This is a genomic window from Deinococcus sp., assembly GCF_018260555.1.
Classification (GTDB): Bacteria; Deinococcota; Deinococci; order Deinococcales; family Deinococcaceae; genus Deinococcus.
Window position 1 is genome coordinate 1 of sequence record NZ_JAGLBB010000007.1, and the last position, 57671, is coordinate 57671.

The following is a 57671-nucleotide window of genomic DNA, read 5'->3' on the forward strand; positions in this document are numbered from 1 at the left end:
GGCTACCGGTCGCCGACGGCCTTCGAGGAGCAGGTCCCCATCCCGAACTGAGGCTCCACCAAACCCTTGACAGATCAGTTCCTGCTCGCATCCGCCCGGATTGATTCAGAACGGCAGCGAATCAACCGCAGTCCGGCTCAGTTCACGTCTGAAACGCCGGCCAGCAGTTCGGCCAGTTGCTCCTTGGCGCGGAACACGCGGCTCTTGGCGGTGCCGAGGGCCACGCCCTGAATCTGCGCGATCTCGTCGTAACTGAGGTCCTCCACGAAGCGCAGGACGACCGCCTCGCGGTACTCGGGCGGCAGGCGCAGCAGGGCACGCTGCACGCGGTCCTGCGCGTCGGCACTCTCGGCCGCCTGGACCGGCGAGCGTTTCTCGCTGGTGACTTCGAATCCCACGTCCTCACGCGCCTGCTCCAGTGAGAAGCGTTGCAACTGCTTACGGCGGTGAGATTCGATCTGGGTGTTCCGGGCCACCTGATACAGCCACGGCAGCACCCGCTCGCCGGGACGGAACGTGCGGATGCTGCGCCAGGCGCGGTAGAATACCTCCTGCGTCAGGTCCAGGGCGTCCTCGCTGTTGCCCTCCAGGCGGTACAGGTACCCATACATGCGGCCCTCGTACTCCTGCACGAACTCGAACCACGCGGCCTCCTCGCCGGCCACGAGACGCGCCAGCAGTTCCGGCGAGACCAGATCAGCGGGAACGGGTTCGGGAGAGGCAGGCTCGGTCGGAAGGTCCACGGTGGTCCTACCATAGCGCCCCCCGGCCCACCCCGCCGCTCTCTTGCGCGTGGCGCGGCCCGCACGGCGCTAACTGCGCTACCATGCTCGCACCCGACCACGCCCGCGTACCCAGAGCGCCTGCGGGCCGCGCGTCACCCAGACCTGATGACCACCCCCCTTCCCGACCCCGCGCCCCTGAACCCCGCTGGCAATCCGCTGGGGGACGCCCTGTTCGCCCTGCTGCCGGACCTGAGCGTGGGCGCCCTGCTGGGATTCGCGACCGGCGCGGCGATCCGCTTCGTGGGACGAGTGGCCCTGATCGTGATGGGCGTGCTGTTCATCACGCTGCAACTGCTGGCGTACTTTGGGGTGATCAGCGTGGACTGGCTGCGCGTTCAGGCAATTACTGAACCGTGGCTCCGGCAGGGCACCGAGCAGGGTGGCGCGTGGGTGACCCGCCTCCTGACGGCCAACCTGCCGTTCGCCGGGGCGTTCACTGCTGGCCTGCTGCTGGGCCTGCGTGTACGCGTGTAGACCATGACCGGTTGAAAGGTGGGGGGTCACCGACCGTCAACTGTCAACCGGTCACCGCTTCATACGGATTCCGCTCCATTCCGCCACAGTCGGGAAGACACCGCCTGCGGCTCCATAACGCGAAGGGGCGTATGCTGTTCCTACTCGCGTCCGCTCGGATTGATTCAGACCTCCACCGAATCAATCGGAATCCGCTTCAGGTGCTGGCGCGCACGATCAGGCGCGGCTCGAAGCGGCGGGCGCGGGGCGGGCCGTTAAAACCGCTCAGGCGCGAGAGCAGCAGGTGCGCGGCCTCGTAGCCCATGCTCTCGACCGGCTGGTGCAGGGTGGTCAGTCCGCGCTCGGCGGCCCAGGGTTGATCGTCGAAGCCGATCACGTGAACATCCCGCCCGGCCGTCAGGCCGCGCAGATTCACCTCGTCCAGCAGCGCGCCGGCCAGCATGTCGGCGGACGCGAAGACCGTGCAGGGCAGCCCGGCGGCCTGCGCGTCGTCCAGCAGGGTCACGGCGGTGTTGCGGGCGGCCAGCGAATCGAAACTGGACGTGAACTCGCGGCGCACGGTCCGCCCGGCGCTCTGCGCGACGCCGAGGAAGCCGCTGCGGCGGTCCTCGAACACGCGGGTGGTGAACAGGTGATCCAGTTCCGTCTCGACCCACACGGCGTACAGATGCCCCGGCAGGCCCACGGCGTACTCGCCTGCCAGGCGGCCACCGCTGACGTTATCCATGAACGAGGAATCCACGGTGTCCGAGTACGCGTCCACCAGCACCGTGGGTTGCTGGGTGCGCAGGCGGCGCTCATGGAACATCTGAGTGAGGTTGTACGTGGCCATGACCAGTCCGTCCGCCTGGTAGGCCAGGGTGTGCGATCCTAGGTAGCGTTCCAGCCGCGAGCGGTCCAGCAGCGGGAAGATCGCCACGTCGTAGCGGGCTTCCTGGAACGCGCTTTCCAGGCCGTCGAGGAGGCGCACGTAGAATTCGGTGGTCAGGACCGGCAACAGGACGCTGATGGTGTAGCTTTTGCCGCCGGCAATGCGGCGCGCGTGCGGGTTCGGCGTGTACTCGAGGTCGGCGATGGCCTTGAGCACAGTTTCGCGGGTGGCGCCCTTCACGGCCACGTGATTGTTCAGCACACGCGATACGGTGCCGACGCCGACCCCGGCCTGCCGGGCAACATCCTGAATAGTGGGTTTGCGCATGGTCTGCGCTCTACCATACCCTGTTCTTGGAACGGGTTCCACGCGCGGGTGGGCTGGCGTCCGCTCCCGCGCGCCCGGCGGGGACAATGCGGCCCCCCACGCGGCCTAGACTGCCAGTGAACACCGCCGGACCCACCGGCCCCGACTCACGGCCCCCACCCGAGGGACCTGAAAGGAGCGTCATGACCTCAACCCCCAACCCGCGCCGGAAGCGAAGCGCCCTGATCGCTGTCCTGGGCGCGCTGATCGTACTCGGCACCTACCTGTACCTGAGCCCCGCCCTGCACCTGAGCGCCGCGCCGGACGCCCGGACCGCGACCGCGCAGACCACCCCTGCCGGTCAGCCCATGAGCAGCGACATGGACCACACCACCATGCCCGGCCACACCCCCGGCACAGCGCAAGGCAGCGCAGCCAGCGGCGCGCTCCCGCTGACCGTCCGGGACGCGTACGTGGTCGCAGTACCGCCCGGCATCCGGGAAACCAGCGTATTCGGGGTGCTGAACAACACCGGCACCGAGGACGTGATCCTGAACGGCGCGGGCAGCAGCGCCGCCCAGAGCGGCATGCTGATGGTCACGCACACCGACGCGCAGGGCCTGACCGGCATGAGCATGACCGGCACCCTGACCGTGCCCGCCGGGGGGAGCCTGATCCTCAGCAGTACCGGCGACCACGTGATGCTGACCGGCCTGAGTGCGCCCATCCGGGACGGCACAACGCTGCCTGTCACCCTGACCGACACGCAGGGCCGCCACCTGACCCTGAGCGTGCCCGTCCGCCGGCCCTGACGGCCCCGCCCCCGCCACCTCCGGAGGTCAACGTGACCGCACCCACCCCACCCGAATCAGCCCTCCCCGAATCCACCTTGCCGGATTCCACCTTGCCGGATTCCAGCCCGGCCGCGCGCCCCTGGTACGCCTCGGCGCTGCTGGCGGTGGCGGCCGTGACGCTGCTGCTGCTGGCCGCCTGGGGGTACGCTCGCCTGCGCAGTCCCTACCCGTACTACGGAACCAGTTACCCCGCGGGGACAGCCGCGCGTCCCTTCAGCGGCACCGATCAGCGCGGCCAGCCGTTCACGTTGACACCCGGCACCGGTCCTGTCACGGCCGTGTTCTTCGGGTTCACGCACTGCCCGAACATCTGCCCGCTGAGCCTGACGTACCTGAACAGGGTGCGCGACGCCCTGACTCCCGAACAGCAGGCCCGGTTCCGGATCGTGCTGGTCAGCGTGGATCCCGACCGCGACACGCGGCAGCGCCTGAATGAGTACGTGTCGTTCTTCGGGAAGGGCGCCGTGGGCGTGCGGATCCCCGAACCGGCCCTGGCGGCCGTGGCCCGCGATTACGGCGTGGGCTACCAGAAGGCCGACGTGAAGGGCCCCACCGACTACCAGATCAACCACACGACCGCCACGTACCTGATCGGCGCGGACGGCCAGCTCGTCCTGGTCTGGGATTACACCCAGCTGACCGACGTACGGCGCGTGCAGGCCGACGTGGAACACGTCCTGGAGGCCTCGTGAGCGCCCCGGTCCCCCTGGAGACTACTGTGAACACGGCTGGTAACCTGAACCCCACCCTGGCCGACCTGCTGGCCCCCGCGCCAGACCCCTGGCTGCTGATTCCCACCCTGCTGGCCGCCGGAGTGTACCTGTGGCGGTTCAGCGCCTCACGCGGCACGCACGCGGGTCGGGCGGGCTGGCCGGTCTGGCGGGCTGCGCTGTTCGCGCTGGGCATCCTGCTGCTGTTGATCGCCACCCAGAGCCGCGCCGCGACCCTGACCCAGAGCAGCATGGCGCTGTACATGGGCCGCCTGATGATCCTGGCGGAACTGGTGCCCCCACTGCTGGTGCTGGGCCTGCCACGCAGCCTGCACCTGAACGCCCGCCGGGGCCTGGGCCGCGCCCTGAACGTCCTTCTGGACCCCTGGGTGGCGCTGGCCGTGTGGACCGCCGTGATCGTGTTCTGGAATGTCCCCGCCGGGTTCAACGCCAGCGTGGTCTCTAACACCGCCGGGGCGCTGCTGCCCGCGCTGTACCTGCTGAGCAGCCTGATGGTCTGGAGCGTCATCCTGCGCCCCCTGCCCAGCGTGCAACCTGCCGGGATCGGCTCGCGCGGCTGGTTCGGGCTGATCAGCGCCATGCCCATGATGGCCGTCGCCAGCGTCTGGCTGTACTCCCCGCAGGTGCTGTACACGCCGTACGTGAGTGCCCTGTGCCTGTGGAACTACACGCCGCTGCAAAACCAGCAGCTGAGTGGGTGGATCATGATGCTGGCCGGACTGCCCGCCCTGGCCCTGGCGTTCATTCAGCTGTTCGCGTGGCTGATCAAACTCTCCGAGGGGCAGGGCATGCCGCCCACCCAGCCGCCCGCATAACCTTCCTGCCAGCCTCTAAGTACGTTGAAGCTCACATTGCGCCATGCTGGGAAAGCGCCGGAACCTCTCCATTCCCGCTCCAACGCACTTTCTTCTGCTCCGCGCTCCGCGCGGTTTATCGACAGGATAAACGCAGTGTACCTAGCACAGGCCCCGGCATAGCCCCCAACACAGGCCCCGGTACAGCCCTTCACTCTCGCGGCCTGCAACGCTCAGGCCCCCTGCGCTAGCCTGCGCGCATGCATGACGCAGTGGTGATCGGCAGTGGGCTGGCAGGACTCACGGCGGCGCAGGTCCTGGAGAGCGCCGGGCAGCGGGTGCGGGTGCTGGAGGCCGCGCCGTTCGTGGGGGGCCGCGTGCACTCGCGTGTCGTAGGCGGCTTCACGCTGGACGCCGGGTATCAGGTGCTGTTCCCGGCGTACCCGGCCGTGCGGCGGCAGCTGGACCTGGAGGCGCTGGACCTCGTGCCGGTGCCGTCGGCGGCGGTCGTGCGGCGCGGCGCGCGGACCGACACCCTGGGCAGTCCCCTGAGCGACCCGGCGGCGCTGCCCTCGACCCTGCTGAGCGGCGTGCTGAGTGTGGCCGACAAGGCGCGCGTGGCGGCCCTGGCGCTACAGCTGCGCGCCCCGGCGCCGCACACGCTGCTGCGCGGCGACGACCAGTCCAGCGAGGCGTTCCTGCGGGGTTTTGGTTTCAGTGAGGGCGCGCTGGACCGCTTTTTCCGGCCGTTCTTCGGTGGGATCTTTCTGCGGCGCGAACTGGACACCAGCGCCCGCCTGTTCCGCTACTACTTCCGCATGCTGATGGACGGCGGCGCGGCCCTGCCCCGCGCGGGCATGAGCGAGGTGGCGGCCCAGCTGGCACGCGGGCTGGACGTGGTGACCGGCGTGCGCGCCACGCACCTGAAAGCCCACGGCTCGCACGTGACCGTGACCACCAGCGCCGGGGAACTCGACGCGCGGCACGTGATCGTCGCGACCGACCCGGACAGCGCCGCCGCCCTGACCGGCCAGCCGACCGGGCGCGGCAGTCTGGGAAGCACGTACCTGCACTACGCCGCGCCGTACGGCCTGGACCGCCAGACGCGGCTGCTGCTGAACGCCGAGGCGGGCCTCATCAACAACGCGCACTGGCTGTCGAACGTGATCCCGCCCCGCGCCCCGCAGGGCCAGTCGCTGCTGACCGTGACCGTCCTGGGCCTCCCGGACCTCGACGACGCTGCACTGGACACCCGCGTGCGCGCAGAACTGCACCGCTGGTACGGCCCACCGGCCGCCGCGCTGCGCACGCTGCTGGTCGAACGCATCCGGCACGCGCAGTACCCGCAGCCCGCCGGGTACGCCGCCACCCTGGCCGGTCACGCCACACCCCTGAGCGGCGTGATCCTGGCGGGCGAGGCGACCTCCATGAGCGGCATTCAGGGCGCCATGGAAAGCGGCGAGAAGGCCGCCGCCATCGTCCTGAACGACCCGGCGGGCATGAGCCGCCCCAGGGGCGCATGACCGCCCGCCCCGAACCGACCCAACCGGGTGCGCGACTGGATCATCTGGTCGTCGCCGCCCGCACCCTGGAGGAGGGCCGCGTGTGGCTCGAAGGCCGCCTACGCTGCCCGCTGGAACCGGGCGGCGAGCACGAGCTGTTCGGCACGCACAACGCCCTGCTGTCCCTGGGCCCCGGCACCTACCTGGAAGTGATCGCCGTGAACCCGCAGGCCCCCGCCCCGGCGCGTCCCCGCTGGTTCGGCCTGGATACCCCCGACATGCAGCGGCGGCTGTCGCACGGCCCGGCCCTGATCCACTGGGTGGCGGGCGTGCCGCACCTGCCGGCCGGGCCCGGCGTGCTGGCCCTGTCACGCGGCGCGAACCGCTGGACCCTGACCGTCCCCGCCGACGGCCACCTGCCCGGCGGCGGCCCGCACCCGTCCCTGATCTGCTGGGAAACTCCGCCGCCCCCCACCCGCCTGAGCGACCGGGGCGTGCGCCTGGGCACCCTGCACCTGGGCACGCCTGACCCCGACGCGCTGCGGGCCGCGCTGAACACCCTGAACTTCACGGGCAAGGTCGAGGTTCAAAGGGCCCCGCAGTCCGAACTGCGCGCGGTCCTGACCACCCCCGGCGGCCCGGTCGAACTGTGAGTGCCCACGGCCCACTGCCGCCCCCGGACGCCAGCTATTACACCCGCCCGGACGGTGTGCCACCGCGCCCTAGCGTGGGCGGGGTCATCCTGCGCCCCCTCACACTGGATACCGCCACACTGGAAGGTGCGCCCGGCGACTGGCAGGTCGCGGTAGTCGTGGAACCCGGCTCCTACCCGCAACTGCCCAAGGGTGGCCTGGAGGGCGTGCAGATCATCCGCGAACTGGCGACCCTGGAACGCCTGAACTACGCCCGCACGAAGTGGCAGATCACCCGTTACTACCTGGGCACCACCACACAGCAGGAGGCCCTGCCCCCGCTGGAGCCGGGCTACCGGCTGGACTGGCACCCCCTGCTGGGCGGGCAGGTGCCGGACCTGTTCTGGCCCGAGCAGACGCGGTTACTGCGGCAGGTGGCCCGCCAGCTTCAACGGAACGGCGCGCCGTTCTGACCTTCCGCCCGGCGTGGCCGCCGCCCATGCAGCAGCGCCGCCGCCAGCAGGCCCGCCAGGAACCCGAACAGGTGCGCCTCCCACGACACGTACGGGTTGCCGGGCAGCACGCCCCACAGGATGCCCCCGTACAGCACGAACGCTGCGACCGCCACCCCGATGGCGACCGGCGTTCGCTCCCACCAGCCCACGCCCAGCAGGTACGCCAGGAACCCGAACACCAGTTCGCTGGCGCCCAGGTGCACGCTGCCGCCCCGCCCGAACAGCCACACCAGCGCGCCCCCCACCAGCACGATGATCAGCGTGGCCGCCACGAAGCGCGCCACGCCGCGCACGGCTCCCATGAACGCCAGCACCGCCAGCGGCACCGTGTTCGCCATCAGGTGCCCGAAACCCGCGTGCAGGAACGGTGCGCTCAGGATGTTCCAGAACGACCCCCCGTCACGCGGGAGAATGCCGTAGCGGTCCAGCGACCCGCCGAACAGCAGCTGATCGGCCACCTCCTGCCCCCAGATGCCCGCCACGAGCGCCGCCGTCAGGCCCGCCGCCGCTCGCACCTGACCCGTCCGGGAGGGAGGACGCGCGGGAAGGAAACGGTCGGGTCGGCTCATGTGTTCAGTGTGCCGCATGCGGGCCGGGCGTGGCGTCCGCTGATCAGTGCAGGGGCGTTCCCCTGCGCGCATGACTGATACGGATTCCGATTGATTCACTGCAGTTCTGAATCAATCCGAGCGGACGCGAGTAGGAACGGCATACGCCCCTTCGCGGTATGGAGCCTCAGGCGGTGTCTTCCCGACTGTGGCGCAGTGGAGCGGCAGTCCGTATGACCCGCCAGGCGCCCGCGCCGCAGGTTCTGGTGGCGGAGGGCTGGCCCGTGTCCTCCCCCGACACGCCTGGCCGAGGGGGCGCAGAGGTGAACCGTAGCAAGCGCGCACGGAAAGCGGGACTGGAGTGGGGGAGACCTCCGGACTCGCTGCCCAGGGCCACAGGAAAAGCCGGAGCGTCATGCTCCGGCATTCTGGTGTTCAGGCGGGCAGGCGCAGGGCAGTGCCCCGGTCTGTGATACGGATTCCGATTGATTTGGTGTAGTTCCGAATCAATCCGAGCGGATGCGAGTAGGAACAGCAGACGGGTTTCGCGATATGGAGCCGCAGGCGGCGCTTTTCCGGCTGTGGTGGAATGGAGCGGCAGTCCGTCTGCCCCCCCCGCAATCTGCTTACGCCCGCTGCTTGGCTTTCAGGGCGCCTTTTTGCTGGAGGTACTCGGCGATCTGCACGGCGTTCAGGGCCGCGCCTTTCAGGAGTTGATCGCCCGCGAGGAACAGGTCGATGCCGCCGTCGAACACCAGGGACTCGCGGATGCGGCCCACCTCGACGTCGTACTTGCCGCTGGCAGTCAGGGGCATGGGGTACAGCTTGCCTTGCGGGTCGTCACGCACCTCGACCCCGGCGGCCCCGGCCAGGAGTTCACGCACGGCCCCGGGCGTGGCGGGGCGTTCGAGTTCCAGGGTGATGGCCTCGCTGTGCGTGCGCAGGGTGGGGATGCGCACGGCGGTGCAGCTGATCTTCAGGCTGTCGTCCCCGATGATCTTGCGGGTCTCCCAGACCACTTTCATCTCTTCCTTGGTGTACCCGTTGCCCTGGAAGGCATCGATGTGCGGAATCACGTTGAAGGGGATCGGGTGCGCGAACACACTGGCCTGCGCAGAAACACCGTTCAGTTCGGCGCGGGTCTGCTCCAGCAGTTCCTCCATGCCCTTGGCCCCGGCGCCGCTGGTGGCCTGATACGTGCTGACGATCATGCGTTTCACGCCGTACGCGCGGTGAATGGGGGCCACGGCGACCACAGCGACGGCCGTCGTGCAGTTCGGGTTGGCAATGATGCCCTTGTGGCTCAGTGCCGCGTCCCCGTTGACCTCGGGTACCACCAGCGGTACGTCGTCGTCGTAGCGGAAGGCGCTGGAGTTGTCGATCACGACCGCGCCGCCCTCCACCCACCTGGGCGCCAGGGCCTTGCTGACGCTGCCGCCCGCCGACGCCAGGATCACGTCCGCGTCGATCGCCCCTTCGGGCGTGGCCTGCACGGTCAGCGCCCGGCCCTTGAAGGTCAGCTGCGTACCCGCGCTGCGCGGACTGGCAAACAGGAGCAGTTCACTGAATTGCAGACTGCTCCTTTCCAGCACCTTGAGAAGTTCGTGCCCCACCGCTCCGGTCGCCCCGACAATCGCTACGCGCATGCTCGTCTCCTTCCCACAAAAAAACCGCCCCGCGTGTCTCGCGGAGCGGCTGCCATCAAGACACCGCCCTCATGGGGTCATGGTAGTCGTGACGGCGTTCATAACCCCCAGCGTAGGCGCTGCCCCTCCGGGGGTCAAGGCCGCCTGCCTAACGTGAAGGCCCCGCGCAGAACCAGGGGCCAGCTCAGACTGGTCTACCGGCGGCGGCGCAGGAAGCTCAGCCACCCGGCGCGTTCGGGTTGCCGGGCCGGGGCGAAGTCCTCCAGTTTCATCTCGGCTTCCGGGTGCGGCGCGGCCTCCCAGCCGTACTCGCTGGCGATCAGGCCCCCGAACCGCCCGGCGGCGTACAGCGCGTGCCGACGCTCCTGATCGGCGGTCATGGCGCGCGGATCGGCCAGCGCCTGCAGCATCGCCTGGAGGCTCTCGTCGTCGCAGTGCCACGCGCCCTGCGTGAACACCGCTTCCTTACCGTAAACGCGAATCCTGGCCGACATGCACACCCCGCTGAAAATGCCCTGTCCCGACACACCCGTTCAATGCACGGCCCCGCTGACCGCTCTGCCGGCCCCGGGGCCGCCTGTGAATTGTCTTGACTGGCTCCCAGCATAGCGCAGCCGTACCCGCACCCGGGAATGAACCGGCGGCGGGCGATACGGACTGCCGCTCCACTGCGCCACAGTCGGAAAAGCACCGCCTGCGGCTCCATACCGCGAAGGGGCGTCTGCTGTTCCTACTCGCGTCCGCTCGGATTGATTCAGAACTGCACCGAATCAATCGGAATCTGTATGAGATAGGCCCGGGTCAAACGCTTGGCCCACCCCTGCATGTCAGCCGGGCTTTAAAGCCGGGTCCGGATCGGGTCTACACCTTCTCGCCGAAGCGGCGTTCGTTCCCGGCGTGCAATTTGCGGATGTTCTCGCGGTGCTGCCACACGATCAGGGCGACCAGGGCCGTCACGGTCAGCGACAGCCACAGCGGCGCGCCCAGCAGGAAAGCCGTGAACGCGCCCGTCAGCGCGCCCAGAATGCTGCCCGCCGACACGAACCGCGTGAGCCACACGGTCGTGATTCCCATCAGGAAGAAACCCAGGCCCGCCACGGGCAGCAGCGCGCAGATCGTCCCGAACGTGGTCGCCACGCCCTTGCCGCCCCTGAAATTCAGGAACGGACTGAAGTTATGCCCGATCACGGCCGCCACGCCGCACACCGCCTGCACCGGAGCGTCCAGGCTCAGGGTCCGCGCCAGCCAGACTGCCAGTGCGCCCTTCAGGATGTCGAAGATCGCCACGACCATCGCCGGCCCCTTTCCCAGCGTGCGCAGGACGTTCGTTGAACCGCTGTTGCCACTTCCGACCTTCAGGATGTCCACGCCACGCGTGCGGGCCACCCAGGCCGCCGCCGGAATCGCTCCGACCAGGTAAGAGATCAGCACCGCCAGCACGGCAAGAAAGGTCACAGTTGCATTCTAGGGCATCCGCGCGCCGCGTATCCGTCCGGACGGGACAGCGCGCCAATCGGCACCCAGATTTGATTTTCCTGCCCTGAACCGCTAATCTGCTGTGCGCTGGAACGGTGCCCGAGTGGTTGAAGGGGCACGCCTGGAAAGCGTGTGTACGGGCAACCGTACCGAGAGTTCGAATCTCTCCCGTTCCGCCAGCCAGAATCAGAGCGTCGCAGTCGGCCCCAGGCCTGCTCGGCGCTCTTTTTATGGCACCCGTCTTGCGTGCCCTGCGCTGCTGCCCCCCCCCGCCGGGGGCGCTGCGTTGCCCGTGAAGTGGCCCGGGTTGGACGGAGCATGGAGCCATGCCACGGATTCCGGGGGAGCGCAGTCCGTGTGACCCGTCGGTGGACCGTCAGGTGATGCGGACCCGCCACGCGCTGATGAGCGGCAGGAGCGCCAGGACGGCGCAGGCTCCGGCCAGCGTGGGAAAGCCGGCGCGGGCGATGATCACGCCGCCCAGCGCGGTTCCCACGCCCGCCGCGACGTACCCTAGGCCGTCCGTGACGCCCTGCGCGGCCGGGAAGCGGGTCAGGGACTTGCTGCCCGCCACGAACGCGAGGTTCCAGCCGAGGCCCAGCAGGAACATGCTGACGGCCAGCCACGCCGCGCCGCTCAGGGGGGCACTCAGGGCAGCGGCGGCCAGCAGCAGCGCGCCGCTGACGTACCCGAAGCGCAGGCCCAGGCGGTCGATCAGTGGGCCGGTCAGCCAGCCGAAGCCGAACATGCCCAGGATGTGCCCGCTGATCAGCGCGGCGACCGCGCCGTGATCCATGCCCATGTGATGCGCCCGCAGCGGCGTGAGGCTCATCAGGGTGACCATCAGGCCCTGCGCGGACGCCAGGGCCAGCGCGGTGCTGCGCACGCCGGGAATCCCGAAGGCCCCCCGGACCGTCAGTTTCGCGGGTGCGGCTGTGGTCGGGGCGGGCGTGGTTGGGGCGGGCAGTGTGGGGGGCACAGCGGCAGGAACAGCGCCAGGAGTAGCACCATGAGTAGCGGCGGGAGTCACCACGGGGCGCCACAGGCGAATCAGCAGGGCCGCCGCGCCCAGCAGCGCCCCGCCGACCAGCCACCCGGCCACTTCCGGGGTGCTGCCCAGCGCCACGCCGAGGGCCTCGATGGGGCGGGACGCGCCGGTCATCAGGAACGACCCGAGCACGCTCATGAGCATCAGCGCGCCCAGGGCCGCGCCGCGCCGGTCGTCGGGCACGCTCTCGGCGGCGGCGTAGCGGGCCTGCTGGTACCCGCCCTGCGCCGCGCCCATCAGGCACGCGCCGATCAGGAACACCGGCACCAGCGCAAAGCGGGCGCCCACGAAGCCCACGCCAGCCCCGAATGCACCGAGCGTGAACGCGGCGCTCAGGCCGGTGCGGCGGCCCCGGCGCAGCATCAGCGCCCCGAACGCCCCGGCGGACAGCGCCGCCGACGTGCTGATCAGCGTGCTGGGCAGGCCCACCAGCGTGTCAAAGTGTAGGCTGCTCATGATCAGGCTGGCCAGCACGGTGCTGACGGTGGTCGCGCCGGTCGCCAGCGCCTGCGCGGAGTACAGCGGGGCCAACTGGGCCACGTTCAGAGTCGGGCGGGGCCGCGCGCCGCCGCTCACGCCGGGCATGACGGCCTCGCGCCGCTCACGCCTCGCCCTGCGCCTGCCAGCGGGCCTGCACTGCGCCGCGCAGGTACGTGGCGGCGTCCTCGGTACTGGCGCCGGGGGTGAACACGCGCCCCACCCCCAGTTCCGCCAGGGTGGGCAGGTCCTGATCCGGGATGATGCCGCCCCCGAACACGATGATGTCCTGCGCGTCCTGCTCGCGCAGCAGGGTCATGACATCCCGGAAGTAATGCATGTGCGCGCCGGACAGGACACTCAGGCCGATGGCGTCCACGTCCTCCTGCACGGCGGCGTTCACGATCATCTCGGCGGTCTGGCGCAGGCCGGTGTAGATGACTTCCATGCCCGCGTCACGCAGCGCGCGTGCCACGACCTTCGCGCCGCGGTCGTGGCCGTCCATGCCGGGTTTGGCGATCAGTACTCGAATTCGGCGGTCCTGTGTCATGTCGTTCCTCCTGCCCGTTCCGGCTGACCGGGCGGCGCACACCTGAGTCCTGACGGGAACCAGCGGTTTCGCGCTGCTCCTCCGGACCCAAACGGGCGTTTGGCTGTCATTCTACGCACCCGTAGGGCCGACCGTGCCGCACTGCTGCCATGAGCGGCTGCCATGACCGGCCGTCACGCGCTCGTCAGGGACGTGGTGTACAACCCTTCTCATGAGTGCCCTGCTGACCCTGACCCTGGCCGCGCTGACCTCCCTGCCCAGTTCCACCCTGCCCAAGCCCACCCTGGCCGGGCCCACCCCGGCCGGGCCCACCCTGGTCGGCACCACCTGGACCCTCCAGACAGCGCAGCCTGCCGGGGGCGCGCCCATCACGCCCGGCGCGCGCCTGACCCGTCCCACCCTGACCCTGACCGGCAGCGGCGCGAACCTGACCCTGAGCGGCACCACGGGCTGCAGCCCCCTGAACGGCGCAGCCCGCCTGGGCACGGTCCCGCCACTGAAGACGGCCCCGTCACTGAAGACCGCCCCGTCACTGAAGACAGCCACGCTGCTGCTGCGCGGCGTGCAGGGCGGCAGCAGCCAGAACTGCCCGGACGCCGCCCTGAGCCTGCGTGAAGATTACCTGACGCTGCTGCGCGCCACCACCCGCTACGACCTGAGCGGCGACACCCTGACGCTGATCGCCGGGCAGGGCCGCCTGACCTTCCGCGCGCTGGGCGCCAGCCCGGTCCCCCTGAACACTGGAACGAGCATGAACACCAGCCTGAACGGCGCCTGGACCGCCCAGACCCTGAGCGTCACGGGCCATGACGTGCCGACCAGCGGCCTGTTGAGCGTCCTCTTCGACGGCCCGAAGGTCACGCTGAGCGGATCGGTCGGCTGTAACGCCCTGCGCGCAAGCGGCGCGCTGCTGGGCAGCCCGGCCCGCGTGACCTTCGGGCCGGTCAGTTCGACCCGCATGGCCTGCCCGCCCGCCGAGGCAAGGGCAGAAATGACCCTGCTCAGCCTGCTGCGCGCGCCCCTGACCCTCACGCAGGCGGGCCGCACCCTGACCCTGAGCGGCGCGGCCGGTACCCTGATCCTGACGCGCGGCCTCCGGCCCGCCACTCCGCCCGTCACGCCTGCCGACAGCGCGCCTGCCGACAGCACGCCCACTGTCAGCGCGCCCGCCACCGCTCCCGACCCGGCCGCCACGTACACCCTGACCCGCGTGAACGGCGCGCCGGCCCCGGCCACCATCCGGCCCGTCAGCCTGACCTTCCAGGATGGCCGGGTGGGCGGCGTGGACGGCTGCAACACCGTCGGCGCGCCCTACGCCCTGCGCGGCGCCGTGCTGCGCCTCACCGGCCCGGCCCTCAGCACCCGCATGGCCTGCCCGGAAGGCAGTGTGAACCTGATCGGCCTGCTAGACCGCGCACCCACCCTGACCGTGCAGGGCGCCGCCGGGAGGGGGCAGACCCTGACCCTGACGGCACCCGCCACGGCAGGCACTCCCGCCGAACACTGGGAATTCCAGTCCCGCTGAAGGCAAGCCTCACGGGACCGTGGGGGCGCCTACGACCTGCGGTCCATTCCGTTCATACCCCGCCCATGTGCCGGGCTGCTGCCCCCAGGCCCGGAACCCGCCCTGCTCCCACCCGCGGCCGCGCGGGTCGGTGTCAGCTTACCGTTGCCTGCGCGGCCGTTCGGTACACTGGCGCGTTATGTCGCGTGTTCCCGTGAAACCCGAAGTGATGAGTCCCGTGGGCGGTGAGGCCCAGTTGCGCGCCGCCATAGAGGCCGGCGCGGACGCCGTGTTCTTCGGTGTGAATCCCGCCCGTGATCAGGTGGGCCGCGCTGGCCGGGCCGATGGGGCGGGTTTTCACGCGCGCGCCAAGGTGGGCTTCGGGCTGGAGGCCCTGCCGGAGATCATGTCCGGCTTGCACGCGCGGGGCGTGCAGGGCTTCGTGACGTTCAACGTGCTGGTGTTCGACCGGGAACTGCGGCAGGCCGAGGCGCAACTGATCGCGCTGGCCGAGGCGGGCGTGGACGCACTGATCGTGCAGGATCACGGCGTGGCGCGGCTGGCGAGGCAGATCTGCCCGGACCTGCCCATTCACGGCAGCACGCAGATGAGCATCACGTCCGCCGAGGGTGCGGAACTCGCGCGCCGCTTCGGGGCGAGCCGCGTGGTGCTGGGCCGCGAACTGAGCCTGCCCGACATCGAACGCATCGCGAACCAGACGGACATTGAACTGGAGACCTTCGTGCACGGCGCGCTGTGCGTCAGTTATTCCGGGCAGTGCTTTTCCTCAGAGGCGTGGGGGGGCCGTAGCGCGAACCGTGGGCAGTGCGCGCAGGCCTGCCGCCTGCCGTACGACCTGTTCGTGGACGGCCTGCACCGCGACCTGGGCGACGCCCGCTACCTGCTGTCGCCCGGTGACCTGTACGCGCTGCGTCAGGTGCCGGACCTCGTGCGGATCGGCGTGAACTGCCTGAAAATCGAGGGCCGTTACAAGGACGCCGAGTTCGTTGCCCTGACCACCGCCGCGTACCGGAGGGCCGTGGACGAGGCCTGGGCGGGACGGCCGCTGAGCGTCACCCGCCAGGAGGAGCAGGACCTGGAACAGGTGTATTCGCGCGGGCTGGCGCCGCACTTCATGGCGGGCACGAACCATCAGACGGTCGTGCGGGGCCGCGCCCCCAGGCACCGGGGCGTGCGGGTGGGCACGGTGCGCGGCGTGACGGACCGTGGCGTGCTGGTCGAACTGAGTGAGCCCCTGAAACCCGGTGACGGACTGGTGTTCGACCCGGCCAACTGGCGCGCGCCCGAGGGCCGCGAGGAAGGCGGGTTCCTGTACGGCCTGTGGCAGGACGGCGAGCAGCTGGACGACGCGGCGCTGGCCCGCGTCCGGCCAGGCGGCGTGTATGAGCTGCGTTTCGGGCGCGGCGCTGTCGATGGCCGCCGCGTGCGCGAGGGCGACCCGGTCTGGCGCACCCAGGACCCCAGCCTGGCCGCGCGTGTCAAACCGCTGGTCGAGGCGGCCGACCCGGTGTACACGCGTCCGGTCACGGCGCACTTCGTGGGGCACGTGGGCTTCCCGCCCACCCTGACCCTGACCGACGAGCACGGCCGCAGCGCCACCGCGACCCTGCCCGGGGCGCTGGGCGAGGCCCGTAACCGCGCGCTGGACGAGCCTGGCCTGCGGGAGCAACTGGGCAAACTGGGCGGCACGCCGTTTCACCTTCAGGAGCTGACCACCGACCTGAGCGGCGCAGGGTTCCTGCCGGTCAGCGCCCTGAACGCCCTGCGGCGCGACGCGGCCGCGCAACTGACCGGGCTGCGCGCCCAGACGCCCGAACGCCGCGCGGCGCCCCGCCTGGACAGCGCCCTGGCCGCGCTGCCCCACGTGGACCACGGGCCCGACCGCCCCCCGAGGCTGCACGTGCTGGTCCGCACGCCCGAACAGCTGGACGCCGCGCTGGACGCCCGGCCAGACTCGGTCACGCTGGACTACCTGGAACTGTACGGCCTGAAACCCAGCGTGGAACGCGTGCGGGCCGCCGGACTGCCCGTGCGGGTCGCCAGCCCCCGCATCCTGAAACCGACCGAGCAGAACCTCCAGCGGTTCCTGCAATCCCTGAACGCGGGCATCCTGGTCCGCAGCGGCGGTCTGCTCGAGGGTCTTCAGGATCAGCGCGTCGGGGGGCCGGAGTCGGGCGGGCCTGAACTGACCGGCGATTTCAGCCTGAACGCCGCGAACGTCCTGACCACCCGCGCGCTGCTGGACCTGGGCCTGAGCCGCCTGACGCCCACCCACGACCTGAACGCGCAGCAGATCACGGAACTCGCCGGACTGGTCGGCGGCTACCACCTGGAAGTCATCGCCTACGGGCACCTGCCGGTCTTTCACACCGAGCACTGCGTGTTCTGCCGCTTCCTGAGCAGCGGCACCGATTACACCAACTGCGGGCACCCCTGCGAGACGCACCGGATCGCCCTGCGCGACGAGCGGGGCCACACGCACCCGGTCATGGCGGACGTCGGCTGCCGCAACACGGTGTTCGAGGGGCGCCCGCAGGTGGCCGCCGCGCACCTGGGAGAGTGGCTGCGCGCCGGTATCCGCGACCTGCGCCTGGAATTCGTGCACGAAACGCCGCAGCAGATCACGGGCGTCATCGGAGCGCACCGCGACTTCCTGGCGGGCCGACTGTCGGCGGCCGGGCTTCAGGACACCCTGGACGCCCTGTCTGCCGGGTCCGGCGTGACCGAGGGCAGTCTGTTCGTCCCGCACGACTTCGGCATGCTGGACGCCCTGCCGGTCCTGTAATCCGGACTCGGGTTGAAGGAGTTGCAAAAACCCTTCAATCACGAGCGGAGCGGGCAGGAGGGAAACCCGTTGCGGATGCGAGTGGGAATAACAGACGGATTTCGCGGTATGGAGCGGCAGTCCGTATGAGCCGCCCAGGCTGACCGGCGCTTCCCACGGGTGGGGGCGGGCCGGGTATCTTCCGGGAGATGCCGCGCACCCCGCCCACTGTCACTGATCCCCAGGCCCGACTGGAGGCCGCCCTGCCCGCCGCACTGAAGCGGATTCGTGAGACGCCCGGCGTGCTGGGGGCGCTGTGGTGCGGCAGCGCCGCGCGCGGTGAGGCGAACGCGCACAGCGACCTGGATTTGCATGTGCTGGTGGAAGGCGACCGGCGCTGGCGGGCGAATTACGTGGTGGACGGCGTGCCGGTCGAGGTGTTTCACAACCCGGTGCGTAAGGTCCGGGCGATGTTCGCCGCCGCTCAGGGGGACACCATCGCCATGTTCGCCGAGGGCCGGACCGTGCTGCCGCACCCGGAACTGGGTGCCCTGACCGCCGAGGCCCGCGCCCTGTACGCCGCCGGTCCCGCCCCGCGTCCCCTGACAGGACAGGAGCGCTTCCGGCTGATCGACGAGGTCATGGACGCCCGCGCCCTGGCCGACGCGGGAGACCCGCTGCACGTCCTGGTGGCCTGCCGCGCGGCGGAACAGGCCCTGGAAGGCCTGTTCGGTGTGCGCGGCTGGTGGCGGGTCAAGCCCCAGCGCTGGCTGCCCACCCTGGAGGCCCGCGACCCGGCCGCCGCCCACGACCTGCGCGCGCTGCTGACCACCCCGGACGCCGGGGCGCGGCAATCGGCACTCGAAGCCCTGGCCGTCCGCGTGACCGGTGACCTGACGTATGAGGAGGGCGGCAGCGACCCGGTGCCAGTGGTGTAATACGGACTGCGCTCCACTGCGCCACAGTCGGGAAGACACCGCCTGCGGCTCCATACCGCCCAATCTGTCTGTTGTTCCTGCTCGCTTCAACCGGACTGAACGATCTTTGCAGCCCATTCAACCCGGAGCCCGTAGGGGCTAAGGTTTCCGTCAGAGCCGTCCCGGTACCCTGACGGGCATGATCGAGGTCAGTGGATACACCAAACGCTACGGGCGGCACGAGGCTGTCAGTGACCTGAGTTTCACCGTGCAGCCCGGCGCCGTGTTCGGCCTGCTGGGCAGTAACGGGGCGGGGAAGACCACCACCATCCGCGCGCTGGTCGGCCTGACCCGCCCGACGGGCGGCACCGTGCGCGTGGCGGGTTTCGATGTCTGGAAGGACCCCCTGAAGGCCAAGGCGGCGTTCGGGTACATCCCGGACCGCCCGTACCTGTACGGCAAACTGACCGCGCGGGAACTGCTGCGCTTCGTGACCCAGCTGTATCAGATGTCCAATTCAGATACCGAGATCGACCGCTGGCTGGAGTTCTTCCGCCTGCGCGACTTCGGGAATGAACTGATCGAGACGTACTCGCACGGCATGCGGCAGAAGGTCGCCATCATCGCCGCGCTGCTGCCCGACCCACCCGTGCTGATCGTGGACGAACCCATGGTGGGCCTCGACCCGCACGCCGCGCGGCAGGTCCGTGACCTCCTGCGCGCGCATGCCGACCGGGGCCGCACGGTGCTGCTCACCACGCACTCGCTGCCGCTGGCCGAGGCGGTCTGCGACCGGCTGGTCGTGCTGGACCGCGGGAGGGTGCTGGGCCAGGGCACCATGGATGACCTGCGCGCCCGCACGGGCACCGAGGCCGGAGGCGTGCACGGCGACAGTCTGGAACGCATCTTCTTCCGCCTGATCGAGGAGGAGCAGGCCGCAGCGCAGGCCGGGGGGCAGGCCGGGGGGCAGGACCACGCCGGGGGCCAGACCGGAGTGTCGGAGCGCGCGTGAGCACCGCTCCCACGCAGGCGTCCGCTCCCGCTCCGGCGTCCGCGCGACCGGCCCGGCCCAGCCTGCTGCGCGTGAAACTGCTGTCCCTGCGGCACACCCTGCAACGCGGCCCGAAATGGGGGTACGCGCTGGTCGGTACGCTCGCCCTGCTGCTGGTCGTGGGCGAGGTGAGCGGCACCTGGCGGGCCCTGACTTTCCTGGGCGGCTTCGGGGACATCGGCACGAACGTGTTCGCGCGCGTCCTGGAAATCGGTCTGATCACCCTTGCCAGCGGCGTGACCTTCAGCGCCACCACCGCCGCCATCAGTACGCTGTACCTGAGTGACGACCTGAACTTCCTGCTCACGCAGCCCGTTCCCACCTGGCGGGTGTTTGCCCTGAAGTTCAGCGAGACCTTCCTGAACGCCGCGCTCGTCCCGGTCTTCCTGACGCTGCCGCTGCTGCTGACGGTCGCCGCGTACTTTCACGCGCCCGCCTGGGCGTACCCGGTCATGCTGCTCGCCGACCTGCTGGTGTTCGCCGCGCCCGTCGGCCTGGGCGCGCTGCTGGCCGTCGCCCTGATGCGCTTCGCGCCGGTCGGCCGGGTCCGCGAGGTCAGTACCGCGCTGGGCGTCCTGATCAGCGCCGGACTGGTGTACGCCATCCGCGCCCTGCGCCCCGAAGTGCTCGTCCAGAAACTTCAGGACCCCGGCCAGGTCGAGGTCCTGCTGCGTGACTTCGCCGGGCCGTCCAGCCCGCTGCTGCCGCCCTCCTGGGCCGCGCAGGGCATCTGGCAGGCCGCGCACGGACACCTCGCCGCGCCCCTGCTGCCCCTGCTGATCCTGACGGGCGCGCTCCTGCTGTCCGCCACGCTGCTCGCCACGAAGGCCTACCAGGAAGGCTGGGCGCGCGCCCTGGATGCCAGCACCCCCCGCCTGGACCCCACCCCCCGCCGCGCCGGACGCACCGAACGCCTGCTGGCCCGCCTCGGCCCCGGCGGCGCACTGGCCGCCAAGGACCTGCGCGTCACGCTGCGCGACCCCACCCAGTGGAGCCAGCTGCTCGTCGTCGTCGCGCTGGCCGGCGTGTATCTCGTCAGCGTCAAGGCCGTGCCCATTCCGGTGCCGCAGTTCCGGGGCATCCTCGGGTACATCCAGCTGGCCTTCCAGGGGTTCATCATCGCCGGCATCGCCGTGCGCCTCGCCTTCCCCGCCGTGTCCACCGAGGCGAAGGCGTACTGGCTGCTGCGAACCGCGCCCATCGACCCGCGCCAGATCGTCCTCAGCAAGTTCCTGGGCGTGCTGCCCGTCACGCTCACGGTCGGCCTCGTCATGGGCGTCGCCAGCGCCCTGAGCATGAGCCTCGGCCCCACCCTGCTGCTGCTCAGCGTACTCGTCAGCGTCAGCAACGCCTTCGTCATCACCGCGCTCGGCGTCGGCCTGGGCGCCGCCGCCCCCAAATTCGATGCGGACAACCCCGCCGAGATCGGCGTCAGCCCCGGCGGCCTGGCCTTCATGGGCCTCAGCCTCGCCTACTCCGTGCTGTGCCTGCTGCTGCTCGCCCGTCCCGCCGCCGGCAGCGTCCTGCGCCCCGACCTGTACCCCGGCTACAGCGCCCTGACCACCCCCGAAGGCATCCTGGGCTTGACCGGACTGCTCGTCGCCACCGTCCTCGGCACCTACCTCAGCCTGCGCACCGGCTGGCACAGGCTCGACCGGCTGGAGTGAGCGTCAGGGCGGGTTCCGGGCGTGAAGTGGATAACCCGCTGGCGTTCTGATACGGATGGCGCTCCACTGCGCCACAGTCGGAAGGGCGCCGCCTGCGGCTTCATACCGCCCAGTCCGTCTGCTGTTCCCACTCGCATCCGCTCGGATTGATTCAGAACTGCACTGAATCACTCGGAATCCGTATGGGTTTTCAGCGAAACAGACGGAATCCGTATCAGGTCGCCGCGCACGCCGCCACCGACTGACGCGGCCCTCCCGTCAGGCCAGTGGGAACAGGAAGTGCGCCGTCCGGTGATGGCGCGGCGCACGGTCCTGACGCTTGTGTTCAGTCCTTGACGAGTTCGATGTCGGTCAGTTCGCTGATGGGCAGGCCCCACTTGTTCATGGCGTCGAAGAAGGGATCGGGGTCGAGCTGTTCGACGTTCCACACGCCTTCTTTCATCCACTCGCCCTGAAGCATCAGCATGGCGCCGATCATGGCGGGTACGCCGGTGGTGTAGCTGACGCCCTGCGCCTGCACTTCGCGGTAGCAGTCGGCGTGATCCTTGACGTTGTACACGAAGTGCACCTTGGGCTGGCCGTCCTTGCCGATGCCCTTGGCCTGCACGCCGATGCAGGTCTGCCCGCTGTACCCGGCTGCCAGGGATTCGGGGACGGGCAGCACGGCTTTCAGGAACTCGATCGGGGCGACTTTCATGCCGCGGAAGTCGATGGGTTCGATGGAGGTCATGCCGATGCCTTCAAGGACGTTCAGGTGCTTGATGTACGCGTCGCCGAAGGTCATCCAGAAGCGGGCGCGTTTGATGGTCGGGAAGTGCTTGACGAGGGATTCGAGTTCCTCGTGGTACAGCACGTAGCTCTTGCGGGTGGCGACCTTGGGGTAGTAGATGTCCTGGCTGATTTCCAGGGGCTGCGTTTCGATCCACTCGCCGTTCTCGTAGTAGCGGCCGTTGGCGGTGATCTCGCGGATGTTGATTTCCGGGTTGAAGTTGGTGGCGAAGGCCTTGCCGTGGTTGCCGTTGTTGCAGTCCACGATGTCCAGGTAGTGGATTTCCTGGAAGTGGTGCTTGGCGTGCCAGGCGGTGAACGCCTGCGTGGCGCCGGGATCAAAGCCGCAGCCGAGCAGCGCCATCAGGCCCTTTTCCCTGAAGCGGTCCTGGTACGCCCACTGCCAGGAGTACTCGAACTTGGCGACGTCCTTGGGTTCGTAGTTGGCGGTGTCCAGGTAGTGCACGCCGGTTTCCAGGCAGGCGTCCATGATGGTCAGGTCCTGGTAGGGCAGGGCGACGTTGATGACCATCTTCGGTCCGAAGTCTCTGATCAGCTTCACGAGATCGGGGACGTTGTCGGCATCGACCGTGGCGGTGGTGAACACGGCCCGGCTGTCAGGCATGTGCTCCTTGATTTCGGCGACGATCTTGTCGGCCTTGGCGACGGTGCGCGTGGCGATCAGCACTTCCGTGAAGACGCTGTCGTTCTGGGCGCATTTCTTGGCGACGACGTTGGCGACGCCGCCCGCTCCGATAATGATGACCTTGCTCATGGCGGGCATCTTAGCGTGCCGGGTGTGGCCCGCTGGTCAGGGTAGGGTGTGGGGTGTGAGCAAGCGTCCCGGTCAGATCAGACAGAAAGCCCAGTCCCATCAGCAGGCCCACTCCAGCCAGCAGGCCCACTCCAGCCAGCAGGCCCACTCCAGCCAGCAGGCCCAGTCCACCGGGAAGGCCCGGCCCGGCGGGAGCGGTCCGTCCGGAGCGGCGAGCGGCGTGCGGGAGGTGACGCCAGAGATGCGGGCGCGGACGCTCAGAACGTTCGTGTGGGTGATGGTGGGGTTCGCGGCGGGGATCGCGCTGATGGTCGCGGTGCTGTCGGCGCAGGGGCGGGCGCTGCGGGGGTATGCGGGGCGGGTGCAGGCGGCGGTGCTGGCAACCGGGCCGTCCGCGAACGTGTCGTACGGGCAGCCGTGCGTGGACGCCCTGCCGGGGGCGCTCCCGCCCGGGGTGCTGGACTGTGACGTGCAGGTCAGCAGCGGGCAGGTGTCGGTCCTGATGCAGCTGGAGCGTGACCGGGAGTACCGGCTGGCACCGAAAGCGGCCGCCGGGCCGTGAACCAGACACCGTGAACCGGACACCGTGATTCTGGCGCCGTGAGGGTCGGCTCTCTGGCCGGATTGGTCGGCCGAATGCTGGGTTGCGATCCGGATGAAGCTGGGCTTGACTCTTGACTTAGTGTTCCCTCACGCTGTTGAGAAGCCTTCCTATTAAGGTAGGGGGGTTCCGCGTCCATTCACCCATTTCCAGTCCACTCAGCAGCCCCCCCACTACAGGCACCCTTTCACACAGGAGAGCATCATGCCCGACAAGAACATGCCCGGCCCGAAAGACACCGTATACGCACCCAACGAGTCCGCCGACATGAAGACCACCGCCCCCCAGGCCCCCCAGGGACGCCTGACCAACCACTCCGGCAACGCCGCCCCCAGCAACACCAACAGCCTGACTGCCGGAGAGCGCGGCCCCGTGCTGCTGCAGGACTGGCACCTGCTCGAACGCATGGCGCACTTTAACCGCGAGCGCGTCCCCGAGCGCGTCGTGCATGCCAAGGGCAGTGGGGCTTTTGGCACCTTCCGCGTCACGCGCGCCATCCCGGAACTGACGGCCGCAGGGCTCTTCCAGAAGGAAGGCACGGAGTGCCGCATGCTGGCCCGCTTCAGCACCGTTGCCGGTGAACGCGGCTTCCCCGACACCGTCCGCGACCCGCGCGGGTTCGCGCTGAAGTTCTACACCGAGGACGGCAACTGGGACATGGTGGCCAACAACACGCCCATCTTCTTCGTGCGTGACCCCATCAAATTCCAGGATTTCATTCACAGCCAGAAGCGCCACCCGGTCACGGGCCGCCGCAGCAACGCCATGCAGTTCGACTTCTGGGGCCTGCGCCCCGAGAGCCTGCACCAGGTCATGTACATGTTCGGCGACCGTGGCCTGCCGCGTTCCTACCGCTTCATGAACGGGTACTCCAGCCACACGTACAGCCTCTGGAACGAGCAGGGCGAACGCTTCTACGTCAAGTGGCACTTCCACACCCAGCAGGGCGTGCAGAACCTCACCGAGGACCTCGCCGCGAAGATCGCCTCCGAGAACGGCGACTACCATTTCCAGGACCTGTTTGACGCCATCGAGAAGGGTGACTTTCCCAAGTGGACCGTCAGCATTCAGGTCATGCCCGAAAAGGACGCCGAGACGTACCACATCAACCCCTTTGACCTCACCAAGGTCTGGCCGCACGCCGACTACCCGCTCATGCAGGTCGGAGAGTTCGAACTGAACGAGAACCCCCAGAACTACTTCGCGCAGATCGAGCAGGCCGCCTTCGAGCCCAGCAACATGCCGCGCGGCTTCGGGGCCAGCCCCGACAAGATGCTCCAGGCTAGATTGATGAGCTACGCCGACGCCCACCGCTACCGCATCGGCATCAACTACGCCGCGCTGCCCGTGAACAAGGCCGCGTGCCCCGTCATGACCTACCACCGCGACGGCCAGACGCGTTTCGACGGGAACTTCGGCGGCACGCCCGTGTACGAACCCAACTCGTACGGTGGCCCCGACGTGCCCCAGGACACCCTGCAAGAACCCCCCATGCCGCTGGGCAGCATGGCCGACCGCTTCGGCTGGCCCGAGGACGACGCCGACCTGTACGGCCAGCCCCGCGAGCTGTACCGCGTGATGAACGAGGCCGAACGCGGCCGCCTCGCCATGAACTTCGCCGGAGCCCTGGCGGGTGTGCCGGACTTCATCGTGGACCGCTTCGTGGGGCACCTGGAGAAAGTCTCGACTGAACTGTCCAGCGGTGTCCGCGACGGTATCGCCAAGAAACGCGCCCTGGGCAAACCCGAACTGACCGACCTGCTGACCGAAACGCACACCCACGCGGCGGGCGGCGACCAGAAACCCCAGATGGCCGTCAGCACCGACTGATACGGACCTTCGGTTGAGTGGTGTGCAGAACCACTCAACCGGAGCGGAATCCGTATCACCCGCAGGCCCGATCAGATAACCACATCAGACGACCATATCGGACGACCATAGGATGTGAAGCACACAGGTGGACCCTGGGCGAAAACCCGGAGGCCCGCCTGTGTGCTTCTGGCGTCCTCTTTTTCCGATCCTGGCGAGCCGCTTCCCGCTGGCCACCCTTCCTGTACAGCGGCCCCCTTCGTTGCTGATAGGCAGGCTAGGCTGGCCCCATGAGTGCTGATGGCCTGCCGGAAACGTTTGATGTGATCGTGCATCCTGCTGCGGCGTTGCGGGGGGAGGTGCGGGCGCAGCCGAGTAAGAATTACACGACGCGGTACCTGCTCGCAGCGGCGCTGGCGGTGGGGGAGTCGCGGGTGGTGGGCGTGGCGACCAGTGAGGATGCCGGGGCGATGCTGCGGTGCCTGGAAGCCTGGGGCGCGGGCGTGGAGTTGGAGGGCGGGGACGCCGTGATCCGGGGTTTCGGGAGCCGTCCGCGTGCGGGGGTGACGCTGAACCCGGGGAACGCGGGGGCGGTCGCGCGGTTCCTGATGGGCGTGGCAGCCCTGACGACCGGGACGGAGTTCGTGACGGACCACGCGGATTCGCTGGGCAAGCGGCCGCAGGGGGATCTGCTGGAGGCCCTGTCACGGCTCGGCGCGCGCGTGCAGAGCCGGGATGGGACGTTCCCGGTGTCCGTCTCGGGGCCGGTGCGGGGCGGCGTGGTGGAGGTCAGTGCGGGGCGCAGCAGTCAGTACGCCAGCGCGCTGATGTTCCTGGGGCCGCTCCTGCCGGACGGACTGGAGCTACGCCTGACGGGGGAGATCAAGAGTCACGCGCCGCTGCGGCAGACGCTGGAGACCCTGGCAGCGTTCGGGGTGCAGGCGTCGGCGAGTGAGGACCTGAGCCGCATCTCGCTTCCGGGTGGGCAGGCGTTCCGGGCGGGGCGGGTGCTGGTGCCGGGGGATTACCCGGGCAGCGCGGCGATCCTGGCGGCAGCCGTCACGCGGCCCGGACAGGTGCGCCTGTCGAACCTGCGTGAGCACGACCTTCAGGGCGAGCGGGAGGCCGTGTCCGTACTGCGCGAGATGGGCGCGGACATCGAGCGGGACGGGGACGTGCTGACCGTGCGGGGCGGGCAGCCCCTGCACGGCGTAGTGCGCGACGGGGACGGCTTTACGGACGCCGTGCAGGCCCTGACGGGCGCGGCGGCCCTGGCGGGCGGCACGACCACCTGGGAGAACGTGTACACCCTGCGCCTGAAAGAATGCGACCGCATCAGCGACACGCGCCGCGAACTGGAACGCCTGGGCCTGACGGTAGAAGAAACGCAGGACAGCCTGACCGTCACGGGCACGCCCCGCCTTGCCGGGGGCGTCACCGCCGACGGGCACGGCGATCACCGCATGATCATGCTGCTGACCATCCTGGGGCTCAGCGCGGACGCGCCAATCCGCATCACGGGCGCGCACCACATCCGCAAGAGTTACCCTCTGTTCTTTCGACACCTGGAAGAGCTGGGCGCGCGCTTCGAGTACCCGGAAGCCACGCGCCCCTGACGGGCCAGAGAACCAGCGGGAACGGGCAGGCTTTCAGGACTATGGCGACCTCTTTCATGTGTGATACGCATTCCCCTCCATACCGCGAAGGGGAGTCTGTAGGTCCTGCTCGGATTGATTCGGGACTCTACTGAATCAACCGGAATTCGTGTCATACGGACTTCGATTCAAAGGTTGGCAAGACTGTTTGACCCGGGCTGAGTCGGTGAGGTACGTCTCAGAGCGGGCAGGAGATAGGTGGGCGCCGGGCGTGGAAGTGGTAACCCGCCGCATTGGCTACGTGTAACCGAAACACAGGGCAATCCCGGTGAGGCACATTCCCTCTCCCCCCGTCCGGCGTGAAGCGGCGCTTGAGGGCGCTGGTGGGCGCGGCTCATGAGCGGCTGCTCTGCTGGGGTATGTTCTCAATTCGCGCCCGCCGCCGTCCGCTGCCGCCCTTCCCGTCCGCGTCGCCTGCCCGCTCTGGGCTGGCCCGCTCCAGGATGGGGCGCACGGCCGCAACGCTGCTGACGGGCCTGCTGGGCGTGTCGGGGACCGGCTGCGCTCAGGGTGCCCCGGTCGCCGGCCTGAACGTTCCGGACGGGTTCAGGGTCACGCTGTTCGCGGACGGATTCAAGAAACCGCGCTTCATGGTGGTGGCCAGGAACGGTGACGTGCTGATCAGCGACCAGAGTGCGGGGACGGTCACGGTCATGCCGGACCGCAACCGTGATGGGAAGGCCGACAGCAAGCAGGTGTACGCCAGCGGCCTGAACCAGCCGCACGGGCTGGCTATTCACGGCGCTTACCTGTACGTGGCGAACACGGACGGCGTGGTGCGCTACCCGTTCAGGGCCGGTGACCTGAAGGCCAGCGCCCCCCCGCAGAAGATCGTGAGCCTGCCGGGCGCGGGCGGTCACTCGACCCGCACGGTGGAATTCGGGCCGGACGGGCGGATGTACGTGGCGGTGGGCAGCACCTGCAACGTCTGCGAGGAGGGTGACCCGAAACGCGCCGCCATCTGGGTGTACGACGCCGACGGCCGGAACGGTCGGCCCTACGCGACCGGGCTACGCAACGCCGTGGGCATCGAGTGGTTCGGGGGTCAGCTGTTCGCCACGAACAACGGCCGCGACATGCTCGGCGACGACCTGCCGCCCGAAGGCTTCTACCGCGTCAGGGCCGGCGGGTTCTACGGCTGGCCGTACTGTTACACCACGCAACCCGGACGGCCGCAGGTGTGGGATAAGGACTTCGGGAAAAAGGCGGCCAGTGTCTGCGCGGCCGCCACGCCCGCCTTCGCGCTGACCACCGCGCACTCCGCGCCGCTGGGGCTGGCGTTCTACGGCGGCAAGACCTTCCCGGCCGCGTACCGGGGGCAGATGTTCGCGGCGCTGCACGGCAGCTGGAACCGCAGTGTCAAGAGCGGGTACAAGGTCATCATGATCGACCCGGCGACCGGCAAGACCACGGACTTCGTGACGGGCTTCCTGAACGGCCAGACGGTCGTGGGCCGTCCCGTGGATCTGGTCGTCGCGGCCGACGGGGCCCTGCTGCTCAGTGACGACGGCGCCGGGCGCGTCTGGCGCATCCAGGCCCGCTGACTCCCAGGCTCTGGCTCCCCGGTTCCTGGTGCGCGCTTGGTGTTGCTGTGCAGCTTCGTTCATGGCAGCGGCGCGCTAGACTCCGGGGCGTGTTTATGACTGGCGTTCCGTCCTCTCCGTCCCGCTCGACTGGCCGGACGCCTGCATGGCGCGCCCAAGCTGACGGCCGGGTGGGCGCGTGAAACTCAGCCGCCTGCCGCCGGGCTTCGCGCTCGACACGGCCGCGCAGGGCCTCTCGCTGCGCGAGGAGAGCGTGCAGGGCGTCACGCGCCACTGGACCGACGCGGGCTGGCACGCCGAGGCGACCGTCATGGACAGCGGGCACCCCTACCACGCCACCGTGGACCTGCTGCCCCCCCCGGACCCGCAACTGCGCGGCAGCAGCTGCACCTGCGGCCGCTACCGCTGCCGGCACGTGGCCGCGCTGGTCCTGGCGACCGATCCGCCCGACGGTCCCCGCCCCGCCCGCCCGGAACCCGCCCCGGACGCCGCGCCCACCGAGGAGTCCCTGGACGCCCGCACGCAGCAGTGGCTGGCGTCGTTCACGGAGACCCGCGCGCCCGCCCGTGGCCGGCAGTTCGAGCTGCGGTACGTGCTGCGTTTCCTGCCGACCGGCACCAGCGTGGGCGCCTCGCGCCGCGTGGCCGTGCAGCTCACGCGCGTGCCCCTGCGCGGCGACCTTCCGGACCTGAGCAGCGCCGAGCGGTACTCGCTGCCCCGCAACCTCGCGAGCGCCCCGGCCTTCGTGCGGCGCGACACGCACCTGCTGCGCCTGCTGGACGTCGCCACCACCGCCACGCACGAACCCGGCCGCTGGCAGGACGAACTGCACGTCCTGGGTGACCATCCGGCCGCCGACCTGCTCATTGACAGCATGCTCGACTCGGGCCGCCTGTGCTGGGAACGTCCGGACGCGACGCTCACCCGCGGCCCGGACCTGCACGGGCACCTGGCCTGGATGTCCGACGTGCGCGGCGCCCAGACGCCCACCCTGCACGTCCCGGACGCGCCGGACGCCATCATCCTGCCCACCCCGCGTCCCTGGGCCGTGCAGCGCCCCGCGCCGGAAGGCCAGCCGAACGCGGCCCACCGGAGTACGGCCCATCAGAGTGCGGGCCGGGCGCACCACCAGCAGCGCCGCAGGGCCGCCCCTGCCCCGGCCGCGCTGCTCTCGCGGGTGCAGACCGACACGCCGCCCGATCAGGTGGCCCGCTTCCTGACCGGGCCGGTGCTGCCACCTGCGCAGGCAGTGGCGCTGGCGCACGCCATCACCGCCACCGGCCTGAACCTGCCCATCCCACAGACCGTGCGCGTGCGCGAGGAACGCCTGCCGTACACCCCGCAACTGCACCTGTCCTCCCTGCCCGGCGCACGTCAAGGCGCCGCCCGCCACGCCCCTGGCACGCGCCCGGAACCCGTCACCGTGCCCACCGCGCTGCTGCGCCACGCCTACGCCGGCATGACGGTCCCCGACACGTACGCCGAGGGGGGCGGCGGCGGCGGCGGACCCACCGTGTACCGCGAGGGCGTCCTGACCCGCGTGGCCCGCGACCCGGCCGCGGAACGCCGCGCCGAACACACCGTCGCCCTGGCCGGATTCATGCCGCTGGAAGAAGCCCTGGGAGACACCTACCACCTCACGGCCCCCGACCTCGACCGCCTCCTGACGCTGGGGGACGACGAGGACGCCTGGATGACCTTCATGCGCTCGGGCCGCGCCGAACTGGAAGCGCAGGGCGTCAACGTGCACGTCCACCCGGATTTCCCCATGAACTTCGCCGAGATCAGCGACTGGTACGGCGAGACGAACGACGCGGCCGGCGGCTGGTTCACGCTGGACCTCGGGATCGTCGTGGACGGCACCCGCATCAGCCTGATTCCGGTCCTGGCCGACCTGATCGCCCGCCAGCCGGGACTGTTCACGCCCGAGGCCCTGGCCTCGCTCGACGACACCGAAACCCTGCACGCCTCCCTCGACGACGGCCGCCGCGTCGCCCTGCCCGCCGGCCGCATCCGCGCCATTCTGGGCGTACTGGTCGAACTGAACCTGCGCGACCTGCCACCCGGCCCCCTGCGGCTGCCCCTGCTCGACGCCGCCCGGGTCGCCCAGCTCGAAGAGGCCGTGCAGGCCCGCTGGCTGGGCGCCGAACGCCTGCTGGAACTGGGCCGCAAACTCCGTGATTTCAACGGTATCCGCGACGTCACCCCGCCCGCCAACCTGAACGCCAGCCTGCGCCCCTACCAGCGTCAGGGCCTCGCGTGGCTGCAATTCCTGCGCGAGTACAGCATGGGCGGCATCCTCGCCGACGACATGGGGCTGGGCAAGACCGTTCAAACCCTCGCGCACCTGCTGGTCGAGCAGGCGTCGGGCCGCGCCGACCGGCCCAGTCTGGTGGTCGCGCCGACCAGCGTGATCGGGAACTGGCAGGCGGAAGCGGCGAGGTTCGCGCCGGACCTGCGCGTCCTGACCCTGCACGGCAAGGACCGCCGCGCCCTGTTCCCGCAGATTCCGCAGCATGATCTGGTGCTGACCACGTACCCGCTGCTGCCGCGCGACATTGATGAGCTGGGCGCGTTCGGGTACCACCTGGTGATTCTGGACGAGGCACAGAACATCAAGAACGCCCGCACGGCGGCGGCCAAGGCGGCGGGCTCACTGAACGCCCGGCACCGGCTGGCGCTGACCGGCACGCCACTGGAAAATCACCTGGGCGAGCTGTGGTCGCAGTTCAACTTCCTGGCGCCGGGCCTGCTGCACGATGAGAAAACCTTCCGGGAGCTGTACCGCACGCCCATCGAGAAGCGCGGTGAGGCGGGGCGGCGCGCCGCGCTGGCCGCGCGGGTCCGGCCGTTCATCCTGCGCCGCGAGAAGCGGGACGTGGCGCGAGAACTGCCACCCAAGACCGAGATTCCGGTGCGCGTCACGCTGGACGGCGACCAGCGGGACCTGTACGAGACGGTGCGCGTGACCACCGAATCCCGCGTGCGCGAGGAACTGCGCGCCCGGGGCCTGTCGCGCAGCACCATCGCCATCCTGGACGCCCTGCTGAAACTCCGGCAGGCGGTCACGGACCCGCGCCTCGTGAAACTGGATGCGGCGCGGAGCGTGAAAGGCAACGCGAAATTCGAGTGGCTGAGCACCACCCTGCCGCAGATGGTCGAGGAAGGCCGCCGCGTCCTGATCTTCAGCGGGTTCGCGACGCTGCTGGGCCACCTGGAAGACTGGCTGCGTGACATCCGCATTCCGTACTCCATGATCACCGGCAGCACCCAGGACCGCCAGAGGCAGATCGAGGCCTTCCAGAGCGGCAAGACGCACGTGTTCCTGATCACCCTGAAGGCCGGTGGGGTCGGCCTGAACCTCACGGCGGCCGACACGGTCATCCACTACGACCCGTGGTGGAATCCGGCTGCCGAGGATCAGGCGACCGACCGCGCGTACCGCATCGGGCAGGACAAACCCGTGTTCGTGTACAAACTGATCGCGGCGGGCAGCGTCGAGGAACGCATCCTGGACCTCCAGGCGCGCAAGGCCAGTCTGGCGCGCGGCATTCTCGACGGCGGCCTGAGCGACGCCACGCAACTGACCACCGCTGACCTCGACCGCCTGTTCGCGCCACTGGAAGACGGGGCCGACAGCGACGCCGGGCCGGACGACCCTGACGAGGACGACCGCAGCGACACAGACAGCAGCGATACAGACACCACCGACACAGATAGCGGTGATACAGACACCGCCGACACAGACGGCACGGCGCGTACCGGTTCCCCGACCCGCCCGGACGTACTGGTCCGGCGGTGAAAGCCCAGCCCTGCACCCACCGGCCAGGCGGGCGGTGTAGACCACGCCCCGCAGCCCGCTTGAGTCCCGCCCGGCCGGGGCGCTATGCTGCGCCGCATGAACGCGAACGGCAAGTGGTGGCCCGGTTTCCCCTGGGCTTGACACGTCTGCTGTTCCCGCATGGAACGCGCCCAGGTGGATCACTCCACCGGGCGCGTTCTCTGTACGGCTCACCTCACCTCACCCGGCCACCTCACCTCACCCGGCCACCCTGCCTTACCCGGAGACCCTGCCTCTCACCCCGGCGGCACCCAGGAGCGTCATGACGAACCCGACCCCCCCCACCCTGCCTGCCCTGGCCGTCGCCGCGCAGGAACTCAACGCCGACCTCGACACGCCCGTCACCGCGTACCTGAAAGCCGCGCAGGGCGAACCCGTCGCCTTTCTGCTCGAAAGCGTCGAGGCGGGCGAGACCCTCGGCCGGTACTCGTTCATCGGCGTGGGTGAACAGGGGCGCTTCGAGGCGCGCGGCACGCACGTGACGAGCAGCGGCACCTTCGGCACGCACGGCGGCCCCGTGCCCGACCCACTGGCGCACCTGTACGCCGCCGTCACCCGCCCCGCACCCGTTCCCGCTGGGCTGCCCGCCCTGATCGGCGGGGCCGTCGGGTACGCCGCGTACGACCTGATCCGCGCGTACGAAACCCTGCCGGACGGTAACCCCGACGAACTCGGCGTGCCCGATGCGTGTTTCATCGCGCCGCGCGGCATGGTCATCTTCGACCACCTCAAGCACCGCCTGATCGCCGTCGCGACCGCCGCGCGGCAGGCCGACGCCGACGCCGAGGTCGCCGCGCTCGTGGCGCGTCTGCGCGGCCCGCTGCCTGGCGTGCCCGGCCAGCACCCCACTCAGGCGCCCGCCTTTACCAGTAATTTCACGCCGGACACCTACCGCGACGCCGTGAACCGCGCCCTGGAGTACATCCGCGCCGGCGACATCTTTCAGGTCGTGCCCAGCCAGCGCTTCAGCGCGCCCCTGGGCGACCTGCACCCCTTCGCGCTGTACCGCGCGCTGCGCCGCGTGAACCCCAGCCCGTACCTCGGATACCTGCAACTCGGGCCAGTCACGCTGGTCGCCAGCAGCCCCGAGAGCCTGCTGGCCAGCGACGGCCACGCGGTGACTACCCGGCCCATCGCCGGCACCCGCACGCGCGGCGCCACCCCCGAACACGACAACGCCCAGGCCGCCGAACTCCTGGCCGACGAGAAGGAACGCGCCGAGCACCTGATGCTCGTGGACCTGGGCCGCAACGACCTCGGCCGGGTCAGCCGGTACGGCAGCGTCCGGGTGCACGACGCCTTTACCATCGAACGTTACAGCCACGTCATGCACATCGTCTCCAGCGTCACCGGCACCCTCCGGGACGACCAGACGCCCCTGCACGCGCTGGCCAGCGTGCAACCCATGGGCACCGTCAGCGGCGCTCCCAAGATCCGCGCCATGGAAATCATCGACGAACTCGAACCCACCCGGCGCGGCCCCTACGGCGGCAGTTTCGGTTACATCGCCCTTGACGGCAGCATGGACATGGCCCTCACGCTGCGCACCATGGTCATCACGGGCGGCCAGGTTCATATTCAGGCCGGAGCGGGCGTCGTTGCCGACAGCGACCCCGCCAGCGAGGAACTCGAAACCCGCAACAAGGCCGCCGCCCTCATGCGCGCCGTCGAACTCGCCGCAGGAGGGCTGTGAGTGCGCCGTGGTGGGTAGAGGGGCAGCCGTGAGCGGCAGCTCACCACCCGCGCCCCCACCGTTCAGGCGCTCACCGTCCCTACCTCACTGTCCCGCCCCGCCAGTTCTCCAGTAACCGTTCTCCAGTAACCGTTCTCCAGTGACGCCACCTACCAGGACACCCGTTTCGCGTGCATGAAAGGACAATCACGATGACCACCCCCCCTGTTTCCGGCCCTCACAGCCCGCACGCTGCACTCCGCGTCCTGCTGATCGACAATTACGACTCGTTCACGTATAACCTCGTGCAGTATTTCGGGGAGCTGGGGGCGGACCTGACCGTGTGGCGTAACGACGCGTTCACGCTGGACGAGGTGCGGGCCCTGAACCCGGACGCGGTCGTGGTGTCGCCGGGGCCGTGCACGCCGTCAGAGGCGGGGCTGAGCGTGCAGGTGATCCGCGAACTGGGGCCGGCCGTGCCTACGCTGGGCGTGTGCCTGGGCCACCAGAGTATCGGCGAGGCGTTCGGGGCGCGGGTGGGCCGGGCCATCCTGCCCGTGCACGGGAAGACCAGTCCGGTGCGGCATGACGGCTCCGGGCTGTTCGCGGGCCTGCGGGACGGGGTGACGGTCACGCGCTACCACTCGCTCGTGGTGCGCGACCTGCCGCCGGAACTGGTGGCGACCGCCTGGACCACCGACCCGCACGAGGAGGTCGTGATGGCGCTGCGGCACCGTGAATTCCCGGTGTTCGGCGTGCAGTTCCACCCGGAGAGTGTGGCCACGGAGGGCGGCATGCAGATGATCAGGAACTTCCTGGCGGAGGTCCGGGCGTTCCAGTCGGCGCAGGCCGCGTCAGGTTCGGGTGCCGCGCCCGGTTGGAATGCCGCGCCGGTGGCAGAGGCGGGCGCGTGATGCACGCGAGACTGATGAACGGCGAGCGGCTGTCGCAGGGGGACGCGGCGGCGTTCATGCGCGAGGTCATGGAGGGCGACGTGAGCGGCGTGCGGCTCGCGGCGGCCCTGGCGGCCCTGCGGGTGCGCGGCGAGACGCCCGAGGAGATCGCGGGCTTCGCGCAGGCCATGCGGGAGAACGCGGTGCGCGTGAACGTCACGCCCCGCCCGGTGCTGCTGGACGTGGTCGGCACGGGCGGCGACGGCGCGCACACCTTCAACATCAGCACCACGACGGCGTTTGTGGTGGCCGGCGCGGGCGTGCCGGTCGCCAAGCACGGCAACCGCGCCGCGAGCAGCCGCGCCGGCAGTGCGGACGTCTTGGAGGTGCTGGGCGTAAACCTGGACGCCAGCCCCGAGGTCGTGGCGGACGCCGTGAACACCCTGGGCATCGGGTTCATGTTCGCCCGCAACTACCACCCGGCCCTGCGGCACGCGGCGGCCGTCCGCTCGGACCTGGCGGCGCGGACGGTGTTCAACATCCTGGGGCCACTCAGCAACCCGGCGGGCGCCACGCACCTGGTGGTGGGTGTGTTCAAGCCGGAACTGACGCGCACGCTGGCCGAGGTCCTGCGCCTGCTCGGCGCGGGCGGCGCGACCGTCGTGTACGGCGACGGCCTGGACGAGTTCACGGTCAGCGGCGTGAACACCGTCTCGGGCCTGCGGGACGGCGAGATCATCGACCGCAGCCTGCACCCGGAAGAGGCGGGCGTGGACCTGCACCCGCGTGAGGCGATTGTGGGCGGCACACCCGCCGATAACGCGCAGATCACCCGCGCCCTGCTGACCGGCGGCGGCACGGCCGCCCAGCGGGACATCGTGGCACTGAACGCCGGAGCGGCCCTGCGTACGGCGGGCGCGGTGGACTCGATCCGCGCCGGGGTGGAACTGGCCCGCACGGTCATGGGCAGCGGCGCCGGCTGGAGCACCCTGGAACGCTACGCCGCCCACACCCGCCGCTAAGCCGACCATCCCTACCGACCGCCCCCTGCCGACCACCCCCTGCCGATCATCACCGCCGACGGCCGAGTTCTCCGCTGTCTACTGGGGCGGCAGCAGCAGTTTGCCTTCCAGGGGGGTGCTCAGGACGATGCTGGTGTCGCAGGTGAAGCCCATGTTGATCAGTTCGGTCAGCATGTGTTCCAGGGCGCCCACGTCGGGCACGGCAACCTTCAGGATGCAGGAGTTGTCCCCGGTGACGGAGTGGCATTCCAGCACGCCGTCGTGCTTGGTGGCCCAGCGGACCAGGGTGGGGTCGTTGCGGCCACTGTCCTGCACGCCGATGAACGCGGTGATGGTGCGGCCCAGGGGTTTGGCGGCGACGCGCACGCCGTAGCCGAGGATCACGCCGGCGTCCTCGAGGCGGCGCACGCGTTCCGTCACGGCCGGGGCGCTCAGGCCCACGCGGCGACCCAGTTCACGCATGCTCAGGCGCGAATCGGTCTGCAGTTCCTGAAGGATGCTGTGATCGAGGGGGTCGAGGTGGCCGCCGGACTGTCTCATACCCCCAGCCTAGCATTTGGAAGGTCGTGGGTGGCGTTTGAGAGTTTTGTGTGCGTGAAACCTGCCCACACGCCCGGCGCCCGCCCATTCCAATGGGAGCCGCGCGGCACGGACAATGAGAGGGCACCCCATTCGAGTTCCGCCCCCAGCTCTTCCGGAGGCTGCCATGCCCATTCACCCGAACGCCACCACCGACAGCCAGACCATGCTTCCCCGCAACCACCGCGCGCCCCGGTGGGCGGACGTACCCGACGAGCAGTGGTACGACTGGAAATGGCAGCTGAAAAACCGCATCAACACCGTCGAGGAACTCGAATCCGTCATCCGCCTGACCGACAGTGAACGCCAGGGTGCCAGCGCGTCAGGCATCTTCCGGCTGGACATCACGCCGTACTTCGCGTCCCTGATGCACCCCACGGACCCCACCTGCCCCGTGCGGCGGCAGGTGATCCCCACCCACCACGAACTCGAACCTTTCACGTCCATGATGGAAGACAGCCTCGCCGAGGACAAGCACAGCCCCGTGCCCGGCCTGGTGCACCGCTACCCGGACCGGGTACTGATGCTGGTGACCACCCAGTGCGCCAGTTACTGCCGCTACTGCACCCGCAGCCGCATCGTGGGCGACCCCAGCGAAACCTTCAACCCCGCCGAGTACGAGGCGCAACTGAATTACCTGCGCAACACGCCGCAGGTGCGCGACGTGCTCCTGAGCGGCGGCGACCCGCTCACGCTGGCGCCCAGGGTGCTGGGCCGCCTGATCGCGGAACTCCGCAGGATCGAGCACATCGAGATCATCCGCATCGGCACGCGCGTGCCCGTGTTCATGCCCATGCGCGTCACGCAGGAACTCTGCGACGTCCTGAGCGAGAACCACCCGGTCTGGATGAACATTCACGTCAACCACCCCCGCGAGATCACCCCAGAAGTCGCCGACGCCTGCGACCGCCTCACGCGCGCCGGCGTGCCGCTGGGCAACCAAAGTGTGCTGCTGCGCGGCGTGAACGACCACGCGGTCATCATGCAGAAACTCGTGCGGGAACTCGTCAAGATCCGCGTCCGCCCGTACTACATCTACCAGTGCGACCTCGTCCACGGCGCCGGGCACCTGCGCACCACCGTCAGCAAGGGCCTGGAAATCATGGAAAGCCTGCGCGGCCACACCAGCGGGTACTCGGTCCCCACCTACGTCGTCGATGCGCCCGGCGGCGGCGGCAAGATTCCCGTTGCGCCCAACTACGTCCTTTCGCACAGCCCCGAGAAACTCATCCTGCGGAACTTCGAGGGCTACATCGCCGCGTACAGCGAACCCACCGACTACACCGGCCCCGACATGCTCGTCCCCACCGAGTGGCAACGCAAGGAACCCGGCCAGAGCGGCATCTTCGGCCTGATGGAAGGCGAACGCATCAGCATCGAACCCAAGGAATTCAGCGAGAGCCGCAACCGCCCCGGCACCACCAAGCACCGCCTGAACAGCCGCGAGGACAAATGGGCCGCCCACGGCATCGGCCTGGACGTGACCGACACCGCGCCGGGCGGCATGGTGCAGGCCGCGCACCCCGTCAGCGGCGACTGAAAAAAGGCGCCCCCCCGGGTCTGCTGTGCGGCCCGCTTCCCTCAAGGGAAGCCAGACATCGCGCCTCCCTGAGGCGAGAGGTGCCCCGGTGGGGCGCAGGGGTCGTCCGCGAATCTGCCGTCCCTTCCCCAGGAGAACCACAATGACTACCCTTCCCAAACCCCGTCAGCCTGAACTTAAGACCTCGCTCCCCGGTCCCAAAACGGCGGCGATCATGGCCCGCGACGCGCAGCACCTCTCGACCTCGTACATGCGCCCTTACCCGTTCGTGCCAGATCACGGGGAGGGCGTGTGGCTGACCGACGTGGACGGCAACACCATGCTGGATTTCTTTGCGGGGATCGCGGTCAGCACGACCGGGCACGCGCATCCGCATGTGGTCAGGGCCGTGCAGGAGCAGATCACCAGATTCGCGCACGTGTGCCTCACGGATTACCCGCAGGAGATCACGACCAGCCTCGCCGAGCGCATGGTCAGGCACGTCGAGAAACCCGGTGAGAAGTGGCGCGTGTTTTTCGGGAACAGCGGCGCGGAGGCCGTCGAGGCGGCCGTGAAACTGGCCCGCAACCACACGGGGCGGCCGCACATCATCAGTACGCTGGGCAGCTTCCACGGGCGCACGTACGGCGCGATCACGCTGACGGGCAGCAAGACGAAGTACAAGCGCGGCTTTGGGCCGCTGCTGCCGAACGTGTCGCACGTGCCGTACCCGAATCCGTTCCGGCCCCCGCTGGGCGCCACGGCCGAGACCTGCGGTCAGGCGGTGATCGATCACATCGAGGGGCTGTTTCAGACGATCATTCCGGCGGATGAGGTCGCGGCGTTCATCATCGAACCGATGCAGGGCGAGGGCGGGTACATCGTGCCGCCGGCTGGCTTCCTGAAGCAGCTGCGCGCGCTGTGCGACGAGCACGGCATCCTGCTGATCTTCGACGAGGTGCAGGCCGGGATGGGCCGCACCGGGAAGATGTACTCCTTCCAGCAGTTCGGGGAGGACGGCGGCGTGCAGCCGGACATCATTACGGTCGCCAAGGGCGTCGCGTCGGGCCTGCCGATCAGCGCCATGCTGGCGAAAGAAAGCGTGATGACGTGGCCGGTCGGGTCGCACGGCAGCACCTTCGGCGGGAATCCCGTGGCGGCCGCCGCCGCGCACGCCACGCTGGACCTGCTTGAAGGCGTGGTCAAGCACCCCGGTTGCGGCGAGAGCCTGATGGAGAACGCCGCCAGCGTGGGCGAGTTCATCCTGACCGAACTGAAGGGCATGCAGGCGGAATTCCCGTTCATTGGGGACGTGCGCGGCCAGGGGCTGTTCATCGGACTGGAATTCGTGCAACCCGGCGGCAGCCCCGACGGCAAGCTCCGCGACGCGGCCAGCATGGCGATGTTCGGGCGCGGCCTGCTGAACCTTGACTGCGGCGAGGCTGTCATCCGCATCAGCCCGCCCCTGATCCTGACGCGTGAGGAAGCCGCGACAGGCCTGGACATCATGCGGGACGCCCTGCGCACCCTGAAGTAAAGCACCCTGGTACGGATTCCGATTGATTCGGTGCAGTTCTGAATCAATCCGAGCGGACGCGAGTAGGAACAGAAGACGCCCCTTCGCTGTATGGAGCCACAGACGGCGATTTTCCGACTGTGGCGGAATGGAGCGGCAGTCCGTATGGTACGAGTCGGGCCGCCCCGTGCCAGGAGCGGCCCGCCCTGTTTAAGTACACTGCGTTTATCTTGTCGATAAACCGCGCGGAGCGCGTAGCAGAAGAAAGTACGTTGGAGCGGGAATGGAGAGGTTCCGGCGCTTTTCCGGCAGGGCGCAATGTTAGCTTCAAGGTACTTAGCCGCTGGTGGCTACGCTGGTGTTTGGGGCGGCTTCCAGTTCTTTCAGGGCGCCCGTGACGTGCGTCATGGGGTTGGCGCTGCGGTGAATCCAGGTGACGGTGCCGTGCGGGTCGATCAGGAAAGTGGCGCGGTCGGTCATTCCGAGCAGGCGGTTCAGGCCGCCGATCACGCCGTACGCCCTGGCGAGGCTGCGGTCGCTGTCGGGAATCATGGGGAACGTCAGGGAGCAGGTGTCGCGGAAGCGGGCCTGCCGGGCTTCGGTGTCGGTGCTCACGCCGATCACCTGCGCGCCGTGTCGTTCGAATTCCGGCAGTGCCGCCTCGAACCGCTGCGCTTCGATGCTGCATCCGGCGCTGCTGGCGCGCGGGTAGAAGTACAGCACGGTCCACTGGCCGCGCCGCTCCTGCAGGGACACGCGGCGGCCGTCGTCGGTGCGGCGCGTGAAGTCCGGGGCGGGCTGGCCGACTTGAAGGCTCATGCGCCCGATTCTACGCGCCGTCCTCCAGCAGCGGCCCTGGGGAACCTTTCTTCACGGGCGAGCCGAGCGAGTGGATTTGACCGAGCAGCACGGGGAAGAGGGGCGTCGGGAGGCGGTTTTCCTGACGCCGTGATTCGGGGAACTGCTCTACAATGCGCCGGTGCCGGACGTCGCTGATTCCCTCCTGCGGCCCCTGCGGCCGTTTGCGGGGCAGGTGGTCGTGGTGGGCGTGTCGGGCGGCGCGGACAGCGTGGCGCTGCTGCGCTGCCTGCTGCTGGTGGAGGCGCGGCCGGTCGCGGCGCACCTGGATCACGCGCTGCGCACTGACTCGGCAGGGGACGCCGCGTGGGTGCAGGCACTCGCGGCGCAGCTGGGCGTGCCGTTTGCGGGGGGGCGGGTGGACGTGGCAGCGGTCGCGGCGCGGCGCGGCTGGAACACCGAGGACGCCGCCCGCCGCCTGCGCTACGATTTCCTGACCCGCGCGGCCAGGGCGCACGCGGCGCAGGTGATCCTGACAGCGCACACGCGGCGCGATCAGGCCGAGACGGTCCTGGCCGCCCTGCTGCGAGGCGAGGCAGTGCTGCACGGCATTCCCGCCGCGCGCGGGCCGCTGCGCCGCCCCTGGCTGGACGTGCCACGCGCAGACATCGAAGCGTTCCTGCGCGCGCGCGGTCAAGCCTGGCGCGAGGACCCCACGAACACCGACCCCGCGTTCACCCGCGCCTGGATTCGCCGGGAGGTCATGCCGGTCCTGAGCGCCCGCTACCCGGCCGCCGAGCAGACGCTGGCCCGCGTGGCCCGCATGCAGGCCGAGGACGACGACGCCCTGAGCGAACAGGCCGCCCACCTGACCCGGCACGCCCCGCGCCGCAGCGCCCCGCCAGCCGTGCTGCGCCGCTGGGTGCGCGCCGAGTTGCGCCGCGCCGGACTGGACTTTCACGCCCCGCACCTGGAACGGCTGGCCGGGGCGCTGCGGGCAGGGGAGACGGCGCACGTCACCCTGCCCGGCGGGCGCAACGTGACCGTCACGGGCGGGCAACTGCACACGGCGCCGCAGAACTGGCCGGAACCCGATTTTCTCCTTCCGCCCGGCTGGGAACTCCGCACGCGCCGCGCCGGGGACCGCGTGAAGCTGCCCGGCGGCACGCGCGCACTCAGTGACGTGCTGACCGACCGGCACGTGCCCCGCGCCGACCGGGACCGCGTGCCGCTACTTGCCTCTGACCGGGGCGTGCAGTGGGTGGGCCTTGAGCCGCCCATCTGGGCGGTCGGTGCGCGCGAGGCGGCCGCCCAGCCCGCGGACCCGCTGCACGCCGCGATGGGCCAGGCCCTGGCACAGGCGCGCGACGCCGCCCGCGCGCAGGAAGTCCCGGTCGGCGCGGTGGTCCTCGGCCCCGGCGGTCAGGTGGTCGGGCGGGGCCGCAACACCAGCCGCGAGCACGGCGACATGACCCGCCACGCCGAACTGGCCGCCCTGAGGGACGCCGCCCGCACCCTCGGCACCCCGTACCTGAGCGGGTGCACGCTGGTCGTCACGCTCGAACCCTGCCCCATGTGCCTCGGCGCGGCCCTCGAAGCGCGCGTCGGGCACGTCGTGTACGGCGCCGCGAATCCCAGGGCGGGCGCGCTGGGGGGCGTCACTGACCTCCTCGCTGCTCACTGGGGGCACGTTCCGGCCGTCACGGGCGGCGTCCGTGCCCACGAGGCCGCCCGCCTCCTGAAAGATGTGTTCGGGCGGGTACGCGCCGCGCGGCAGCGGGGCACGCCAGACCGGTAGGCTGCCAGCAGGGGGTTCAGCGCCGCAGGGCGTCCAGGGACCCGCAGCGCCCGCAGAACATTTACGCTGAGGCCCGGGCGTGACGCGGTCGCCTGACTGCCCGCCGTGCGGGTCATGACGAGCAGTGGATGACAGCACAGGTCCCCCAGATCACGGTCGGATGGAGCTGACCGGAGAGAGCAGGAGCCGCCCGACCTGCCCTGATACGGACTGCGCACCACTGCGCCACAGTCGAAAAAACGCCGCCTGGGGCTCCATACCCCGAAATCCGTATCTTGTTCCCACTCCCATTCGCTCAGATTGATTCAGAACTGCACCGAATCAATCGGAATCCGTATGAGTGGTCAACGAAACGGGCGGCCGTCTGGATCATGAGTGCGCGCAGCCTCCTTCCACGCCACCTGTGGCCCCCGCACACGGACGCCCGCGCCCGGCGTGCTACAAGCCCGGCGTGCTACACCCTGGGGCATGCGCGCTTCCTCTGCCCTGGCCGCCCTGACCGGACTGGCCCTGCTCTGCGCCCCGTCCGGCGCCACGCACGCCAGTGGCGTGTTCGTCTCGTACCCCCCGGAAGGCCACCGGGTCGCGCACGCCAACGTGATCTTGCAGGGGCACGTACCCCCCGGCTCCAGCCTCAGCGTGTCCGGGCGCGCCGTTCCCACCGGCCCCGACGGCCTGTTCATGGAGTGGTGGCCGCTGAAACCCGGCGTGAACACCCTCACCCTGACTGCCCGGCAGGGGAGCCGCGTGACGGGCCGCACCCTGCGCGTCACGCGCGTCGCCGCGCCCATCCTGCCCACCCGGCCCACCCGCATTCTGCCCGGCAGCGTGACGCCCGCCCAGCCGGTCGAATTCTGGGACGCGACCGGCGACACGCCCACCGAACGCCGCGTTCCCGTCAGCGTGCAGGGCAGCGCCGGAGCTCGTGCCAGCGTCCGCCTGGGCAGCGGCGCGCCCACCCCGCTGCGCGAGGGACCCCCCGGCACGTACCGCACCGACCTGAGCGTTCCCCCCACCTCCCAGGCCAGCGCCCCCCTGACCGTCGCCCTGACCGGCCCCGACGGCCGCACCGTGACCGCCACCGCCCCCGGCCACGTCACCGTGCAGAGCGGCGGCGCCCGCAGCGGCTCGCAGCGTCCCGGACAGGTGCCGGGCCCCAGCCTGAACGCCAGCAGCACCGTCCTGACCACCCTGACCGGCGAGCCCCTGCTGTACCCCCGCACCGGCATGACCTTCACGGTCGTCGGCCGGCAGGAAGGCGATCTGCGCGTCCGCCTGACGGGCGGCCAGAGCGCCCTGATCACCGCCACGCAACTCGACCTGGGTGCCCCCGGCACCGCCCCCTTCCCCTGGACCGGCGGAACTGTCCGCCTGGACGCACCGCCGTCTGCCCTGATCAGCCCACCCGCCCCGGAACCCGCCGCCTCCCCCGTGCCCGCGCTGCCCGGCCTCCCCACCCCCAGCGATTCCCCAGCGCCGCCATCACCAACCGTACCGGCCCCCGCCCCCGGCAGCAGCGACCTGACGCTCCTGATCCCCACCGGCCCCGCCCGTCCGCCCTTCACCCTCGAACAGACCGACCCACGCACCCTCGTCCTCACCCTGTTCGGCCCGAGCCTCACGCCGCTCACCCCGCCCGCCCCCCACCCCCTGCTGACCTACACCCAGCTGCACACCACCGCCGACACCACCCGCCTCACCCTGACACTCGCCGCCCCCGCCTGGGGTTTTACCGCCGATTACGACGGCCCTCACCTGCGCCTCGGTGTCCGTACGCCCCCCACCCCCAACCCCGCCCAGCCTCTGCAAGGCCGCGCCATCACCCTCGACCCCGGCCACGGCGGCACCCAGAACGGCGGCGCCGGCAGCCTCGGCACCCCCGAAAAAGACCTCGTGCTGCCCATCACCCTGCGCGCCGCCGAACTCCTGCGCGCCCAGGGCGCCACCATCCACCTCACCCGCACCACCGACACCACCGTCGGCCTGTACGACCGCGGCCAGCTCGCCCACGACACCGACAGCGACCTCCTCATCAGCATCCACGCCAACGCCCTCCCCGACGGCCGCGACCCGCGCGGCGTCCGCGGCCCCGAGATCTACTTCACCCACCCACAGGCTCAACCCCTCGCCGCCGCCCTCCTGGACGCCCTGCGCGCCGGGCTCCCGGACCTCGGCCCCGGCGCCGGACTGAAACCCGGCGCGGACCTCGCCCTCACCCGACCCACCAGCCAACCCAGCGTCCTGATCGAAACCGGGTACCTGACCGACCCCGGCAACCTGCGCGTGCTAAACAGCCCGGCCGGACAAGAACGGATTGCTCAGGCCATCGCGGCGGGGGTCGTGGCGTACTACCGGGGGCTTGGGCGGTAGGTGGGTGCCTCGCGGCGGGCCTCCCCACCCCCCAGCCCCCATCCCCAGGGGGGACGGGGGGGCTTTCGTTGGCACTGGGCAGGTATTTCTCTGGCGTTCGGGGTGAGAATCGGGCGGGGACGGCCACGCCTCACACGCCATCCTCCGACTTCGCCGCGTGCGCCCCGCGCGCTTCGCGCACGACGGGCTTGGTTGCCGTGACGGCCGCGTCAGCATGTTGTTTAGGCTCCCCTTGAGGGAAGCTGTCAGCGAGGCTGACTGGCTGGTACAGCTGCGGAGCAGAGGGGTCCTGCGAGGCAGGGGGTTGCCCTTCCCGCATCCCGCTGCTTCCCACTCCCGTACCATCTGGGCATGAGTGTCGTTCGGCCGGTGACGTTGGTGACGGGAGCTGCGGGTGGGATTGGGGCGGCGTTGGCGCGGCGGTTGGCGTCTTCGCAGGACCTGATCCTGTCGGGGCGGAATGTGGGGGCGTTGGAGGCCCTGTGTGCGGAGGTGGGAGGCGCGGCGCTGGTGCTGGACCTGACCCGCCCGGAGTCGTTCGAGGAGGCGCTGGCGGGATTGGGGCGCGTGTCGAACGTGGTGCATAACGCGGGCGTGGTGGAGCTGGGCGCGGTGGGGGCGCAGGGGCACGCGGTGTGGTCTCACACGCTGGCGGTGAATGTGGTCGCCCCGGCGGAGTTGACGCGGTTGCTTCTGCCGCGCGTGCGTTCGGAGCGGGGGTCGGTGGTGTTCGTGAACAGCGGCGCGGGCCTGCGCGCGAACGCGGGGTGGGGCAGTTACTCGGCCAGCAAGTTCGCCCTGAAAGCCCTGGCAGACGCCCTGCGGGAGGAGGAGGCTGAGCGTGGGGTGCGCGTGTCGAGCGTGTACCCGGGCCGCACGGCGACGCCCATGCAGGCGAAGGTGCGCTCCCAGGAGGGCGCGGCGTACACGCCGGAGGCGTTCATCGATCCGGATTCGGTGGCGGCCACCATCGAGTTCGTGCTGAACGCCCCGCGTGACGCGACCCTGCCGGACGTGAGCGTGCGCCCTGGACCGCGTTGATGGGCGCGCCGGTGGAAATCAGGTGACGGCGCCGGCGGTGGGGCTGCGCGCCGCGTGGCTCCCCACCACGCACCCGCTTCAGGGCGAGGTTCCAGATGCGGTTCTCGGTGATCTGCGGGATGTGCTGGGGTTGTAGGTGGGCGCCTGCGGCGGGCTGCCCCACCCCCCAGCCCCCATCCCCAGGGGGGACGGGGGAGCCAGCGTTGGCACTGGGCAGGTATTTCGCGGGCGTTCGTGGTGGGGATTGGGCGGGGACGGCCACGCCTCACACGCCATCCTCCGCGCCCGCTGCGTTCGCCCCGCGCGCTGCGCGCACGACGGGCCTCGTGGCGATGACGGTCGCCTTTCAAGGCTCCCCTTGAGGGGAGCTGTCAGCGAAGCTGACTGAGGGGTCGCCTGCGAAGCAGCTGTGTTCCGCTGCGCGGCAGCCGCCCTTCCCACTCTCCGCGCCCCTGCGGCGCGTACCATCGGGGGTGTGAGTTCTTTCGTGTTGCCGATTGCGGAGGTGGTGCCTGCGGTGCGTGGGGCGCTGGCGGCGCATTCGTTGGTTGTGGTGCAGGCGCCTCCGGGGGCGGGGAAGAGTACGGGGTTGCCGCTCGAGTTACTGGGCGAGCCGTGGTTGGCGGGGCGTGGGATCGTGATGCTGCAGCCTCGGCGGGTGGCGGCGCGGGCGGTGGCGGCGCGGCTGGCGGAGGGGCTGGGTGAGGAGGTCGGTGGGACGGTCGGGTACCGGGTGCGCTTCGATTCGCGGGTGTCGGCGGCGACGCGGTTGGAGGTCGTGACGGAGGGCATCCTGACGCGGCGGCTTCAGCGGGATCCGGAGTTGTCGGGGGTGGGGCTGGTGATTCTGGATGAGTTTCACGAGCGGAGCCTGAACGCGGATCTGGCGCTGGCGCTCCTGCGGGAGGTGCAGGGGGCGCTGCGGGATGACCTGCGGGTGCTGGTGATGAGTGCCACGCTGGATCCGGGGCTGCCGGGGCGGCTGGGGGCGCCGCTGATCGAGAGTGCGGGGCGGGCGTTCCCGGTCGAGGTTCGCTACCTGCCCTTAGACCCGGTGGGGCGCGTGGAGGACCTCGTGGCGCGGCAGGTGCGGCTGGCGCTGGAATCGGAGCCGGGGGACGTGCTGGCGTTCCTGCCGGGCGTGCGGGAGATCCGCGCAGCGGCGGCGGCGCTCTCGGACGTGGACGCCGCCGTGCTGCCGCTGTACGGGGACCTGCCGGTGCGTGAGCAGGCGCGGGCGCTGCGGCCCGATCCGGGTGGGCGGCGCAAGGTGGTGCTGGCGACCAGCATCGCGGAGACGTCGCTGACCATCGACGGGGTGCGGGTGGTGGTGGACGGAGGCCTGAGCCGCACGCAGGCGTTCGATCCGGCCAGCGGGCTGTCGCGGATGGTGACGGGCCGGGTCACGCGGGACGCGGCGGCGCAGCGGGCGGGCCGCGCGGGTCGCACCGCGCCGGGCGTGGCGTTCCGGTTGTGGAGCGAGCGGACGCAGCCGCTCCTGCCGGCCGCGCGCCCGCCGGAGGTCATGGAGGCGGACCTCGCGCCGCTGACGCTGGAACTCGCGCAGTGGGGCGTACCGGACCCGGCGGACCTGCACTGGCTGGACGTACCCCCGGCCCGGCGTATCGAGACGGCGCGGGGTGTGCTGCGGGACCTGGGCGCCCTGGACGGGTCGGGCCGCGTGACACCGGAGGGCGCGCGGCTGCTGGACTTCCCGACGCATCCGCGCCTGGCGCACCTGCTGACCTCGCCGGGCGACCCGGCGCTGGCCGCAGACGTGGCGGCCCTGCTGGAGGAACGTGACCCGCTCCCACCGGGGTCCGGTGCGGACCTCACGGACCGTGTGGCGGCCCTGCGTGCGTGGCGTGGCGGTGGGCGCACGCCCGGCGACGTGACCGTGCTGGAGCGGGCCGAGCGGCTGTCCCGGCAGTGGCGCACGCTTCTCAAGGTCCGGCCGGACGACTCGGCCCCGGACGGGTTCGCGGTGGGGGCGCTGGTCCTGCGGGCGTACCCGGAACGCGCCGCGCTGGCCCGCGAGGAGACCAGCGGCCTGCGCCGGGGGCGGTTCCTGCTGGCGGGCGGGCAGGGGGTGGCCCTGCCGGAAGGGGACGCTCTGGCAGGCGCGCCGGCGCTGGCGGTCGCGCACCTGGACGCCGCCCCCACGAGTGCCGCGCAGGCCGAGGGCCGCATCTTCCTGGCGGCGCCCCTGGACCCGGCCGCGCTGGACGTGGCGGCCGCGTGGGTGGACGCGGTGCGCTGGGACGCCCGCAGCGGCACGCTGGTCGCGCAGCGCGAGCGGCGTTTCGGGGCGCTGCTCCTCGACTCCCGTCCCCTGCGGGACGTTCCGGCCCGGGCGCGACTGGACGCGCTGGCCGGGGCGATCCGAGAGGGGGGACTGCACCTGCTGACCTTCAGCGCCGAGGCGCAGGCACTCCGTGACCGCGTGGGGTCCGTCCGGGCGTGGCGGCCGGACGAGACCGACTGGCCGGACCTCAGTGACGCGGGGCTGCTCGACACCCTGGAGGACTGGTTGGGACCGCAGCTGGGCGCGGCCCGCTCGCGGGAGGACCTGGGCCGCCTGAACCTGCTGCCGGCCGTGCAGACGCGGCTGCCGTGGCCGCTCCCGGCCCGGCTGGACGAACTCGCCCCCACGCACCTGACCGTCCCGACCGGCACCCGCGTGCGCCTGACGTACCGGCCCGGCGAGGCGCCCATCCTGGCCGTGAAGTTGCAGGAATTGTTCGGGCTGGCCGACACGCCCGCCGTGAACGGGGGCCGCACGCCCGTGCTGCTGCACCTGCTGTCCCCGGCGGGGCGGCCCGTGCAGGTCACGCAGGACCTGCGTTCCTTCTGGAATTCCTCTTACTTCGAGGTGCGTAAGGACCTGCGCGGCCGGTACCCCAAGCACCCCTGGCCCGACGATCCCTGGACGCACGCCCCCATGAAAGGCACCCGGAAACGGGGCGAGTAATACAAGTTCCGATTGATTAGGTGCAATTCCGCATCAATCCGAGTGGATGCGAGTGGGAGAGAAACGGGTTCCGGACGTGAAATTGGCAACCCGGTGATGTTCCGGGTTGCCAGTGAAACAGACGGCAGTTCGTTCGGGTGAAGTGCCTACAGCAGGCGGGCGAGGGTGCCGCCGAGCAGCATCAGCAGCAGCAGGGCCAGGGTCACGCCCAGCAGTTGCTGGGGGGCCGGGCGGACCACTGCCTCCCGGCGGGGGCCGGTGCCGGGGGTCACGCGGCCCGTCCGGCGTGGGGGCCGGCTTGGTTGCCGGGCTGGCTCTGGGGTGGGTCGTGGGGGGTGGGGTGCAGGCTGCCCAGCGCGGCTTTCAGGTGGCGGTACACCTCGCGCTGAAGTTCGAGGTCCTCGGGGAGTTCGTAGCGCAACTGGTCCATGGCCTGCATCAGGTGCGCGCCGCCGGGCGTGCGTTCATGGTCGGGGCGCGCCCAGTCCGGCAGTTCCGGGGTGTGGGTGGGTTGGCGTTTCGTGTCGTCCCAGTCGCCCCAGGTGCGGGGCAGGTCGTACAGGTAGCGGCCGATGCCAAAATGCACGGCGCAGCGTTTCAGGGCGTCGCTGGCGGCGGCTTTCAGGCTGCTCAGGTCGCCGTCCGGGGCCTGTCCGATGTCCTCACGACTGACGCCCAGGACGGTCAGGCGGCCCTTGACGGTGGGAACGGGCGCGCCGGGCACGACTTCTACACTGAATGCCCAGTCGTCCGGGCAGATGGCGTCCAGGCGGTCCTGAACGGCGCGGGCGTCGATGTGGGCCAGGAGCAGTGCGCGGCTGCGATCCTTGCTGATGGCGACGGCTTTCCACGCCACCATGTGAGCGGGAAACGGGGACTGGAGTCGTTTCTGGACATCGCTCAGTTTCATGTATTTAGTCTATAACAGAATCGAATTACGGTCAAGACAGAATGACCGACGGTCCGTTCCCCGGTCCCGGTGAGCAGGGCAACCAGCCCACGACCTGCCGCAGACCGCCCAGCGCCCCCCGGTTCCATCCACGCCACACTCCTGACCTGCCGCGCCCTCTACCATGCGTGGTATGAGTCGCGCGGCCACCGTTACCCGAACCACCAGCGAAACCGACATCACCGTCACGCTGGACCTGGACACCACCACCTACCAGCACCCGCAGACCGGGCACGGGTTCCTGGATCACATGCTCGACGCACTGGCCCGCCACGCCCGCATCGGCCTGAGCGTCCGCGCGACCGGCGACCTGCACATCGAACCCCACCACCTGATCGAGGACACCGGCATCACGCTGGGGCAAGCGCTCTCGCAGGCACTCGGGGACCGCCGGGGTATCGAACGTTACGGCAGCGCCTTCGTCCCCATGGACGAGACCCTGGCACACGTCGTGCTGGACCTGTCGGGCCGCGCACACCTCGCCTTCGAACCCGAGACCCTGAACGTCTGGGGCGACGCCGGCGGCATGACCCACTACCACCTGCGCGAATTCCTGCGCGGCCTGTGCAACCACGCGGGCGTCACGATGCACGTCCGGCTGCTCGCAGGCCGCGAGGCCCACCACGTCATCGAGGCGACCGTGAAAGCCGTGGCCCGCGCCCTGCGCGACGCCGTGCAGGTCACCTCGCAGGCGATGCCCAGCACCAAGGGCAGCCTGTGACGGCCCCCACGCCCGAACGCCCGGAAGTCCTGCTGCTCGATTACGGCGCCGGGAACGTCCGCAGCGCCGCCAAGGCCCTGGAACGCGCGGGCATGACCGTGCGCGTCAGCAGCGACCCCGCCGACGTGCCCGGCGCGCGCGCCCTGGTGGTGCCCGGTCAGGGCCACTTCCGGCAGGTCATGAACGCCTTCGACAGCGGCGGCTTTCGCCAGCCCGTCCTGGACGCCGCCCGCACCGGCACGCCCATCCTGGGCATCTGCGTGGGCATGCAGATGCTCCTCGAACGCAGCGAGGAAGCGCCGGGCGTCCAGGGTCTGGGCCTGATTCCCGGCACCGTGCTGCGCTTCCCCAGCGACCCGCAGCGCAAGGTGCCGCAGATGGGCTGGAACAGCCTGGATAAGGTCGGGGACAGCCCCCTGCTGGCTGACCTCGCCTGCCCCGCGTACGCGTACTTCGTGCACTCGTACTACGTGCCCCTGACCGTCGAGGTCGATGCCGGGGCACTCACCGAGTACGGCGTGCCCTTCTGGGCCGCGCTGAGCCACGGCAACCTGCACGCCACGCAGTTCCACCCGGAGAAAAGCGGCGAGGTCGGACTGGCCATCCTCGAACGCTTCCGCCGCAACGTGCTGAGAGGCTGAACGTACCGGCAGGATGATGGCGGGATGTGAATGGCGGAACGTTGATGGAGAGGGGTGGGCGATGTTCCGCCATCCGCAACGGGCAATAGAACGGGCAATAGACCGGTGAGGCACGACTGGGCCACAATGGACGGCATGACCACCCGGACCTCCCGCCCGCCCGTGGACCTCGACTGGAACACGCTGGGCTTCAGTTACATCCGCACCGACGAACGCTACCTCTCGCACTGGCGTGACGGCGCGTGGGATCAGGGCAGCCTGACCCTGGATAACGTCCTGCACATCAGTGAGGGCAGCACCGCCCTGCACTACGGGCAGCAGTGCTTCGAGGGCCTCAAAGCGTACCGCGCCGCCGACGGCAGCATCAACCTGTTCCGCCCCGATCAGAACGCCGCGCGCATGCAGGCCAGTTGCCGCCGCGTCCTGATGCCCGAAGTCAGCACCGAACAGTTCATCGACGCCTGCCGTCAGGTTGTGCAGGCCAACGAACACTGGATTCCTCCCTACGGCACGGGCGGCGCGCTGTACCTGCGCCCCTACGTGATCGGCGTGGGCGACAACATCGGCGTGCGCGCCGCCCCGGAATACATCTTCGGAGTGTTCGCCATTCCCGTCGGCGCGTACTTCAAAGGCGGCCTGACCCCCCACAACTTCATCACGTCCGGCATGGACCGCGCCGCGCCGCACGGCACGGGGGCCGCCAAGGTCGGCGGGAACTACGCCGCCAGCCTCCTGCCCGGCGCGCAGGCCCAGGACCGCCACTTCGCGGACGCCATCTACCTCGACCCCGCCACCCACACCAGGATCGAGGAAGTCGGCGCCGCGAACTTCTTCGCCATCACCCGTGACAGCCAGACGTTTATCACGCCCAAATCCCCCAGCATCCTGCCCAGCATCACCAAGTACAGCCTCCTGCACCTGGCCGAACACCGCCTGGCCCTGAACGTCGTCGAGGGCGACGTGTTCATCGACCGCCTGGACGGGTACGCCGAGGCCGGCGCGTGCGGCACCGCCGCCGTCATCACGCCCATCGGCGGCATCCAGCACGGCGACACCTTCCACGTGTTCCACAGCGAAACCGAGGTCGGCCCCGTCACCCGCCGCCTGTACGACGAACTCGTCGGCATCCAGTACGGCGATCGCCCCGCGCCCGAGGGCTGGATCGTCAAGGTGTAACGGCAGGGGGGGCGGGGAGCGGGCGTGGAGTTGGCAGCCCGGTGGTCTTGCGAGTCATGAACGACACATTTGGACTCCGTGTGGGACGGGGCAGCATACGTGGCATGTTCCGCCTCAAGCGCCGCACATGCCGCCCCGGCACGCTCTGACCGTTTCTTCATGTTCGCCCCCTGCGGGCGGGGAGGGTGGGGGGCGCGGCTACACTCGGGGGCATGAGTGAAGCGCTTCCGCTGGATCATGGTTACCTTCAGAAGCTCGTCACGGCGGATCTGGTGCGCCCTGATCACCTGCTGGGCGCGCACCCGGTCACAGAGAACGGAGTGCCGGGCGTGCGCTTTGCCGTGTGGGCTCCGAACGCGCATCACGTGAGCGTGGTGGGGGATTTTAACGACTTCAACGGCTTTGATCACCCCATGCAACGCCTGGAGTTCGGGTTCTGGGGCGCCTTCGTGCCGACGGCCCGCAACGGGCAGCGGTACAAGTACCGCGTGACCGGCCCGGACGGGCGCACCGAGGACAAGATGGACCCGTACGGGTCGTTCTTCGAGGTTCGCCCGGCGACGGGCAGCGTCGTGTGGGAGCAGCCCTTCGACTGGACGGACGGCACGTGGATGAAGGAGCGCAGCGCGGGACTGGAACAGGCGGTCAGCATGTACGAGGTGCACCTGCCGTCCTGGGCGCGCCGGGAGGACGGCTGGTTCCTGAATTACCGCGAGGTCGCGCACCGGCTGGGCGAGTACGTGACGTTCATGGGGTACACGCACGTGGAGCTGATGGGTGTCATGGAGCACCCCTTCGACGGGTCGTGGGGCTATCAGGTGACCGGGTACTACGCGCCGACCAGCCGCATGGGCACCCCGGAGGATTTCAAGTACCTCGTAAATCACCTGCACGCGCTGGGCATCGGCGTGATCCTGGACTGGGTGCCAGGGCACTTCCCGACGGACCCGGCGGGCCTGGGCCGCTTTGACGGCACGCCACTGTTCGAGTACGCCGACCCGCGTAAGGGCTTCCACTACGACTGGAACACGTACATCTTCGATTACGGCCGGAACGAGGTCGTGATGTTCCTGATCGGGTCGGCCCTCAAGTGGTTGCAGGATTTCCATGTGGACGGCCTGCGCGTGGACGCCGTGGCGAGCATGCTGTACCTGGATTTCTCGCGCACCGAGTGGGTTCCGAACGTGCACGGTGGCCGCGAGAACCTGGAAGCCATCGCGTTCCTGAAACGCCTGAACGAGGTCGTGCATCACATGGTGCCGGGCTGCATGATTGTGGCCGAGGAGAGCACGTCGTTCCCCGGCGTGACCACGCCCAGCCCCAACGGTCTGGGCTTCGATTACAAGTGGGCGATGGGCTGGATGAACGACACCCTGCGCTACTTCGGGGAGGACCCGCTGTGGCGCCGCCACCAGCACCACGCGCTGACGTTCTTCAATGCGTACCGCACCGCCGAGAACTACATCCTGGCCATCAGTCACGACGAGGTCGTGCACCTGAAAAAAAGCATGGTCATGAAAATGCCCGGCGACTGGTACGCGCAGCGCGCCGGGTACCGGGCGTTCCTGGCGCTCATGTGGGCCACGCCTGGCAAGAAACTGCTGTTCATGGGACAGGAGTTCGCGCAGCCCACCGAATGGAACCACGACGTGAGCCTGCCCTGGCACCTCGCGGATCACCCGGATCACCGGGGCGTGATGCACCTGGTGCGGGACCTGAACGGCCTGTACCGGGATCGCCCGGACTGGCACGTGGCCGACACGCGCGACGAGGGATTGCAGTGGATCAGCGCGGACGACACGGAGAACAGCGTGTACGCCTTCGTGCGCCGCGATCCGGTGGGCGGCGCGTGGAGTCTGATCGTGGCGAACCTGACGCCCGTGTACCGCGACCTGTACCCGGTGGGCGTGCCTGTGGGCGGCGAGTACCGCGTGCTGATGTCCACCGATGACGGCGGATACGGCGGCTTCGGCACGCAGCAACCCGACCTGAGCGCCCATCAGGAAGGCTGGAACGGACAACCGCAGCACCTGCGCCTGAACCTGCCTCCAAACAGTGTGCTGGTCCTGGCCCCCATCGCCGGGGACACTCCGGCACAGGCAGATACGGCGCGTTTGGACGCGGTGCAGGCGAACGTGGAGCAGGCGAACGCGGCGCAGGTACAGCTTGCCGGGAAAGCCGTGAGCCAGGATGCGGCCGTGACCGGTCCGGCCAACGCCGACTGAACAGTTGAGTCCTGTCCCCCCAGCCGGGAAGGGCAGGTCTGCTTTAATGCGGCGGTGACGGATTCTCCTTCCACTCCTTCCGGCGCCGGTGGTCCGGGGCCGCAGCGGCCCGCGCCGGACTCGCTGATGGCCGCGAGTTTCCTGCTGCTGGCAGTCCTGGCAGGGCTCCTGCTGTGGCCGCTGATCACTGGCGGTCCGGCCCCCAGTCCGTACCTGATCGCGGGGCTTCTACTGCTACGCCTGGGCCTTCAGTTCCTGCGGTCCCGCCGTGACGAGCGGCTGCGGCGGCCCGCCGGTTGGGCGCTGGATCTCCTGCTGATCGCGTTGATCTTCTATTCCGCCAGCACTCAGCCGCCCGCGTGATGCGGGGCCGGGTGAGTCGCCGGTGGCGGGGGGTGGTGGCGCCGGCCGTTCTGCGGGCCGGGGCGGGGTCTCATTTTTTAACCCGCTTCATAACAAGCTTGGTCAGAAACCGCTCGTGATTCCACCCGCCCTGCTGAACGTCCTGCGTCCCCCGCACCGCCTCCACAGCACCTACGAACGACTGCTGGGCACCGAAGTGGAACTTCAGATCGTGGCTGGCACCGCCGCTCAGGCACAGGAAGCAGAACAGGCCGCCCTGACCGAAATCGAACGCCTGACGCTGATTCTCAACCGCTTTGACCCGGTCAGCGAATTGTCCCGCTGGCAGGGCACGCCCACGCCGCACGCGCCCCTGAGCCTGGACCTGCTGAACGTCCTGCGTCTCGCCGACCACTGGAACCGCCTCAGTGGTGGCGCGCTGCACCCGGGCGCGGACGCCTTCGGTGAACTCTGGAAGCAAGCCAGCCTCAGCGGGCACCCGCCCACCCCGGCCGTGCTGGCGCGGCAGGCCAGCGCCCTGCGCACCGAACCGTGGGAACTGCACCCGGATGGCAGCGGCACCCTGCTGGCCCGCTACCCCATCGGCCTGAACGCCCTGGCCAAGGGGTACATCGTGGACTGCGCCGCCACCGTCGCCTCGCGCTGTGTGGGGGTCCGCAGCGTGCTCGTGAACGCCGGGGGTGACCTGCGCGTGATCGGGGGCCGCGGTGTGAACGTGGCGGTCGCCAATCCCTTCACCGCCCGCGACGACGTGCCCCCCCTGACGCACGTACGCCTGCGGAGCGGCGCGCTGGCTACCAGCGGCTCCTCTCACCGGGGGTACCGGGTGGGCGACGAATGGTACTCTCACGTGATCGATCCGCGCAGCGGGTACCCGGTCCGGGACGTGCCGGGCGTGACGGTCCTTGCGCCGGAATGCGTGACCGCCGATGCCCTGGCCACCATCCTGAGCGTGCTGCCGCCGCAGGCTGGACTGGCCCTGACAGCCTCCATGCCCGGCTGCGAGGCCCTGATCATCACCGCCACGGGCGTGCAGCACGCCACGGCCGGATGGAAGGCAGCCGGACGCCGGCGTCTCCTGTTCCGCTGAGCGGCGCGCGGCCAGGGCGTTAACGGATTCTTAGCACAGCTGCGTCATGATGCGCTCGCAAGGAGGTCCACCATGACTGACACGCACCACACCGGCACGCACCATACCGACACCAACGTCGTCGCAACCACCAGCAGCCGCCGCAGCTTCCTGGGAGTCCTGGCCGCCGCCACCGCCGCCCTGACCCTCTCCCGCATCGCGCCTGCCCAGGCTGCCGCCGCCAGTACCGCCCACAAATGGGTGAGCGGCATGGCCCTGGACATCAACTTCACGGTCGCCACCAAGGCCACCGGGCGTGTCAAACGGCCCTTCGTGGCCATCTGGATCGAGGACGAAGCCGGGAACACCGTCCGCACCCTGACCGTGTGGGTGCAGCAGTCCCGCATGAACCCACGCTGGCTGGCAGAACTGCGCCGCTGGACCCGCGAGAACGGCGGCATGGTCGCCACCGTGTCCTCGGCCACCCGCAACCCCGGCACGTACGCCGTTGCCTGGGACGGCAAGACCGACAAGGGTGCCATGGCCACCCAGGGCAACTACTACGTGTGCATCGAGGCCGCCCGCGAGCACGGTCCGTACTCATTGGTGCGTGAGAAGGTGACGGTGGGCACCGCCGCGTTCAAGAAGACACTGGGGACCAACAACGACATCGAGGACTCCAGTGTCTCCTTCAGCAAGGCCTGAGCCGGGGCTCCGGCCCGCGCCCCGGTCCCGCTCTCTCAAAGCCCGCACGAACGTCTGGCTGCGCTGGGTGCACACGTACACCAGCATGATCAGCCTGCTGGTCGTGCTGTTCTTCAGTCTGACCGGCATCACCCTGAACCACCCGGACTGGGTGTTCGGTACGAAGCAGACCACGAAAACGGTGACTGGCACCCTCCCGGCCGGCTGGATCAGGAACCGCGAGGTCAACTGGTTGACCGTCGCCGAGGAACTCCGCGCGCAGCAGGGCCTCAAGGGCCGCGCCAGCGAACCCCGCGTGGACGGCCAGGAAGCCAGCATCTCGTTCCTGTCCCCCGGGTACAGCGCCGAGACCTTCATCGACACGCAGACCGGTGGGTACAAGACGACCATCCTGGCGCAGGGCGCGGTGGCCGTCATGAACGACCTGCACAAGGGTCGCGATACCAGTTCCCTGTGGAAATGGGTCATTGACCTGAGCGCCGTGTTCCTGACCGTCATCTCGTTGACCGGTCTGGGCATCCTGCTGTACCTGAAAAAGACGCGCGTGCAGGCCCTGACCGTCATGGGCGCCGGCGCGGTCCTGACCGTCCTGCTCGCATGGCAGGCCAGCCGCTAAGGTCCTCCCACTGGTGGGACCGGGCGGCGCAGCGTGATCCAGACGTAGCGTGATCCAGGCGTAGCGTGATCCAGATGCAGCGTGATCCAGGCGCGCCGTGATCCAACTTCCCGTTCCGGGGCGGCGCGGCGCGTATCGTTGGCCGCATGACCGCTCCCTCAAACACCTACACTCCAGCCGAAGTCACCGCGTTCTATGACGCGCACCGCACCGTCCGCCAGTACCAGACCCAAGCCGACGGCTCGCCGCTGCTCCTGCCTGCCGATCACCTGGAGGCCATCCTGCACGCCACGCAGCGCGCGCCCACCGACGCGACTGCGCAACTGTACTCGCTGATCCGCATCACGCGCCCCGGGCTGCGCGCCCGCCTGGCAGAACTGACCACCAACGCCCACATCGCCACGGCCAGCGAGGCGTTCGTCGTGTGCGCCGACGTGCGCCGCGTGGGGCGCGTGCTGGAGGTCGGCGGCAAGCAGGCCGGGCAGTGGCCCGCCATCGCCGTTCACTTCGGCATCGGGGACGCCGTCATGGCCGGCACGAACCTCCTGACCGCCGCCGAGATGCTCGGCTACCAGGGCTGCTGGATCGGCGGTGTCCTGAACGGCCTTCAGGGCATCATCGACGAGCTGGGACTCCCGCAGGGCGTGCTGCCCTTTGCCGCGCTGACCATCGGCACGCCCGCCGAGAACGCCCCCTACCGCCCCCGCGTGCCGCGCCCGCTGGTCATTCACACCGACTCGTACCATGAAGCCAGCGACGAGGAAATCCGTGAGGCCGTGCAGGTCATGAACCCCATCGCGGCGCGCGGTGACCAGCCCGGCGACTGGACCCGGCTGCTCAGCATGTACTTCGGGCGGGGCGGCGGCATGGAAGCCCGCGAACCCGGCCTGGTCGCCGCGCT

The 57671-nt window shown here is 69.9% G+C and carries 48 protein-coding genes and 1 tRNA gene (1 of these 49 running past the window's edge); 36 read left to right on the top strand and 13 right to left on the bottom strand.

Annotation, left to right across the window (positions count from 1 at the left end):
- Positions 1 to 137 precede the first annotated feature (137 nt).
- Positions 138 to 743 (bottom strand): RNA polymerase sigma factor, encoded by a 606-nt coding sequence (locus QZ271_RS02530; protein ID WP_291428679.1) that lies wholly within the window; start codon positions 741 to 743, stop codon positions 138 to 140.
- A 147-nt stretch (positions 744 to 890) separates the two neighbouring features.
- On the opposite strand from QZ271_RS02530, the gene QZ271_RS02535 reads away from it, so the two are divergent.
- Positions 891 to 1259 (top strand): FUN14 domain-containing protein, encoded by a 369-nt coding sequence (locus QZ271_RS02535; protein ID WP_291428681.1) that lies wholly within the window; start codon positions 891 to 893, stop codon positions 1257 to 1259.
- Between the two features lie 196 nt (positions 1260 to 1455).
- On the opposite strand, the gene QZ271_RS02540 is transcribed toward QZ271_RS02535, so the two are convergent.
- Positions 1456 to 2457 (bottom strand): LacI family DNA-binding transcriptional regulator, encoded by a 1002-nt coding sequence (locus tag QZ271_RS02540; protein WP_291428683.1) that lies wholly within the window; start codon positions 2455 to 2457, stop codon positions 1456 to 1458.
- Between the two features lie 182 nt (positions 2458 to 2639).
- Here QZ271_RS02540 and QZ271_RS02545 point away from each other — a divergent pair, with 182 nt between their 5' ends.
- The 6 genes from QZ271_RS02545 (at position 2640) to QZ271_RS02570 (ending at position 7422) form a co-directional block, all read left to right on the top strand.
- On the top strand, positions 2640 to 3248 hold the full coding sequence (locus QZ271_RS02545) for a copper chaperone PCu(A)C (protein ID WP_291428684.1): 609 nt from the start codon (positions 2640 to 2642) through the stop codon (positions 3246 to 3248).
- Positions 3249 to 3280: 32 nt separating this feature from the next.
- Entirely contained in the window at positions 3281 to 3982 is a 702-nt protein-coding gene (locus QZ271_RS02550; RefSeq protein WP_291428685.1) for an SCO family protein, read from the top strand.
- Positions 3979 to 4836, top strand: coding sequence for a cytochrome c oxidase assembly protein (locus tag QZ271_RS02555; RefSeq protein ID WP_291428686.1), 858 nt, complete (start codon positions 3979 to 3981; stop codon positions 4834 to 4836). The genes QZ271_RS02550 and QZ271_RS02555 overlap by 4 nt, the downstream gene beginning before the upstream one ends.
- A 239-nt stretch (positions 4837 to 5075) precedes the next feature.
- Positions 5076 to 6338, top strand: a complete 1263-nt coding sequence (locus QZ271_RS02560) for an NAD(P)/FAD-dependent oxidoreductase (RefSeq protein ID WP_291428688.1) — start codon at positions 5076 to 5078, stop codon at positions 6336 to 6338.
- Positions 6335 to 6970 (top strand): VOC family protein, encoded by a 636-nt coding sequence (locus QZ271_RS02565; protein WP_291428690.1) that lies wholly within the window; start codon positions 6335 to 6337, stop codon positions 6968 to 6970. The genes QZ271_RS02560 and QZ271_RS02565 overlap by 4 nt, the downstream gene beginning before the upstream one ends.
- A complete protein-coding gene (locus tag QZ271_RS02570) occupies positions 6967 to 7422 on the top strand; it encodes a hypothetical protein (RefSeq protein ID WP_291428691.1) in 456 nt (151 codons plus the stop codon). The genes QZ271_RS02565 and QZ271_RS02570 overlap by 4 nt, the downstream gene beginning before the upstream one ends.
- Here QZ271_RS02570 and QZ271_RS02575 read toward each other — a convergent pair.
- The 4 genes from QZ271_RS02575 to plsY all read right to left on the bottom strand — a co-directional run bounded on the left by QZ271_RS02575 (position 7398) and on the right by plsY (position 11113).
- The gene (locus QZ271_RS02575; RefSeq protein ID WP_291428693.1) at positions 7398 to 8033 is read right to left on the bottom strand and encodes a rhomboid family intramembrane serine protease; all 636 of its coding nucleotides are present in this window, start codon (positions 8031 to 8033) and stop codon (positions 7398 to 7400) included. The two genes, QZ271_RS02570 and QZ271_RS02575, sit on opposite strands and share 25 nt — an antisense overlap.
- Before the next feature lie 605 nt (positions 8034 to 8638).
- Positions 8639 to 9658 (bottom strand): aspartate-semialdehyde dehydrogenase, encoded by a 1020-nt coding sequence (locus tag QZ271_RS02580; RefSeq protein ID WP_291428694.1) that lies wholly within the window; start codon positions 9656 to 9658, stop codon positions 8639 to 8641.
- A 194-nt stretch (positions 9659 to 9852) separates the two neighbouring features.
- Complete coding sequence (locus tag QZ271_RS02585; RefSeq protein ID WP_291428695.1) at positions 9853 to 10152, bottom strand: hypothetical protein; 300 nt, start codon at positions 10150 to 10152, stop codon at positions 9853 to 9855.
- A gap of 367 nt (positions 10153 to 10519) precedes the next feature.
- Entirely contained in the window at positions 10520 to 11113 is a 594-nt protein-coding gene (gene plsY / locus QZ271_RS02590) for a glycerol-3-phosphate 1-O-acyltransferase PlsY (protein ID WP_291428697.1), read from the bottom strand.
- A 110-nt stretch (positions 11114 to 11223) separates the two neighbouring features.
- Here plsY and QZ271_RS02595 point away from each other — a divergent pair.
- Positions 11224 to 11313 (top strand) — tRNA-Ser (locus QZ271_RS02595).
- Between the two features lie 197 nt (positions 11314 to 11510).
- On the opposite strand, the gene QZ271_RS02600 is transcribed toward QZ271_RS02595, so the two are convergent.
- Together QZ271_RS02600 and QZ271_RS02605 are read right to left on the bottom strand one after the other, a co-directional pair.
- A complete protein-coding gene (locus QZ271_RS02600) occupies positions 11511 to 12767 on the bottom strand; it encodes an MFS transporter (RefSeq protein WP_291428698.1) in 1257 nt (418 codons plus the stop codon).
- A 16-nt stretch (positions 12768 to 12783) separates the two neighbouring features.
- Positions 12784 to 13209 (bottom strand): cobalamin B12-binding domain-containing protein, encoded by a 426-nt coding sequence (locus QZ271_RS02605; RefSeq protein ID WP_291428699.1) that lies wholly within the window; start codon positions 13207 to 13209, stop codon positions 12784 to 12786.
- A gap of 211 nt (positions 13210 to 13420) precedes the next feature.
- Between QZ271_RS02605 and QZ271_RS02610 the strand changes: the two genes are divergently transcribed.
- The 5 genes from QZ271_RS02610 (at position 13421) to QZ271_RS02630 (ending at position 21133) form a co-directional block, all read left to right on the top strand.
- A complete protein-coding gene (locus tag QZ271_RS02610; RefSeq protein ID WP_291428700.1) occupies positions 13421 to 14734 on the top strand; it encodes an META domain-containing protein in 1314 nt (437 codons plus the stop codon).
- Positions 14735 to 14912: 178 nt separating this feature from the next.
- Positions 14913 to 17519: a DUF3656 domain-containing protein gene (locus tag QZ271_RS02615; RefSeq protein ID WP_291428702.1), complete on the top strand. Its 2607-nt coding sequence runs from the start codon at positions 14913 to 14915 to the stop codon at positions 17517 to 17519.
- A 188-nt stretch (positions 17520 to 17707) separates the two neighbouring features.
- Entirely contained in the window at positions 17708 to 18436 is a 729-nt protein-coding gene (locus QZ271_RS02620; RefSeq protein ID WP_291428704.1) for a nucleotidyltransferase domain-containing protein, read from the top strand.
- A 178-nt stretch (positions 18437 to 18614) separates the two neighbouring features.
- Positions 18615 to 19427 carry an ABC transporter ATP-binding protein gene (locus tag QZ271_RS02625; protein WP_291428705.1) on the top strand — a complete coding sequence of 271 codons (813 nt, stop codon included), beginning with the start codon at positions 18615 to 18617 and terminating at the stop codon, positions 19425 to 19427.
- The gene (locus tag QZ271_RS02630) at positions 19424 to 21133 is read left to right on the top strand and encodes a hypothetical protein (protein ID WP_291428707.1); all 1710 of its coding nucleotides are present in this window, start codon (positions 19424 to 19426) and stop codon (positions 21131 to 21133) included. Before QZ271_RS02625 ends, QZ271_RS02630 begins: the two co-directional genes overlap by 4 nt.
- A gap of 325 nt (positions 21134 to 21458) precedes the next feature.
- On the opposite strand, the gene QZ271_RS02635 is transcribed toward QZ271_RS02630, so the two are convergent.
- Positions 21459 to 22676 (bottom strand): saccharopine dehydrogenase family protein, encoded by a 1218-nt coding sequence (locus tag QZ271_RS02635; RefSeq protein WP_291428709.1) that lies wholly within the window; start codon positions 22674 to 22676, stop codon positions 21459 to 21461.
- Between the two features lie 55 nt (positions 22677 to 22731).
- Here QZ271_RS02635 and QZ271_RS02640 point away from each other — a divergent pair, with 55 nt between their 5' ends.
- From QZ271_RS02640 to trpD, 8 genes are all read left to right on the top strand, one after another.
- Positions 22732 to 23238: a hypothetical protein gene (locus tag QZ271_RS02640; protein ID WP_291428710.1), complete on the top strand. Its 507-nt coding sequence runs from the start codon at positions 22732 to 22734 to the stop codon at positions 23236 to 23238.
- Between the two features lie 243 nt (positions 23239 to 23481).
- Positions 23482 to 25107, top strand: coding sequence for a catalase (locus QZ271_RS02645; RefSeq protein ID WP_291428711.1), 1626 nt, complete (start codon positions 23482 to 23484; stop codon positions 25105 to 25107).
- Positions 25108 to 25376: 269 nt separating this feature from the next.
- Entirely contained in the window at positions 25377 to 26702 is a 1326-nt protein-coding gene (aroA, locus tag QZ271_RS02650) for a 3-phosphoshikimate 1-carboxyvinyltransferase (RefSeq protein ID WP_291428713.1), read from the top strand.
- Between the two features lie 398 nt (positions 26703 to 27100).
- Entirely contained in the window at positions 27101 to 28285 is a 1185-nt protein-coding gene (locus tag QZ271_RS02655) for a sorbosone dehydrogenase family protein (RefSeq protein ID WP_291428715.1), read from the top strand.
- A gap of 178 nt (positions 28286 to 28463) precedes the next feature.
- Complete coding sequence (locus QZ271_RS02660) at positions 28464 to 32087, top strand: DEAD/DEAH box helicase (RefSeq protein ID WP_291428717.1); 3624 nt, start codon at positions 28464 to 28466, stop codon at positions 32085 to 32087.
- Positions 32088 to 32388: 301 nt separating this feature from the next.
- Positions 32389 to 33819, top strand: coding sequence for an anthranilate synthase component I (gene trpE, locus QZ271_RS02665; RefSeq protein ID WP_291428719.1), 1431 nt, complete (start codon positions 32389 to 32391; stop codon positions 33817 to 33819).
- Between the two features lie 191 nt (positions 33820 to 34010).
- Positions 34011 to 34712 carry an aminodeoxychorismate/anthranilate synthase component II gene (locus tag QZ271_RS02670; RefSeq protein ID WP_291428721.1) on the top strand — a complete coding sequence of 234 codons (702 nt, stop codon included), beginning with the start codon at positions 34011 to 34013 and terminating at the stop codon, positions 34710 to 34712.
- Positions 34712 to 35713, top strand: a complete 1002-nt coding sequence (gene trpD, locus QZ271_RS02675; protein ID WP_291428762.1) for an anthranilate phosphoribosyltransferase — start codon at positions 34712 to 34714, stop codon at positions 35711 to 35713. Before QZ271_RS02670 ends, trpD begins: the two co-directional genes overlap by 1 nt.
- Positions 35714 to 35791: 78 nt before the next feature.
- Here the strand turns inward: trpD and QZ271_RS02680 are convergent, their stop codons facing one another.
- Entirely contained in the window at positions 35792 to 36253 is a 462-nt protein-coding gene (locus QZ271_RS02680) for an Lrp/AsnC family transcriptional regulator (RefSeq protein ID WP_291428723.1), read from the bottom strand.
- Between the two features lie 166 nt (positions 36254 to 36419).
- Here QZ271_RS02680 and QZ271_RS02685 point away from each other — a divergent pair, with 166 nt between their 5' ends.
- Together QZ271_RS02685 and QZ271_RS02690 are read left to right on the top strand one after the other, a co-directional pair.
- Positions 36420 to 37832 carry a KamA family radical SAM protein gene (locus tag QZ271_RS02685; protein WP_291428725.1) on the top strand — a complete coding sequence of 471 codons (1413 nt, stop codon included), beginning with the start codon at positions 36420 to 36422 and terminating at the stop codon, positions 37830 to 37832.
- Positions 37833 to 37974: 142 nt separating this feature from the next.
- Entirely contained in the window at positions 37975 to 39348 is a 1374-nt protein-coding gene (locus QZ271_RS02690; protein WP_291428727.1) for an acetyl ornithine aminotransferase family protein, read from the top strand.
- Positions 39349 to 39663: 315 nt separating this feature from the next.
- Here the strand turns inward: QZ271_RS02690 and QZ271_RS02695 are convergent, their stop codons facing one another.
- Complete coding sequence (locus tag QZ271_RS02695; RefSeq protein ID WP_291428729.1) at positions 39664 to 40146, bottom strand: peroxiredoxin; 483 nt, start codon at positions 40144 to 40146, stop codon at positions 39664 to 39666.
- 160 nt (positions 40147 to 40306) lie between these two features.
- On the opposite strand from QZ271_RS02695, the gene tilS reads away from it, so the two are divergent.
- The 4 genes from tilS to hrpB all read left to right on the top strand — a co-directional run bounded on the left by tilS (position 40307) and on the right by hrpB (position 48305).
- Positions 40307 to 41923: a tRNA lysidine(34) synthetase TilS gene (tilS, locus tag QZ271_RS02700; RefSeq protein ID WP_291428731.1), complete on the top strand. Its 1617-nt coding sequence runs from the start codon at positions 40307 to 40309 to the stop codon at positions 41921 to 41923.
- A gap of 468 nt (positions 41924 to 42391) precedes the next feature.
- Positions 42392 to 44293, top strand: coding sequence for an N-acetylmuramoyl-L-alanine amidase (locus QZ271_RS02705; RefSeq protein ID WP_291428733.1), 1902 nt, complete (start codon positions 42392 to 42394; stop codon positions 44291 to 44293).
- Positions 44294 to 44644: 351 nt separating this feature from the next.
- Positions 44645 to 45334 carry an SDR family oxidoreductase gene (locus QZ271_RS02710; protein WP_291428735.1) on the top strand — a complete coding sequence of 230 codons (690 nt, stop codon included), beginning with the start codon at positions 44645 to 44647 and terminating at the stop codon, positions 45332 to 45334.
- 475 nt (positions 45335 to 45809) lie between these two features.
- The gene (gene hrpB / locus QZ271_RS02715; RefSeq protein ID WP_291428736.1) at positions 45810 to 48305 is read left to right on the top strand and encodes an ATP-dependent helicase HrpB; all 2496 of its coding nucleotides are present in this window, start codon (positions 45810 to 45812) and stop codon (positions 48303 to 48305) included.
- 146 nt (positions 48306 to 48451) lie between these two features.
- On the opposite strand, the gene QZ271_RS02720 is transcribed toward hrpB, so the two are convergent.
- Positions 48452 to 48577, bottom strand: coding sequence for a hypothetical protein (locus tag QZ271_RS02720; RefSeq protein ID WP_291428738.1), 126 nt, complete (start codon positions 48575 to 48577; stop codon positions 48452 to 48454).
- A complete protein-coding gene (locus QZ271_RS02725) occupies positions 48574 to 49215 on the bottom strand; it encodes a Rad52/Rad22 family DNA repair protein (RefSeq protein WP_291428740.1) in 642 nt (213 codons plus the stop codon). The genes QZ271_RS02720 and QZ271_RS02725 overlap by 4 nt, the downstream gene beginning before the upstream one ends.
- 172 nt (positions 49216 to 49387) lie before the next feature.
- Between QZ271_RS02725 and hisB the strand changes: the two genes are divergently transcribed.
- The 9 genes from hisB to QZ271_RS02770 form a co-directional block, all read left to right on the top strand.
- Entirely contained in the window at positions 49388 to 49975 is a 588-nt protein-coding gene (gene hisB, locus QZ271_RS02730) for an imidazoleglycerol-phosphate dehydratase HisB (protein ID WP_291428742.1), read from the top strand.
- Positions 49972 to 50616: an imidazole glycerol phosphate synthase subunit HisH gene (gene hisH, locus QZ271_RS02735; RefSeq protein ID WP_291428745.1), complete on the top strand. Its 645-nt coding sequence runs from the start codon at positions 49972 to 49974 to the stop codon at positions 50614 to 50616. The genes hisB and hisH overlap by 4 nt, the downstream gene beginning before the upstream one ends.
- Positions 50617 to 50751: 135 nt before the next feature.
- Positions 50752 to 51792, top strand: coding sequence for a branched-chain amino acid aminotransferase (locus QZ271_RS02740; RefSeq protein WP_291428747.1), 1041 nt, complete (start codon positions 50752 to 50754; stop codon positions 51790 to 51792).
- Between the two features lie 212 nt (positions 51793 to 52004).
- Entirely contained in the window at positions 52005 to 54017 is a 2013-nt protein-coding gene (locus QZ271_RS02745; protein WP_291428749.1) for a 1,4-alpha-glucan branching enzyme, read from the top strand.
- Between the two features lie 54 nt (positions 54018 to 54071).
- Positions 54072 to 54380, top strand: a complete 309-nt coding sequence (locus QZ271_RS02750; protein ID WP_367114292.1) for a hypothetical protein — start codon at positions 54072 to 54074, stop codon at positions 54378 to 54380.
- A 115-nt stretch (positions 54381 to 54495) separates the two neighbouring features.
- Positions 54496 to 55470 carry an FAD:protein FMN transferase gene (locus QZ271_RS02755; RefSeq protein ID WP_291428751.1) on the top strand — a complete coding sequence of 325 codons (975 nt, stop codon included), beginning with the start codon at positions 54496 to 54498 and terminating at the stop codon, positions 55468 to 55470.
- A 72-nt stretch (positions 55471 to 55542) separates the two neighbouring features.
- A complete protein-coding gene (locus QZ271_RS02760; protein WP_291428752.1) occupies positions 55543 to 56154 on the top strand; it encodes a DUF2271 domain-containing protein in 612 nt (203 codons plus the stop codon).
- Positions 56132 to 56770, top strand: coding sequence for a PepSY-associated TM helix domain-containing protein (locus QZ271_RS02765; protein WP_291428753.1), 639 nt, complete (start codon positions 56132 to 56134; stop codon positions 56768 to 56770). The genes QZ271_RS02760 and QZ271_RS02765 overlap by 23 nt, the downstream gene beginning before the upstream one ends.
- Before the next feature lie 146 nt (positions 56771 to 56916).
- On the top strand, positions 56917 to 57671 hold the 5' portion of the coding sequence (locus QZ271_RS02770; protein WP_291428754.1) for a nitroreductase family protein. It continues 34 nt past the right edge of the window; the window shows 755 of its 789 coding nt (coding positions 1-755); its start codon is at positions 56917 to 56919; its stop codon lies beyond the right edge, outside the window.

Excerpts from the sequence above, each read along its gene's own strand:
- QZ271_RS02670 (WP_291428721.1), top strand. The coding sequence starts at position 34,011 with ATGACCACCCCCCCTGTTTCCGGCCCTCACAGCCCGCACGCTGCACTC.
- QZ271_RS02695 (WP_291428729.1), bottom strand. The coding sequence starts at position 40,146 with ATGAGCCTTCAAGTCGGCCAGCCCGCCCCGGACTTCACGCGCCGCACC.
- QZ271_RS02585 (WP_291428695.1), bottom strand. The coding sequence starts at position 10,152 with ATGTCGGCCAGGATTCGCGTTTACGGTAAGGAAGCGGTGTTCACGCAG.
- QZ271_RS02610 (WP_291428700.1), top strand. The coding sequence starts at position 13,421 with ATGAGTGCCCTGCTGACCCTGACCCTGGCCGCGCTGACCTCCCTGCCC.
- QZ271_RS02580 (WP_291428694.1), bottom strand. The coding sequence starts at position 9,658 with ATGCGCGTAGCGATTGTCGGGGCGACCGGAGCGGTGGGGCACGAACTT.
- QZ271_RS02540 (WP_291428683.1), bottom strand. The coding sequence starts at position 2,457 with ATGCGCAAACCCACTATTCAGGATGTTGCCCGGCAGGCCGGGGTCGGC.
- QZ271_RS02655 (WP_291428715.1), top strand. The coding sequence starts at position 27,101 with ATGTTCTCAATTCGCGCCCGCCGCCGTCCGCTGCCGCCCTTCCCGTCC.
- hisB (WP_291428742.1), top strand. The coding sequence starts at position 49,388 with ATGAGTCGCGCGGCCACCGTTACCCGAACCACCAGCGAAACCGACATC.
- QZ271_RS02615 (WP_291428702.1), top strand. The coding sequence starts at position 14,913 with ATGTCGCGTGTTCCCGTGAAACCCGAAGTGATGAGTCCCGTGGGCGGT.
- QZ271_RS02545 (WP_291428684.1), top strand. The coding sequence starts at position 2,640 with ATGACCTCAACCCCCAACCCGCGCCGGAAGCGAAGCGCCCTGATCGCT.
- QZ271_RS02575 (WP_291428693.1), bottom strand. The coding sequence starts at position 8,033 with ATGAGCCGACCCGACCGTTTCCTTCCCGCGCGTCCTCCCTCCCGGACG.
- trpD (WP_291428762.1), top strand. The coding sequence starts at position 34,712 with ATGCACGCGAGACTGATGAACGGCGAGCGGCTGTCGCAGGGGGACGCG.
- QZ271_RS02535 (WP_291428681.1), top strand. The coding sequence starts at position 891 with ATGACCACCCCCCTTCCCGACCCCGCGCCCCTGAACCCCGCTGGCAAT.
- QZ271_RS02620 (WP_291428704.1), top strand. The coding sequence starts at position 17,708 with ATGCCGCGCACCCCGCCCACTGTCACTGATCCCCAGGCCCGACTGGAG.
- QZ271_RS02690 (WP_291428727.1), top strand. The coding sequence starts at position 37,975 with ATGACTACCCTTCCCAAACCCCGTCAGCCTGAACTTAAGACCTCGCTC.
- QZ271_RS02625 (WP_291428705.1), top strand. The coding sequence starts at position 18,615 with ATGATCGAGGTCAGTGGATACACCAAACGCTACGGGCGGCACGAGGCT.
- QZ271_RS02745 (WP_291428749.1), top strand. The coding sequence starts at position 52,005 with ATGAGTGAAGCGCTTCCGCTGGATCATGGTTACCTTCAGAAGCTCGTC.
- QZ271_RS02560 (WP_291428688.1), top strand. The coding sequence starts at position 5,076 with ATGCATGACGCAGTGGTGATCGGCAGTGGGCTGGCAGGACTCACGGCG.
- QZ271_RS02565 (WP_291428690.1), top strand. The coding sequence starts at position 6,335 with ATGACCGCCCGCCCCGAACCGACCCAACCGGGTGCGCGACTGGATCAT.
- QZ271_RS02635 (WP_291428709.1), bottom strand. The coding sequence starts at position 22,676 with ATGAGCAAGGTCATCATTATCGGAGCGGGCGGCGTCGCCAACGTCGTC.
- trpE (WP_291428719.1), top strand. The coding sequence starts at position 32,389 with ATGACGAACCCGACCCCCCCCACCCTGCCTGCCCTGGCCGTCGCCGCG.
- QZ271_RS02710 (WP_291428735.1), top strand. The coding sequence starts at position 44,645 with ATGAGTGTCGTTCGGCCGGTGACGTTGGTGACGGGAGCTGCGGGTGGG.
- QZ271_RS02740 (WP_291428747.1), top strand. The coding sequence starts at position 50,752 with ATGACCACCCGGACCTCCCGCCCGCCCGTGGACCTCGACTGGAACACG.
- QZ271_RS02680 (WP_291428723.1), bottom strand. The coding sequence starts at position 36,253 with ATGAGACAGTCCGGCGGCCACCTCGACCCCCTCGATCACAGCATCCTT.
- QZ271_RS02600 (WP_291428698.1), bottom strand. The coding sequence starts at position 12,767 with ATGCCCGGCGTGAGCGGCGGCGCGCGGCCCCGCCCGACTCTGAACGTG.
- QZ271_RS02760 (WP_291428752.1), top strand. The coding sequence starts at position 55,543 with ATGACTGACACGCACCACACCGGCACGCACCATACCGACACCAACGTC.
- QZ271_RS02605 (WP_291428699.1), bottom strand. The coding sequence starts at position 13,209 with ATGACACAGGACCGCCGAATTCGAGTACTGATCGCCAAACCCGGCATG.
- QZ271_RS02685 (WP_291428725.1), top strand. The coding sequence starts at position 36,420 with ATGCCCATTCACCCGAACGCCACCACCGACAGCCAGACCATGCTTCCC.
- QZ271_RS02725 (WP_291428740.1), bottom strand. The coding sequence starts at position 49,215 with ATGAAACTGAGCGATGTCCAGAAACGACTCCAGTCCCCGTTTCCCGCT.
- QZ271_RS02705 (WP_291428733.1), top strand. The coding sequence starts at position 42,392 with ATGCGCGCTTCCTCTGCCCTGGCCGCCCTGACCGGACTGGCCCTGCTC.
- QZ271_RS02645 (WP_291428711.1), top strand. The coding sequence starts at position 23,482 with ATGCCCGACAAGAACATGCCCGGCCCGAAAGACACCGTATACGCACCC.
- aroA (WP_291428713.1), top strand. The coding sequence starts at position 25,377 with ATGAGTGCTGATGGCCTGCCGGAAACGTTTGATGTGATCGTGCATCCT.